Here is a 57382-nt window from a genome sequence, read left to right as displayed (position 1 = left end):
GCCGACCTTGTAGCGGTAGAAGCCCGGCGCCTGCGTCCCGGCTGGCGGCACTGAGGCGTTGGCAGCGATGGGTCCCAGCCCGGTAACGGCAGCCGCGCCCATGGCGGCCGCGCCTGCGAGCAGGTGACGGCGATTGAGATCGGTCATGGAAAGTCCTTCTGAGCGCCTTGCGGTTTTTCCGCTTCAAATGGCGGCGGAATAATCTCCGGCTTCGCTCAGAAGGCAAGACCTTCCTTTGGTGACGTGCCGTCGCACATCACGATTATTTATTTGGATTGATGAGGAATTTTTCGCCGGTGGCGCGTTTGGCGTACGCCGCGATGTTGGCGGGATCGAGTGCCTCGGCAAGCGACACCACCTTGGTGTAGTGGCTGGCGAAGGTGGTCTTGAGCTCGGAGGCGACGCGCTGGCGCAGGCGGCCGATCTCGGCCGGACCGATCTTCTGAAGGAACGGCGTGAGCAGCCAGCCGCCGACGCCCCAGCTCAGGCCGAACGAGCGGCTCAGCTCGGTCGGCCGCGTGTCGAGGCTGCCATAGATGTAGACCTGCTTGTACACGTTGGAGCCGTAGCGGCTGTATTCCTTCGCCGTCTTGTTGGCTGCAATTTCCATCGCGGTCAGAATCTGGCTCGCGAGCTTGCCGCCGCCGATGGCATCGAAGGCGATCGTGGCGCCGGTCTCGACCAGCGCGTTGGTGAGGTCGTCCATGAAGCTCGGCGCGCTGGAATCCACGACGTATTTCGCGCCGATCTTGTGCAGGATGTCGGCCTGCTCCTTGCTCCTGACGATATTGACGAGGCCGATGCCGTCCTTGATGCAGATCTTGTTGAGCATCTGGCCGAGATTGGAAGCCGCGGCCGTGTGCACGAGCGCCTTGTGGTTCTCCCGCCGCATCGTCTCGGTCATGCCGAGCGCTGTCAGCGGATTGACGAACCACGAGGCTCCGTCCGCGGCCGTGGTGCCCGCCGGCAGCTCCATGACGTCGCGGACCTTCAGCACGCGGTACTGTGTGTACATCGCGCCACCGATCATCGACACCGTCTTGCCCATCAGCGCCTTCGCCGCCTCCGACGATCCGGTCCGGATCACCGTGCCGGCGCCCTCGTTGCCGACCGGCAGCGACTGATCGAACCTGGCCGCCATCATCCGCATCGCCGCCTCCGGCATCTTTGCGGTGACGACAGGCATCTCCTTGGTGCCGGAGGCCTGGGCGGCCGACATGTCGGCCGCCCCGACCAGGAGCCCAAGGTCGGATGGGTTGATCGGGGTGGCCTCGACGCGAACCACGACCTCATCGTCGGCGGGCTCCGGCGTCGGGACGTTCACGAGAGACAATTCGAGCTCGCCGCTCTTCTTCAGCAGCGAACGCAATTGCAGTCCGGTCTTGCCGTCGCTCATGTCGATCCTCCCCTGTCCGTCTTTTCGCGGGTCGAGGCGCCGGCTTATGCCAGCGCCTTCAGTGCCGCCTTGCCGCCATAGAGCGCCTGCTTGCCGAGCTGCTGCTCGATGCGCAGGAGCTGGTTGTATTTGGCGGTGCGATCGGACCGCGCAAGGGAGCCGGTCTTGATCTGACCGCAATTGGTGGCGACCGCGAGATCGGCGATGGTGGAATCCTCGGTCTCGCCGGAGCGGTGCGACATCACCGAGGTGTAGCCGGCCTTGTGCGCCATCTCGACGGCGGCGAGTGTCTCAGTCAGCGTGCCAATCTGATTGACCTTGATCAGGATCGAGTTGGCACGGCCGGCCTTGATGCCTTCGGCGAGGCGCTTGACGTTGGTGACAAAGAGGTCGTCGCCGACCAGCTGGCACTTCTTGCCGATCAGGTCGGTGATCTCCTTCCAGCCGTCCATGTCGTCCTCCGACATGCCGTCCTCGATGGTCACGATCGGATAACGCGCGACCAGGTCGGCAAGATACTTCGCCTGCTCGGAGATCGAGCGGGTCTTGCCCTCGCCTTCATAGACGTATTTGCCGTCCTTGAAGAACTCGGTCGAAGCGCAGTCGAGGCCGAGCATGATATCGGTGCCCGCCTTGAAGCCGGCCTTGCCGATCGCGTTCATGACGAAGTCGAGCGCGGCGTCCGCCGACGGCAGGTTCGGGGCGAAACCGCCCTCGTCGCCGACATTGGTGTTGTGGCCGGCCTTCTTCAATTCGGACTTCAGCGTGTGGAACACCTCAGCGCCGTAGCGCAGGCCTTCGGCGAAAGAGGATGCGCCGACGGGGAGGATCATGAACTCCTGGAAGTCGATCGGGTTGTCGGCATGCACGCCGCCATTGATGATGTTCATCATCGGCACCGGCAGCAGCCTCGCCGAGGTGCCGCCGACATAACGGTAGAGCGGCATGTCGAGCGAGTTCGCGGCCGCCTTGGCGCACGCCAGCGAGACGCCGAGGATGGCGTTGGCGCCCAGCCGGCTCTTGTTCGCCGTGCCGTCAAGGTCGATCATGATCTGGTCGATCTGGGCCTGCTGCTCGACATCGAGGCCGCTCAGGGCCTCGAAGATCTCGCCATTGACGGCGCCGACCGCCTTGGTCACGCCCTTGCCGAGATAGCGGGCCTTGTCGCCATCGCGCAGTTCCACGGCCTCATGGGCGCCGGTGGAGGCGCCGGACGGCACCGCGGCGCGCCCGAGCGCGCCGTCCTCCAGCACGACATCGACCTCGACGGTGGGATTGCCCCGGCTATCGAGAATTTCGCGGCCGATGATGTCGATGATGGCGGTCATGATGTCCACTTCCGTTCGTTAGGGCTGATCGGTGCCGCGGGTCTTACACGGGCCGCAAGCAAATGTGAACGCTTGGACGAGCCGCTTCGACTGACGCGTGAACCGCCTCAGACTATGCTCGACCGCATCTGGTCCGCGTGCCCAACCTCAATCTCAAACAGTCGGGGTAACGCCATGAATCGCCGCCAGTTTCTTGCTTCGAGCGCCGCACTGTTCGCCGCCCGCCCAGGTTTTGCGCAGGAAGGCCCGTTCCGGACAAAATACTATCCCATCAGCCCGGACATCGGCCTGCACGATCTCACGCCCGCCCCTGATGGCATGATTTGGTTCACGGCGCAGGGCAAGGGCTTGCTCGGCAGGCTCGATCCACGAGATGGCAGTTTCAAGACGGTCAGCCTCGGCCAGGGCGCTGCGCCGCACGGCGTGACCATCGGGCCCGACGGCGCCCCCTGGATCACCGAAGGCGGCCAGAACGCGATCGCGCGGGTCGACCCTGGCGATCTCAAGGTGACGCTGTTCCGCCTCCCCGAGAAATTTGCCCAGGCCAATCTCAACACCGGCGTGTTCGACAAGGAAGGCACCTACTGGTTCACCGGACAGTCCGGCTATTACGGCCGGCTTGTGCCGAAATCCGGCGAGATGACGGTCTTCAAGGCCCCAAAGGGCATCGGGCCTTATGGCATCACCGTGACGCCCAAGGGCGACATCTGGTACGCCTCGCTTGCCGGCAGCTACATCGCCAAAATCGATCTTGCGACCGGCAACGTCGGCGTCGTGCAGCCGCCGACGCCGAATGCGGGCTCACGGCGCGTCTGGTCGGATTCAAAGAGCCGGATCTGGGTCAGCGAGTGGAACAGCGGCCATGTCTCGGTGCACGATCCTGCCGACGGCTCGTGGAAGACATGGAAGCTGCCGGGCGAACGCCCCCGCGCCTACGCGGTTTATGTCGACGACAAGGACAAGGTCTGGCTGACGGATTTTTCCGCCAATGCCATCGTGCGCTTCGATCCCGTGACCGAGCGCTTCAACGTCTTCGCCAGCGACAAGGCGAATGCGAACGTTCGCCAGCTCGACGGCCGTCCGGGCGAGCTCTGGGGCTGCGAGTCCGGCAACGATCGGATCGTCATGATTCGGACAATCGCCGCCGGTTGACGGCAGCGGCATTTGCGTCCATCCCGGCATCCGAAACAGGATGTGACGACGATGGCGAAAAAGTCCCTTCAGCTCGGCCGCGCGGTCGAGTGGCCGCACACACCGGAAGAAGCCCAGCTCGACCGTGTGCCCAATCCGCAAAAGGGCACCGACTATCTGGTGCGCTTCACCGTGCCGGAATTCACCTCGCTCTGCCCGGTCACGGGGCAGCCGGATTTCGCGCATCTGATGATGGACTACGCGCCGGGTGCGTGGCTGCTGGAATCGAAATCCCTCAAACTTTACATCGCGAGCTTCCGCAATCACGGCGCCTTCCACGAGGACTGCACGGTGATGATCGGCAAGCGCATCGCGTCCGAGATCAAGCCGAAATTCTTGCGCATCGGCGGCTACTGGTATCCGCGCGGCGGCATCCCGATCGACGTGTTCTGGCAGACCGGCCGCGTGCCGAAAGGCCTGTGGGTGCCCGAGCAAGGCGTCGCGCCCTATCGCGGGCGGGGTTAGTCCCTATCGTGACAATCCGGTTCACCACGCGTACCGCACCACGCCCTTGCCGGCGTAGGATTGCGTGACGCCCGAGAATTCGCCCTCGAACGTGCCGGCGGCCGACCAGCCGTTCAACCACTTCTTCTCGACCGATCCCGTCACCAGCGCGGAGTCCGAGGCCATCGCCGCGCCGTTCACGACGAAGCTCGCGCCGGGCAGAGTTTGGAACGTGGCACCAATGGCGCGGTCCGGATTGAAGTCATGCGCCCAGGCGAGCCGCCCGCGCAGCGTGACGATGCCGTCGGCCTGGGCGAAGGATTTGTCGGTGCGCAGGCCGAGCTCGGTGCGGGTGTCGGTGACGCTCTTGGCGCCATAGGCCAGCGCGAACTGGTTGCTGCCGACGATGGCCTGTTCGGCATAGGCCGGTAGGTCGAAGGTCGTGAACTGCGCTGCGGCGTAAGGCGTGAGACCCACACCCTGCGTGACGAAGCGGTAGCCGCCCTCGAGCCGGCCGGAATAGGTGTTGGCATCGAACTCGGCGCGCAGGCGATCGACGCCGGCAACCGTCACGGTGCGATCCGTCGTGATGTCCTGCCAGCCATAGGCGAGCGCGCCAGCGATGTAGGCGGGGCCGACGATGTGCCGGAAGAAGGCGCCCGCCTGGAACAGGTCGGACCGGCCGCCGCCGAGCGCGTTCGCGACGGTAAAGTTGGTGCCGCCGCCGGCGAGCGCAAAGCCGACCAGCGTATCGCGGGAGATGCGATAATCCGCACCGACGGCGGTGGCGTAGAGATTGCTTGTGGTGGTGTTGGACCCGACCACTGTGCTGCCGTCGGTCTGCTGCGCGCCGCCGAAGCCCGCCGCCCAGACGCTCCAGCGCTGCTCGAACGGCCGCACGACCGGTGCCTTGGTGTAGATCGCAGCCAATGCGTCGTTCGGCTTGCGCTTGCTCGCGTACGCCAAAGCGGTCTCATCCGCATAAGCGTTCGGCGCGCCGCCCGCACTGACGGGATCGCCGCGCCCTGCGATGAACGGGTCCGTCATTACACCCATGAACTGGTTCATGGCGTTGAACGTGGCCTGCTGCGGCGCGCTGCCCACCTCGCCGGAGAGCTGGGTCAGGCCGGTTGGCGTCAGGCCGCCGAACGCGATCGGGATCGTGCCGTTGCTGTTGAAGTAATTGATGATCGCGTTGCCGACATTCTGCTGATTGCCGTTGAGATTGCCGGACGAGGGCACGAAGTTCAGCGCGAGGTCCAGATAAGCGTGGGTGGCGTCATAGCTCAGGCTGGTGTGAAAGCCTGACGGCAGGCCGAAATTAGTGACTGAGGGATTGAACGTGCCAGTGATGCTGCCGGCGCTGACGATGGTGTACCGCTTCGCGACATAGCTGCCGGCGTCAAAGCCAACGAGAACGGACGCTCCGCCTAACGTTGCATTGCCAGTCACGTTCGCGAGGGTCGACGTCGTCGGGTTGGCGTAGATGAGGTAGGTCGCCCCCGATTGCATCGCGAGGCTCGCCAACGTCATCGACGTTCCCGGCACGCCGCTCGTACCTGGTATGAACCACGCGCCTGCGTTGAGTTGGGTCGCACCGACGGCACCTGAACCGCCAAGCACGGCGGAGGTCACGGTCACGGCGGAGGATGCCAACGAACCAGTCACGAGCAACGTGCCGGCGCTGACCGTTGTGGTGCCGGTATAAGCGCTGCTGTCGCCTGACAGGGTCAACCCGCCGTTGCCGACCTTGACGAAATTGCCAGTGCCGATCATGGATCCCGCGAAGGTCGACGACGAATGGTCGCCCCCGACGGTCATGGTGAACGCGCCCGTATCGAGCTGGCTGCCGGCCACGCCGGCCACCGATCCAAAGGTCGCACCGACGCCGGAGACTTTGGCGATTGCCCCGGAGGTTGCGAGGGTTACGCGTCCCGTCACGCTGCCACCTCCCGAGTTCAACTGACTCGGATAGGAGAGAGTCACGTTTCCATTGATCGTTCCGTTGAGCCCGATGTGTCTGGAGATGCTGTTGATCGATGCATTGACCACGCCGGTTGCCTGGACGATCAGAATGCCGTCGTTCAGGATCGTATTGGTCGCGTTCAGTGTTCCCGCAACCTCCATATTGCCGTCTGCGTTGGTGAAAGTGTTCGCGGTGACCGTGCGGCCTGCGTCGATCGAACTGCCGTGTATCATCGCATTGGACTGGTTGATCAGCGTCGTGACGGTGAGGTCGCCGCTGGAGACAAAAAGGTCGGATGTTGCACCGGTGGTCAGGGTCCCGTTGACGGTGAGCGCACCGGTCACCGTGAAAGTGCCGCTTTGATGGTCGACGTTGCCGTTGATCGTGCCGGCTGCGTTGGCCGTGCCCGCATTCGTCAGCCCGCCGTTGACCGTGCCCGTCGTGTTGAAGGTGGCGCCGGCGGCATTGGTCGTGCCGCCGGTGGTCGTGATCGAGCCGTTGTTGAAGAACGTGCCACCGTTGTTGGCAATCGTCGTCGCGGAGATGATGCCGGCTGGAAGATTGGAGAAACCGGTGGTGGTGGTGATGTCGCCGATCAGGGTACCTTGATTGCTCGCGATCGCACTGACGGTCAGCGACGTCGTCAGGGTGCCCGTGTTGACGAACGTCCCGGCGGTAACGCTCGTGGTGGTGAACGAGTTGATGCCGGACAGCGTCAACCTACTGGACCCCGCCTGCGAGATCGTGGTGCCCGTCATGTTGTTGCTGATCGAGATGAAAGTACCGACGCCGACGGCATTGTTGGTGATGCCTGTGACAAAATTCACCTGCTGACCGCTTATTGTGTAGCCCTGGGACGCAGCGTCGAAAATCCAGGACTGGGGTGCGATGGGGCCAAGAGTGACGGTGACTGCCGTCGTGCCCGTGGTGGAAAAGGTCGCGGTTTCGCCTGCGTTATCGGGGACGGTGCCTGTCGACCAATTCGTCGGCTCGTTGTAATTGCCGTTGTCGACCCCGCCGTCCTGCCAGACCTGCGCTCGCGCCAGGGACGGCAACAATAGAACCGTCGCAAGAGCTGTGCCGGCCAGAAAAGCCCTGCTTAAGAGCGCTCCACGCGTAGGCCCAACCCCGTCCGCCCGGATCATTGAAAATTCCGCTGGGCCCTGCGCTGCCCTTGATTGCCAGATATTTCAAACGGGAAATGTCTAGCTGCTTCGCCACCGGCGAACCATCGGCAATCGGTTTCGTCGCTGGATGAGTCGGCGATTTCCCCTGCGGTGTGATTGTAGGGCAACAGAGGGTCGCATATTTACCGGGCACCCCGCGAGATCGGACTGGAATTTCGGTCAGCCGTGGGCCGCATTGATGCGCCCAGCCCTTAATATGCGCTCAGCAGATCGACCTTCGCGTTCGCCAAGCACCAGCCGCCGCGCCAGGATCGCGGCGAGATTGCGCATGATCTTCAGCGACGTCTCCGGGTGCAGGCGGCGATAGTCGGCAAAGCTGTCGAGCGGCAGTTCAAGGCAGGTGATGGGCGTGTCGGCGAAGACGTCGGCGCTTCGGCTTTGCTCCAGGATCGCCATCTCGCCGAATTCCATGCCGGGGCCAAGCGAGGCAAGCCGTACGCCGCTGCGTAGCTTCACGCTGACCATGCCGCTCTGAAGAAAGAATAGCGAATTGGCGGGTTCGCCGGCAGCGATGATGCGCTGGCCGGCCGCATAGTGCCGCGTGGTCGACAGCTTGACGATGGCGGCGATCTCGTCGGCGTCGAGCTCGGCCAGCAATGCCTGTTCGCCGAGATGTGCGCTCTCTTTGAAATCGGTGAAGCCGCCGAAGCGGTAGATCACCTGGTCTTCGGCCCATTCGATGGCATCGTCGAGCAGCGCGAAGCGCCGCAGCCGGCGCGGCTCGGCCGTGCGCGCAGCGATCGCACTCCACACCGCGGAGCTCTCCTCGAAGCCGGACAGAATGGCGGTGACGCCGGCATTGCCGAGCGCGGTCAGCGTCTCGCCGAGCAGCTCCGCGCCGGCCGCGGTGATGTCGGGGACGCGGCGGAAATCGATGATCAGGAGCGGCGCGTTCGGCGGCTCGCTGGTGAGCCGTCGCGTGACATAGTCGATGGTGCCGAAATTCATCGCGCCGACCAGCTCGAGAACGCGGATGTCGCGATGGCGCTCCTCGAGGATCTGCTGCTCATGAGGCTGGCGGCTACGGCGCGAGGAGATGCCGTAGATGTCATAATCCGCCATGATGCTGGTGCGGACGTCGGCGTTTCGGTTGAGCATGTGCAGGTCGAACCGCGCCGACAGCGCCTCGCAAACCTTGAGACCGCGCACGCTGTTGAAATGGTTGTCGAGCAGCGGCGAGAACGTGCCGAGCCCGAGCTGCGAGGGCAGAGCCGCGACGATGCCGCCGCCGACGCCGCTCTTGGCGGGAATGCCGACGCGATAGGTCCACTCGCCGGCATAGTCGTACATGCCCGAGCTCGTCATCACCGATAGCGTGCGCGCGACGATGTGCGGCGTGATCACCTGCACGCCCGTCACCGGATTGATGCCGCGATTGGCGAGCGTTGCCGCCATGACCGCAAGGTCGCGCGCGGTGACCAGGATTGCGCATTGCCGGAAATAGACGTCGAGCACGGCGTCGACATCGTCCGGCAACACCGCGTAATTCCGCAGCAGCCAGGCAATGGCGCGGTTGCGGTTGCCGGTCGCGGTCTCCGAAGCGTGCACCGCCCCGTCGACACCGAGCTCGCGGCCGGCGAACTCGCCGAGCTTGGCGCGGACGCGCTCGAAAGCGCCCTTCCCGTCCACGCCGTAGATCAGGCCCGAGCAGGCGATCGCGCCGGCATTGACCATGGGGTTGAACGGGCGGTTGTCGTTGGTGAGCCGGATCGAGTTGAAGGCTTCGCCGCTCGGCTCGACCCCGATGGTGGCTGCGACGCGCGCCTCGCCGACCATCTCCAGCGCCAGCGCGAAGACGAACGCTTTGGACACCGACTGAATCGTGAACGGCACGGCGCTGTCGCCAACCTCGTAGACATGGCCGTCGATGGTCACGAGCGCGATGCCGAAATGATCGGGGTCGGCGCGCTTCAGCTCGGGAATGTAGTCGGCAAGCTCGCCGGAATTGTCGGCTCGGAATTCGGCGTGGCAATCGGCCAGGAAACGCCGCAGCGGCGGCTTGGTGAGATATCCGGTCGAGCGGGGCGTACCGGCTGCGCTGGCCGAATGGCTGGTCTGGACGTCCACGGTCTCACACCTCGATTTGCCCAGAATCGAAGCAATTCATGTGCCATGTATACCGGGCCGACGGTGTCTTGGTGGGGACCGAGGCCCGCTGAAGTCACCGAATGCACGTCAGCGCGCATCCGCCGGTGCACGCGGCTTGAGCAGCCGGGCGCAGACGAGGCCCAGCACCACCATGATCGCGGCGCTCACAAGCAACGTCGGCACCTTGCCGCCGTGCTGGAGGCCAAAGCCGTAGGCGAGCGGCCCCACCGTCTGCCCCATGAAGAAAAAGAACGAATGCAGCGACATCGCGGTAGCCCGCGCCTCGACCGAGAGCTCGCTGGCAAATACTTGCAGACAGCCATGGGCCATGTAGAAACCCCAGCCCATCACGATGAGATTGAGCGCCTGGAGCTCCCAACGCGGACCGAAGGCGACAGCGGCAAGCTGCGAGGCGACCAGCGCCATGCCTGCGATCATCATGCCCTTGACGCCGAGCCGCGGCAGCATGCGCGACACGGTCAGCGTGTAGAACAGCCCACCCACCGCAAAGCCGGCGATGACGATGCCGGCGATCGACAGCGAAGTCTGCCCGAGCTCGAACAGGAACGAGGCGATGTAGGGAAACAGGCCGAGCACGCAGCAGCCTTCGATGAATACGGCCGAGTAGCAGACGAAGGCGTTCGGATCCTCGGCGGATGCTTGACCTTGGCGCCGTGGAAGCCGGCAGCAACGGCGATCGAGGCGACGATCACGAGCGCACCGAGCACCGCGAGCACGCCGCGCCAGCCGAGGAAATCGCCGATCAGGCCGGAGGCCGAGGCGCCGAGCAGATTTCCGGTCATGGCGCCTGCAAGCGTGCGGCCGATCGCGACCTGGCGTTTCTCGGGCCCGACGAGATCGCTGGTGAGGCTGAGCGCCACCGGAAACACGCCTCCGGAGCCGATGCCAGCCAGAATGCGGGTGACGAACAGCAACGAGAACGAGCTCGAGAGCGCGCCCAGGATGTTGGCAAGGCCGAGCAGCGCGAGGCAGCCGATCATCAGTCGCGTCTTGCCGAACAAGTCGGCGGCGGCGCCGATGATCGGCTGGATGATCGAGAAGGTGAAGGCGAACACCGCGGCAAAGCCGGCGGCGGTGGCGATGCTGACGCCGAAATCCTCGGCGACGTGCGGCAGCACCGGATCAAGCGCGCGCGCCGACAGCGCCGCGGCGAAGCTTGCGCCTGATATGACGTAGAGCGCTGGCGGCAAGCCGTGATCGTGCGGCCGCGCCTCGCTTTTCTGCATCAGCGCGGATTCTTGGCGAGCGCGTCGAACGCCATCAGCCTGCCGATCAGCCCCTCGAACTCGCGCAGTGGCACCATGTTGGGCCCGTCCGAGGGCGCGCGATCAGGATCGGGATGGGTCTCGATGAAGACGCCGGCAACGCCGACCGCCACGGCCGCGCGGGCCAGCACTGGCACGAATTCGCGCTCTCCGCCCGACGAGGTCCCCTTCCCGCCCGGCTGCTGCACCGAATGGGTGGCGTCGAAGATCACAGGCGCGCCGGTGGTGCGCGCCAGGATCGGCAGTGCGCGCATGTCGGAGACCAGCGTGTTATAGCCGAAGGAGGCGCCGCGCTCGGTGACGAGCACGTTGGGATTGCCAGCGCTCGTGATCTTCGCGACCACGTTCGTCATATCCCACGGCGCCAGGAACTGTCCCTTCTTGACGTTGACGACCTTGCCGGTCGCGGCCGCCGCCAGCAGCAGATCGGTCTGCCGGCACAGGAAGGCGGGTATCTGCAAGACGTCCACCGCCTGCGCCACCTCGGCGCATTGCGCGGCCTCGTGCACGTCCGTCAGCACCGGCAGGCCGAGCGAGGATCGGATCTCGGCGAAGATCGGCAGGGACTGCGCCAAGCCCAGCCCGCGCGCTGCGGATGCGCTGGTGCGGTTCGCCTTGTCGAACGAGGTCTTGTAGACGAGGCCGATGTTCAGCCGCGCGGCAATCTCCTTCAGCGCAGACGCGACCTCCAGCGCATGCTGGCGGCTCTCGAGCTGGCACGGCCCGGCAATGACCGAGATCGGCAGATCATTGCCGAATTTGACCGTGCCAATGGCGACGACCGGCGCCGCTGAATTTGAAGAGCTCAAGGCAAATCCCTCGTTTCGGCGCGACCATAGCCGCCATGAGGGTCGGATCAACCCTGTTCCGCCCGGGCCGTTCGAATATCAGGGTTGCGCCACGGTTCCCTGCCCGTCGCCTGCTACTTCACCGCCGAGAAAGCGGTCGGCGCCAGGATCTGGCTGACGATGTTGGCAACGATCTGGCCGTCGGCTTCGCTCTCGGCGCGCGCCTTCATCCAGTCCGGATCGGTCATGAACGCGCCCCACTTCGTCTCGCGTTCGGCGAGCGACTCCCAGGCCAGGAAATAGGTCAGCTCCTGGTTGGATTCGCCGATCAGCGTGGTGAAGAACCCGGCCTGCTTGATGCCGTGCTTGTCCCAGATCTTGAGCGTGGCGGTCTCGAACCGCTTCAAGAGCGCCGGCAGGCGGCCGGGCACGCAACGATACTGGCGCATTTCGTAGATCATTCTTGCTCCCTCCCTGACAGGAGCGGCGGTTATACCTGCTGGCCACAACTCTGTCTTGAGCCTCGCCCGGGCGACCCTCATGGCGTTTCGCGCATAGCTCGATAGCGCGGGGCCGGCGCTCTTGCTAATTTGCAGGCTCGGTCCGGCGTATCAGCCGCCGACGGCCCGAGGTCAATCGGCGAAACGACCAAAGCGATCAAAGGAGGCAGAGGCAATGACCTATTTTGATCTCGGACCCTACAGCCGCAAAATCACCACGACTTCGCCCGATGCGCAGCTCTGGTTTGACCGAGGACTCAACTGGGTGTTCGGATTCAACCACGGCGAGGCGATCAAATGTTTTCGCAAGGCGCTCGAGTTCGATAACAGCTGCGCCATGGCGCACTGGGGCATCGGCTACGCCGCGGGTCCCAACTACAACCTGCCCTGGGTCCGCTATGACGCACAAGGCCGTCAATTGGCGCTCGCGGCATCATACGATGCGACGCAGGACGCGCTCGCGCAGGCGGATAAGGCGAGCCCGATCGAGCAAGCGTTGATCCGCGCCTTGTCTGCGCGCTATCCGCAGCGTGAAGCGATCGAGGACATGGCGCCGTGGGACAAGGCCTTCACGCGAGAGATGCGAAAGGTCTTCGGCACGTATCCCGACGATCTCGAGGTCCGAGCCATCTTTGCCGAATCGATCATGAACGAGACGCCGTGGCTGATGTGGGACCTTGAGTCTGGAGAACCCACCAAGGGCGCCGGCACCGAGGAATGCAGGGCCGTGCTCGAACAAGCTTTCGATCGATGGCCGGCTGCGTGGAATCATCCAGGACTGCTTCATCTCTACGTCCACCTCATGGAGATGTCGCCCTTCCCGCAACGGGCGATGCGGGCTGGCGACCTGCTGCGCGCGATCGCCCCCGATAGCGGCCATCTGATCCACATGCCGACGCATCTCGACGTGCTGTGCGGGCAGTACAACGACGTCCTGCTCTACAATCAGAAGGCGCTGGCGACCGACCGCAGGTTCCTCGCTTATTCGGACGATCCGGGTGTCTACCTGGTCTATGTCATCCACAACTTCCACTTCGCCATCTACGGCGCGATGTTCCTGGGTCAATACGCCCCTGCTATCGCGGCGGCCGAGGAACTCATTGCCACCGTGCCCGAGCCAGTGCTGCGCATTCAATCGCCCCCCATGGCGGACTTCCTGGAAGGCTATTTGACGATGAAGCAGCACGTTCTCGTGCGTTTCGGCAAATGGCACGACATCATTGCCCAACAGCTGCCGGAGGATCGCGAGCTATACTGCTCGGTGACGGCGATGATCCACTACGCCAAGGCGGTGGCTCATTCGGCGCTTGGCCACGTCGCCGACGCCGAAACTGAGAAAGCATTGTTCGCACAGGCGAAGACGCTCGTGCCGGAGAGCCGGCTCGTGCACAACAACAAGGTCGTCGCCCTGCTCGGCGTGGCCGAAGCCATGTTGAATGGCGAACTGGAATATCGCGAAGCCAACTACGACTTTGCGTTCGCTGAGCTGCGCAGATCGGTCGCGCTCAGCGACGCCCTGCCCTATGACGAGCCGTGGGGATGGATGCAGCCACCGCGTCACGCACTCGGCGCGCTGCTGCTGGAGCGGGGCCGGATCGAGGAAGCCGAGGCGGTGTACCGTTCCGATCTCGGCCTCGATGGAAAGCTGAGCCGGGCCTGCCAGCACCCCGACAATCTGTGGTCGCTTCACGGCTTGCACGAATGTCTCATGCGGCGTGGCGACAAGGCCGAGAGGCCGCTGATCAAGCAGCGACTTGACCTCGCCCAGTCGCGGGCGGAGGTGCCGATCAAGGCATCTTGCTTCTGCCGCAGGATGGACATCGCGGCCGCGTAGCCGGACGTGCGAGCAAGACTTCGTCAGGGAAGACCGAGCCGGCTACACCAGCCGGCTCTGCACCATTGCCGCCTGAATGAACGAGGCGAACAGCGGATGCGGCTCGAAGGGCCGCGACTTCAGCTCGGGGTGGAACTGGACGCCGATGAACCAGGGGTGATCCTCGTACTCGACGATTTCAGGCAGCACGCCGTCGGGCGACAACCCTGAGAATTTCAGGCCATGCTGCTCGAGCCGGTCCTTGTAGGCGGTGTTGACCTCGTAGCGGTGGCGGTGACGCTCGGAGATTTCGGTGGCGCCGCCATAGACCTGCGAGACGCGGCTGCCGCGATTGAGCGTCGCCGGATAGGCGCCAAGGCGCATCGTGCCGCCAAGGTCGCCCGCCTGCGAGCGCTTCTCGAGCTCGTTGCCGCGCAGCCATTCCGTCATCAGGCCGACCAGAGGCTCCTTGGTCGGGCCGAACTCGGTGGAGTTGGCGTCCTCGATGCCGACGAGGTTTCGCGCGGCCTCGATCACCGCCATCTGCATGCCGAAGCAGATGCCGAAATACGGCACGTCGCGCTCGCGCGCGAACTGCGCCGCCTTGATCTTGCCTTCGGCGCCGCGCTGGCCGAAACCGCCCGGGACCAGGATGCCGTTGACGTGCTCGAGGAACGGCGCCGGATCTTCCTGCTCGAAGATCTCGCTCTCGATCCAATCGAGATTGACCTTCACCTTGTTGGCGATGCCGCCATGCGACAGCGCCTCGATCAGCGACTTATACGCATCCTTCATGCCGGTGTATTTGCCGACGATGGCGATGGTGACGTTGCCCTCGGGGTTGCGGATGCGCTCGTTGATCTCTTGCCAGCTGCGCAGCTCCGGCGGAATCCGCGAGGCGATGCCGAAGGCGGCGAGCACTTCGTCGTCGAGGCCCGCATTGTGATAGGCCTCGGGGACCGCGTAGATGTTGTCGACGTCGCGCGCCTCGATCACGGCGCTTTCGCGCACGTTGCAGAACAGCCCGAGCTTGCGACGCTCTTCCTTCGGGATCTCGCGGTCGGTGCGGCAGAGCAGGATGTCCGGCTGGATGCCGATCGAGCGCAGCTCCTTCACCGAGTGCTGCGTCGGCTTGGTCTTGAGCTCGCCGGCGCTCGGGATGTAAGGCAGCAGCGTCAGATGGATGTAGACGGCGTGATCGCGCGGCAGCTCGTTCTTGAGCTGGCGGATCGCCTCGAAGAACGGCAGGCCCTCGATATCGCCGACGGTGCCGCCGATCTCGACCAGCACGAAATCGTAATCGTCGTTGCCGTCGAGAACGAATTCCTTGATCGCGTTGGTGACGTGCGGAACCACCTGGATGGTCGCGCCGAGATAGTCGCCACGGCGCTCCTTGGAGATGATGTCCTGGTAGATGCGCCCCGTCGTGATGTTATCGGCCTTGGTCGCCGGCCGCCCGGTGAAGCGCTCGTAGTGACCGAGGTCGAGATCGGTCTCCGCGCCGTCATCGGTCACGAACACTTCGCCGTGCTGATACGGCGACATCGTTCCGGGATCGAGGTTGAGATAGGGGTCGAGCTTGCGGAGGCGGACCTTGTAGCCCCGGGCTTGCAACAGGGCACCGAGCGCCGCCGAAGCCAGACCCTTGCCGAGCGAGGAAACCACGCCGCCGGTGATGAATATGTACCGCGCCATGGGACCTAACCTCTAATCCCCTAAATTCGATTCGCCAAAGCGATTCGTATTCCGCCCCAAAGATTTTGCGGGCCTGTGGGTGAGCCAAAACGAAGAGTGGTGACAGTGCCTTGATGGGGATTTTTGATGCAGGACGGTAGCAGCCGCCCTGCATGGCCCCCCTGCTTTATTGCGAGCGCGGCACCTGCGGGCCGGTCGGAGCCGGCGACTGCTGCTGCTCGTCGGCCTTCTTCAGCGAATCCAGGATGCCGCCCGAGGTCGGCGGCGCAATCGGCGATCCGCCGGCCGGCTGGGTCTGCGCCGGCTGGCCGATGATCGACGACGGCTTGCGGTCGTAGCCGGCGTACCAGGACAGGAACAGGCTGGTGAGGAAGAAGCCGACGGCCAAAACGGCAGTGGTCCGCGTCAGAAGGTTCGCTGTGCCGCGGCTCGACATGAAGCCCGCGCCTCCGCCCATGCCGAGTCCGCCGCCTTCCGACTTCTGGAGCAGGACGGCACCGATCATGACGGCGACGATCATGAGGTGGATGACGATGACAACGGTCTGCATAGTATCCTTCCGTCACAAGCGGGCGGCGCCTGACGGCGGCCGATCGCGCTTCGCGGGTTTTCCTGAAGTTGCGCGGTGTTACACGATCGGGAGGGGTATTGCCACCCCCGATCGGGTCCGGATCAACGCTTTGGGTTAGCTAGGGGCAGCCTTTGGCGATGGCAAGGAAATCGGCCGCTTTCAGGCTGGCGCCGCCGACCAGCGCGCCGTTGACGTTCTTGACCGCCATCAGCTCGGCCGCGTTCGAGGGTTTGACCGATCCGCCATAGAGGATGCGCATCCTGGCACCCCCGGCTTTGAACCGGGAGATCAGGAGTTCCCGGATAAAGCCATGAATCTGCTCGACATCCTGGGCCGTCGGGGTAAGGCCGGTGCCGATCGCCCAGACCGGCTCATAGGCCACGACCAGATTGGCTGCGGTCGAGCTATCAGGCAGTGAGCCGTCGAGCTGGCCACGCAGGATGTCCAGGGTTTGGCCGGCGTCGCGCTGGCCTTGCGTCTCGCCGATGCAGACGATCGCCGTCGCCCCGGCGCGCCAGGCTGCCTCGGACTTCTGCCGGATCAGCGCATCGCCCTCGCCGTGGTCGGCGCGGCGCTCGGAGTGGCCGACGATGATGGCGGTTGCGCCCGCATCCACCAGCATTTCGGCGGCGATATCGCCGGTATGGGCGCCGGAGGCCTTGGGGTGGCAGTCCTGGGCCCCTACGGCGACCTTCTTGCCACGCGCCTTCTCCGCGAACGCGGCAATCAGGGTCGCCGGCGGGCAGACCAGCAGGTCGGCCTTGGCGACCACATCTGCCGCGCCATTGAGCATGGCGTCGAATTCGGCAGCCTGGGCCTTCAGGCCGTTCATTTTCCAATTGCCGGCGATCAGCGGTCGGATGGCGTCGGTCATGTTAAATTCCAGCGATAGGAGGTTTGTTTATGCGCTAGCAGAGGTGCTCCTGCAGTTCCAGAGACCAGGGGCCTTTAACCGCACCTTCTCGCCGTCGCATGAGGCGAGGTTGCGGGGGGAAAGCCGCCACTTTATGATGATCTATCAATTTGGTGACGCGCTTTTGCGGAATCTGCATTAAGACGCGCTCCGTTCCCCTCCTGACCAAACAAGTTGGACCAAATGCTTCGAGGAATGCGCAAGGCCTCATCAAACTGGCTCGGCAAGACCATTATGGCCGTGGTGATGGGCGTGTTGATCGTCAGTTTCGGCATTTGGGGCATCGCCGACATCTTCAAGGGCTTCGGGCAGTCAACGGTGGCCAAGATCGGCAGCACCGAGATTTCGCTCAACGAGTTCCGCCAGATCTACACCGACCGCCTGCAGCAGATCAGCCGCCAGTTCGGCCGGCCGCTAACGCCCGATCAGGCGCGGGCCTTTGGCCTCGACCGCCAAGTGCTGCAGCAGACCATCGCGGAAGCTGCCCTCGACGAAGAGGCGCGCCGGCTCGGGCTCGGCCAGTCCGATGACCAGATCCGCCAGGTCATCATGAACGATCCCAACTTCAAGGGCGTCGGCGGCAGTTTCGATGCCAACCGCTTCCAGGCCGTGATCCGCAATTTCGGCTACACCGAGCAGCGCTATGTCGCCGAGCAGCGCAAGGTGTCGCTGCGCCGCCAGATCACCGGCACGATCGGCGCCGGCCTGGAGCCGCCGAAGGCCATGATCGACGTGCTGACGCGCTTTCAGAACGAGCAGCGCGCCATTGAATTCGTCAAGCTCGACGCGGCGCAGGCAGGCACCATCGACGCGCCCTCGCCCGAAGCCCTTGCCACCTATTTCGAGGATCACAAGGTCCAGTTCCGCGCGCCCGAATACCGCAAGATCGCCTTCGTCGTGGTCTCGCCGGAGGAGATCGGCAAATGGACCGAGGTGTCGGACGAGGACGCCAAGAAACTGTTCGAACAGCGCAAGGACCGGCTCGGCACGCCGGAGAAGCGCCAGATCCAGCAGATCGTGTTTCCGAACGTCGCCGACGCGCAGGCCGCACGCGAGCGCCTCGTCGGCGGGATCTCGTTCGAGGACCTCGGCAAGGAGCGCGGGCTCAGCGCCTCCGACGTCGACCTCGGGCTCGTGACCAAATCCTCGCTCGCTCCCGCTGTCGGCGATGCCGCCTTCGCACTTCCTGTCGGCGAGATCAGCCAGCCGATCCAGGGCGGCCTTGGCGTCGCGATCGTCAAGGTCGACAAGATCGAGCCGGGTAAGGAGGCGGACTACGCCAGCCTGGCCGGCGACATCAAGCGCGAGATCGCCACCGAGCGCGCGCGCGTCAAGGTCGCCGATCTCCGCGACAAGATGGAAGACGAGCGCGGTGGCGGCTCAAGCGTGATCGACGCGGCGCAGAAACTCGGCCTCACCGCCGTGACCATCGACGCCGTCGACCGCTCCGGCCGCGCCCCGAACGGCCAGCCGGTCGCCAACATCCCGCAGGGCCTCGACGTGGTGTCGCAGGCCTTCAACACCGATGTCGGCGTCGACAACGACGCCATCTCGTTCAAGGGCGGCTATGTCTGGTACGACGTGCTCGCCATCACGCCCTCGCGCGACCGCAATCTCGACGAGGTCCGCGACCAGGTCGAGGCGCGCTGGCGCCAGGACCAGATCGCGACCAAGCTGAAGGCCAAGGCGACCGAGATGGTGCAGAAGCTCGAAGCGGGCGGCAAGCTCGCTGACGAGGCCGCCGCGATTGGCGCCAAGGTCGAGACCGCGACCGGCTTCAAGCGCGACGACTCGCCCGCCGGCGTGCCCGGCACCGTTGTGGCGGCTGCGTTCCGCACCGCCAAGGATGGCGTCGGACAGACGGCCGTGAGCGGCGGCAGCGAGGTGATCGTCTTCCGCGTCACCGACATCGTCGATCCCGCTGTCGACTTTGCCTCTGACGCGGTCAAGAAGCTGAAGGAAAGCCTCGACCGGGCGCAGACCGAGGAGCAGGTCGCTTCCTACGTCAACAAGCTTGAAACCGACATCGGGACCACCATTAATCAGGCCGCCTTCGCGCAGGTGACCGGCGCGAACCAGTGAGTTGAAAGCACGCGATGGACGACCTGAAATCGATCATTGGAAAAGTGGCGACCGGCGCCAGCCTGTCGCGTGACGAAGCCGCTTCCGCCTTCGATGCCATGATGTCGGGCGAAGCCACGCCCTCGCAGATGGGCGGCCTCTTGATGGCGCTGCGGGTGCGCGGCGAGACCGTGGACGAGATCACCGGCGCCGTTGCGGCGATGCGCTCCAAGATGCTGACCGTGACGGCGCCGCCTGATGCCGTCGACATCGTCGGCACCGGCGGCGACGGCTCCGGCTCGGTCAACGTCTCGACCTGCGCCGCCTTCATCGTCTCGGGCGCCGGTGTGCCGGTGGCCAAGCACGGCAACCGCGCGCTGTCGTCGCGCTCGGGCGCCGCCGACGTGCTGGCTTCGCTCGGGGTGAAGATCGATCTGAAGCCGGAGCAGGTCGGACGCTGCGTGCGCGAATGCGGCATCGGCTTCATGTTCGCTCCCGCCCACCATCCCGCCATGAAGAACGTCGGGCCGACCCGGGTCGAGCTCGCGACGCGCACGATCTTCAATCTGCTCGGTCCGCTGTCGAATCCGGCTGGCGTGAAGCGGCAGATGGTCGGCGTGTTCTCCAGGCAATGGGTGCAGCCGCTGGTGCAGGTGCTCAAGAACCTCGGCTCGGAATCCGCCTGGGTGGTGCACGGCTCCGACGGTCTCGACGAGATCACCCTCACCGGCCCGACTTTCGTCTCCGCGCTCCACAATGGCGAGATCCGGAATTTCGAGGTGACGCCGGAGGAAGCTGGGCTCTCGCGTTGCGAGGCCGGTGCGCTCAGGGGCGGTGACGCCGATGCCAATGCGATCGCATTGCAAAGCGTGCTCGACGGCAAGCCGAGTCCCTATCGCGACGTGGCGCTGATCAACGCCGCCGCCGCGCTGGTCGTGGCCGGCCGTGCCAAGGACCTCAAGGAAGGCGTTGCGATCGGCGCCCGCTCGATCGACAGCGGCGCGGCCAATGCGAAGCTGAAGCACCTGGTCACGGTCTCCAACAGCTGAATTGCGCATGTCCGACATCCTGACCAAGATCGAGACCTATAAGCGCGAGGAGATCGCGGCAGCGAAGCGGACGCGTCCGCTCTCCGCTGTGGAGGCGCAAGCCAAGACCGCCTCCGCGCCGCGTGGCTTCCTGCGTGCGATCAAGAGCAAGCTTGCCGATGGCGACTACGCGCTGATCGCCGAGATCAAGAAGGCCTCGCCTTCCAAGGGTCTCATTCGCGCCGATTTCGACCCGCCGGCACTCGCAAAGGCCTATGAAGCGGGTGGCGCGGCCTGTCTCTCGGTACTGACCGACACGCCATCGTTCCAGGGTCATCTCGACTTCATGGTGGCGGCGCGCGCGGCAACGTCACTGCCGGTGCTGCGCAAGGATTTCATGTTCGACACCTATCAGGTGGTCGAGGCGCGCGCGCACGGCGCCGACTGTATCCTGATCATCATGGCGGCGCTCGATGATGCCGCTGCCAGGGATATCGAAGACGCGGCCATCGCCTGCGGCATGGACGTGCTGATCGAGATCCACGACCGCGCCGAGCTCGACCGGGCGCTGAAGCTGCGGTCGCCGATGATCGGCGTCAACAACCGCAATCTGCGCACCTTCGAGACCACGCTTGCGACCAGCGAGGCGTTGGCGCCGCTGATCCCCGGCGACCGGCTGATGATCGGCGAGAGCGGTATCTTCACGCCCGAGGATCTCGCCCGGCTCGAGCGCGTCGGCATGTCGACGTTCCTGGTCGGCGAGAGCCTGATGCGGCAGGCCGACGTCACCGCGGCGACGCGCGCGCTGCTCGCGCGGAAGGCGACGGCACGCGCGACGGGCACGCGCTGACATGGCGCGCAAGCCAGCCGAGACCAAGTCAGCCAAGACGAAGACGGCCAAATCCAAGGCCGGCCCCGCCCTCACCCATATCGGCGCCTCCGGCGAGGCGCGGATGGTCGACGTCTCGGACAAGCCCGCGACCGAGCGGCTTGCGGTCGCGGAAGGCCGCGTCGTCATGACCAAGGCGACACTCGACCTGATCGTGTCCGGCAACGCCAAGAAAGGCGACGTGCTCGGCACCGCGCGCATCGCCGGCATCATGGCCGCCAAGCGCACCTCCGAGCTGATCCCGCTCTGCCATCCACTCGCGCTGTCGAAAGTCACGGTCGACATCGAGCCGGATGCAACGCTGCCGGGCTGCCTAGTTCGCGCCAGCGTGAAGGTCACGGGCCCTACCGGCGTCGAGATGGAGGCCCTTACGGCGGTCTCTGTCGCCTGCCTCACCATCTACGACATGATCAAGGCGGTCGAGCGCGGTGTGCGCATCGAGGGCATCCATCTGGTCGAGAAGCTCGGCGGCAAGTCCGGCCATTATCGCGCCTGAAGCGCGCTTGCTTCAACGAACCGCGCTTGCGCCGCGCGCATCGATTGCTTTTGTGCGCAGCCATTCACGTTGCGTTAACCGCGCTTCCTAACTTCGCCTCCACACCGTCCCCGTAAACCAACGGATGTTCTCAGGAACAGGAGTTGATCCTGAGGTGTGCACGGCAATGATCCAATGAAGATGAAATTCGGCAGTCGCCTCTTTGACCAGGCCTTCGTGCGCAGCGGTCCGATCCGCTGGCTGGTGGTAGGCGGCACGCTGCTGATCGCGGCCATCGCCATAGGCTCGGTCCTGATGGCGCAGAATTTCCGGGAGCGGGCGCTGCGCAACTCCACCCGCGAGCTGGAAAACACCGTGCTGCTGCTCGCTCATCATTTCGATCAGCAATTGCAGGACTTCGCAGTCATCCAGAAGGATTTCGTCGACCACGTCCGCACGACCGGTATCACGACCGGGGAAGACTATCGCAAGCACCTCTCGGGCGAGGACGTCCACCGGAGGCTGCGGTCGAAGATCGAGGCGCTGCCACACATCGGCGGCGTCAACATCATCGATGCCGAAGGCAACCTGATCAATTCATCGACGGCATGGCCGGCTCCAAAAGTGAACGTTGCCGACCGCGCCTACTTCCGCACCTTCAAATACGATCCCTACTCGCCTGATGTCCTGATCGAGCCGTTGCATAGCCGCATCTCCGGTGCATGGACCATTCTGGTGGCCCGGAGGATCGTCGGACCAAGCGGCGAGTTCCTCGGTGTCGTCGGACGCGGGATCGAGCCCGCCAATTTCGAGAAATTCTTCGCCTCCGTCGTGCTCGGCGAAGGCGCGACGATCTCGATGCTGCATCGGGACGGCACGCTGCTCGCCCGTTATCCCCATTCGAGCGATTTGATGGGACGGAATTTCAAGACCGGTCCGTTCGAGCATCAAAGGGTGTTCGGGCTCGATCATTTCGCCGGCCGTTTCACCAGCCCTGTCGACGGCGATGACCGGCTGATCTCCTCGCGGGCCCTGCCCCACTTCCCGATCCTGATGATGGCCACCACGACGCGCGCGGCGGCGCTGACGGATTGGCGCGAGCAGATCGGCATCCTGATCTCGGTCGCCGCCTCGTCCGCGCTCGCCATCGCAGGCGTGCTGATCGCGGTCGTGCGCAAGCTGCTGGAGCAGCACCGCCTTTCGCGCGAACGGCTGACGCTGGAAAAGCAGCGGCTCGACCGCGCCGTCAACAACATGACGCAAGGCCTTTTGCTGTTCGACTCCGAGCGACGGCTCGTGGTCTGCAACCAGCGCTACATCGAGATGTACGGACTGTCGGCCGAGATCGTGAGGCCCGGCTCCAGCTTCCACGACATCATCGCCCATCGCAAGACGACCGGCTCGTTCACCGGCGACGTCGATCAGTATGTCGAACGCGTGCTGCGCGACATTCATGTACGCAATTCCATGGTGGTGGACACCGCGGACGGCCGCTCGATCCAGGTCCTCAACGAACCGCTCGCGGACGGCGGCTGGGTGGCGACGCACGAGGACATTACCGAGCGCCGGCGCATCGAGGAGCGCATCACCCATCTTGCCCACTACGACGCGCTGACCGATCTGCCAAACCGCGCCATGTTCCACGACCATCTGCGGCAGGAACTGGCCGCCATCGCCGACGGCGAGCAGGTCGCGGTGCACTATATCGACATCGACGAGTTCAAGGGCGTCAACGACGCGCTCGGCCATCTCGTCGGCGACCAGCTGTTGAAATCGGTCGCGGCGAACCTCCGCCGCTGTGCGGGCCCGGCGGACTTCGTGGCGAGGCTCGGCGGCGACGAATTCGCCATCGTGCAGAGCGCAGTGACGTCGCTGGACCAGGTCAACGAGCTCGTTGCGCGGGTCTTCGAATCCATCCGCACGCCGTTCGACTGCATGGGCCATCATCTCACCACCGATGCCAGCATCGGCATTGCGCTCGCGCCGGAACACGGCACGGCGTTGGACCAGATCCTGAAGAACGCAGATATGGCGATGTACGCGGCCAAGTCGGCCGGACGCCGCACCTACCGCTTCTTCGAGCCGGACATGGACGCCAAGGTCCGCGAGCGGCGGCAGCTCGAGATCGACCTGCGCCACGCCATCGCCCAGGGGGGTCTCGAAGGCGGGCTCGAAGTCTATTACCAGCCCTGCGTCGGGCTGAAGGACGACCGCATCACCGGCTGCGAGGCGCTGGTACGCTGGCGCCATCCCGAGCGCGGCATGGTCTCGCCGGCCGAATTCATCCCGATCGCCGAAGACACCGGCCTGATCAACGAGATCGGCGAATGGGTGCTGGCGACCGCGTGCCGGGACGCCGCAGGCTGGCCCGACGACATCCGCCTCGCCGTCAACGTCTCGCCGGTGCAGTTCAAGAGCGGCACGCTGGCGCTGAAGATCATGGCGGCCCTCGCCGCGTCGAACCTGCCGGCGAGCCGGCTCGAGCTCGAGATCACCGAGGCGGTCCTGATCCGCGACGACGATGCCGCGCTCGCGATCCTGCACCAGCTCCGTGCCATCGGCGTGCGCATCGCGCTCGACGATTTCGGCACCGGCTACTCATCCCTGAGTTACCTGCACCGCTTCCCGTTCGACAAGATCAAGATCGACCGCTGTTTCGTCGACGACATCGCCCGCCCCGACGGCTCCGCCAGCATCGTTCAGGCCGTCGTCAATCTGGCGGCCGCCCGCCGCATGACCACCACGGCCGAGGGTGTCGAGACCGAGGAGCAGCAGCGCCTGCTTCGCACGCTCGGCTGCTCCGAGATGCAGGGTTATCTGTTCAGCGCCGCCAAGCCGGCCGACAAGATGCTGGAGCTGTTCGCGCTGCACCGCAGCCGGCTCGCCCGACGCGAAGGCAGCGAAAGCCGCCGCCGCGAGGCCGGTTAGGTCGGACCCCGTTTGTCGGCGCAACGGCACTCCCAGAAGCTTTCCTCCAGGCAGACAACGCAGGTCTGCTCGAGGCGCTCCTTCAGCGCTTGTCGTGCGCGGTGAAGCCGAACGGTCAGGTTGTTCACGGTCACGCCAAGCTCGGCGGCAACGAATTCCCGCGGCTCGCCGCCGAGATCGATCCTTCTGACGACTTCGGCATGCTCCGGCTTCAGCAAGGACAGATGGACATGGAGACACTCGCAGACCGCGGTATTCGCCGCGGCGTCCTGGTCGGCCGCCAGCCGATCGTTGAGTTCATGCGGAAAGGGCATCTCCCGCGTCCTGCTCCTTGATGCCTGGCGGTGGAAGTCGGCGATGGTCGTCGCCAGAACCCTGCTCAGCCAGCCTCGAACCGAGTCCGCATCGCGAATATCGCCGGACCGCTCCAGTGCGCGCAACATGAATGCCTGGAGGACCTCTTCCGCTTCGGCCCGACCGCCCAAGCGTCGCTGCAGATAGCCGCGCAGGCGATCGTAGCTGCCGACGAGCGCGGCGCGAACGACCGCGTCCTGCACGTCCAGGGAATCCGCTGCCTGTACCGGCAGACCCTCGTTCGGCGATTTCATGACCTATCGTCCTTGCACGCCATACGCAGCGAAATTCGTCGGATCGCGCGCAGGCGCGATCCGCGGAGGCAGCGGCTCCCGAATGAGAGTCGTGAGATCGTCGCTGTGGTGCTCGCCCGGCGATCTCGCCTTGCCGCGAGCCAATGATCGCCCTGTCGACGTTCTTCCGCTCAACGCGCAGCGTCACGCGAGTCCCTCTCGCGCATCGCCATCATCCGCCGGGTATGACACCCGTCACAGACGTGTCGATCCGCGCTCGGACCTGGAGCGACGCAGTACGGTCTTCGGGAGCTATCTCAAGCGATGGGGGGCCGATAGTGGCGGCGGAACGCGCCTTCGTCGCCGATCACGTCCGGCTGCGCTTCGCAGCGCGAGTGCGGGGACACGAACTCCGCGATCCCGGGAGCTTGGGGCGACACGGCGCTGAAGCACAGCACCGAGCCGCAGCAGGCCGCGTGCCGATCGCTGGGCTCGTCCTGGTCGTTGTCACAATCTCCGTCCATCGCAACCTCGTGCGAATGCAACGCAGATCCGGCATCGATTGGATCGTGCGCGGGCTGCTCGCACGGTATCGCCGTGAGGGGGGAGATCGAGATCGCAAGAGACGGCGTCATCGACGCAAGCAGATAGGCGATGGCGACAAGCCACCCCCACCACCTTCGCCTTGGCTTTATCGAGCCAATCATTCCTGCACCGCTGCTTACCTTAGAAAATATAACTCTGGTTGTATCACCGGCCAACAGAAAAACGGCGCATGCCGAGCCAGCCATGCGGGACGGATCTTGCGCCGCATTCGTCCGGTGGAATTTGCTGGCTTCGGCAGAGGCATCGGCCTTGGGCGCCCATTGCAAAGCAGACCATGAAATATTTTTCGCTTGCCCTGTAATGTTAGAAGCCCACAAGCGTCGCCCTTGCCGGTCAATGGTGCTTCATCCAGCCGACGCTCTTGATGTTGTTGAACGAGTCCGTCATGTGGCACAGAAAGCATTGATCGACCGATGCGTGCTCCTGTCCCGCGATCATCCGATCCATCATGAAATGGCCCATATAGTGGCTCGGCGGCGCCTGATGGCATTGGGCGCAGTCCTTCGAGGTTGGCGACGGATGCAGGAAGCCCGCGATTTTCCAGGACGCCAGCGCATGGCAATCGGCGCATTCCCGTCCAAACAATCCGCGGTGCGGCTCCCGGTTGCTGTGGCAGTTGGCGCAATCGAGCGCGGCCTTTTCCGGCCAGTCGGACTTTGGCAGGCCCAGAAACTCCGTCAGATCGGCTCTCAGTTGATCGGCCGCGGTCCGGTCGAACACCCTCTTGCCGGAGGCCGCCATCGTGACTTGCAGCAACGACGCATGGTCCATCCTGATCGGCCGCAAGTCGCCCGTGTGCTCGCGGTGGCAGCCGGAACATTGACCGCCCAAGACAGCATGAAATGCCGTCGATTGCTTGGCGAGATCCGCGGCGGAAGGCGCATGACAAGATATACAGGCGGCTGCCTCGACGCCTTTGACCGGCGTATGGCAGCTCTCACATCTGTCGGACAGAGTTGCATGCCTGGCGGACAGCGGGCCGGGATTGACGAGCCTTGTCCAACCCGGGACGATCCCGGGGGTGCCCCGGTACAGGGCTATCGATGCGACCGCCGCACTTGCGACCGCAAGGGTCGTGACCACGACGTAGAGCACGCCCCGGACAGTCACGTGAGCCACCGCAGCCCATAATAGACCTCGGTCGCCACGTGCCCGCGAGCAGCGCGTACATGACGATCGCCGCCAGGACGTGCAGCCCGATCCACTGCATGAAGATCGCCTTGACCGCCTCGCTCGATCCGATCGCCGTTTCGAGATCGGAAATGCCGTCGACGAGTTGCAGCAGCGGCACGTCCTGCAACGCCAGTGCATGCATCTTGTCCGCGTCTCGCTGATCCCGATCGGGCGACGACATCGCCGCTGCCGTGTGCTCATAGGCCGATCTCAAGGTCGCCAGACGCGACTGCTGCTGGCGCAGCTCCATCGCGGTCTGCGGCAGGTAGTAGCGCCCGACGAATCCCGTGACGACGACGATCAGCATGCTGGTCAGAAGGGCGATCCCGAGCGGACTCTGGAGCTTGTGCCCGGTATGCAGCAGCGCGAGGAATGCCGCGACGATCCCGGCATAGGCGTGAAACGCCAGAAGCGTCGGCATCGACACGCATCGCGTGACGAAGGCCTTGAGCCCCGTGCTGTACTTCGTCATGGGATAGGCGAGAAGGAGGATCGTCAGCGCAGCCGCACTCGCGCCGAGGACGAAGCCGGCCAGGCTTCCGGCAAACCTGCTGTCGGAATGAAGCAGGAAAGCCGGCACCAGCAGCAGCAGGGCTGCCAGAACAGCGTCGGCGATCAGGCGCTCTCTCCCGTTCATCATGTCAGGCCTCGACGACCAGATCCCCGACCGATCTCGCCTGGCAGGCCAGGATGAGACCGTTCGCCTTGTCCTCCGCGGTCAGGGCGTCCTGGACCTCCATCGTCACGTTACCCTGCAACAGATGCGTCTTGCAGACGCCGCAGACCCCCGCCCTGCAGGAATAGTCGATCGCAACGCCGGCGCTCTCGGCAACCTCCAGCACGCTCTTGTCCGGCGGCAGCGCCGCCACCTTGCCGGATTTCGCGAAGCGAATGGTCGCCGTTGCCGGACCGACTGCCGCGGCCCCTCGGTTGCCCGCTTCTCCTTCCGCCATCTGCGCTTCGCTGGCGGCCTTGCCGGGCGGTGGAACGGCGCCGCGGGCCGGCCCGAAGGCTTCGGTCTTGATCTGCTCGCCAGGCACGCCGAGGCCGATCAGAGTTTTGCGGAGCGCGTCCATCATTCCGGGCGGACCGCACAGATGAACGCGCCGCTTCGCAAGATCCGGCACCGCCTGCGTCAGGAATTCGGCCGTGATCTGCCCCTCGCGTCCCATCCAGGACGTGCCTGCGGCCCGCATCATCGTGGCCGCCACGTGCAGAGTGCTCATTCTGCGCTGGAGGTATTCCAATTCGTCCCGAAAGATGAATTGCTCGGTCGTCTGTGCGCCGTAGACGAGGTAGATCTGGCCGGGCCATGCGATGTCCGAGAGGTAGCGGATCGCCGCCATCAGCGGCGTGATGCCGACCCCGCCACCGATCAGGACGACGCTGTCGGCCTCCGTGCCCGTGAACGTAAATGCGCCGGACGGGCCTGTGACCTCGACGAGGTCCCCCTGCTTCAGGTGGCCGTGCATGTAGTCGGACAGCAGCCCGCCTTCCTGGCGCTTGATCGTGGTCTCGACATAGGCGGTCTGGGCCGCGGACGAGGCGATCGTGTAGGAGCGCCTGACCGTCTGTCCGTCAATCTCGATGGCATAGGTGAGGAACTGTCCAGGCAGGAACGTAAACGGAATCGCACCCCCCTTCGCCGCCTGCAGACGGAAGGTCTTCACATCAGACGTCTCCCGATAGATCGCGCAGACCCTCAGCTTGCCTTTCCAAGGGCCGCTCGCCGCACCGCGCGGCGGTCGGCGATCCATCTCCCGCGAAGCTATCGGTCCGCCGCTGTCGTTCGGCGGGCCGGCGGCTGGCGTGGTTACGACCGCAGCCGGAGCGACTGCCACGCGCGTCAACCGGTCGACGAGCGCGTTCGCCCGGCGCATGCGCGCGACGTAAACGGCGAGCATCCCGACCGAGAACAGCGCCAGCAGTGCCATGGTGGTGACGTGAAACCAGGAGATTCCGGTCGGGCCGTCATCGGCATCCATGGTGCTTCGGGCAGGTAGCAGGTTCATTTGCGACTTGAACCAGGCCTGCGCGATCTGCTGCGGCGGTTTGCCTTCCTGAAGCGAACGCAGCGCGACCGTGCCGCTCTGGACCGCGTTCAGGGACTCGCGAAGCCGGCGCGAGGCCTGATCCGCGGCAACGATGTCGCCGCCGGCGATGGCGTGCCGCAGGTCCATTTCGGCATCCGCCAGGCGATCGGCCTCGGCGCTGATCCGCGCGCGCGCCTGGCCCTCCAGGCTGCTCCTCTGCTCGGCCGACAGCGCCGGCATGTCCATCAATGCCGGATAGAACGCCTTGCGCGGCCGGCCCATCATGCCGTCCATTCCGCCCATCATTCCGGCGGACGGAGCGCCGGGCGACCCACCGGCCGCGTGCCCATCGCTCGGACCTGTCGATCCCTCTGGCTTCGGCCTCGCCTCGGCTCCGGCGGGATGGTGCGCCGCGTGATCGCCCTCTGCCTCCGCGACCTCCCAGCGCTGGGCGAACGTATCGGCGGCAGGCGCTACGCCGGGGCCGACGTCGGATGCTGGCGCGGCCATCGCGGCGAGCTGGCTCGCCAGGATGCCAAGCGCAAGCAGGCCGAAGCGAACGTCGAAGGGACGGACCGGACATGATCTAGCGTTCACATCGGCGGTCAGAACGATGCGATCAGAGGCAGCAGGATCGTATCGGCGGTCTGCTTCTGACTTTCGTTCAGCGACGCGTAGAGCCGCGTGAAGGCCAGGCGAGCCGACTTGATCGCCTCCAGACGCTCGGACAAGTGCCGCTCGTAGTGCTCCAGACGATCCGCGCTGCCGAGCCTGTCGTCCATGACCAGCATCTTGCGCGCTTCCAAGAGGTGCTGCCGGCTTGACCGCAAAGCGTCCGCGACGCCGTTCCAGTCCGCACTCTGCTTGTCGCTGATCTGCAGCTCCGCCTTCAGGAAAGCGATCCGCCCTTCGAGCCGCTCGGTCACATCCGCCGGACCGCTCATCCTACCACTGCCGCCAGATGAGCTCATCTGGCCGCGCATCATCTTCTCCATCATCTGCATCATCAGCATCATGCCGGAGTTCTCCTGGCAGCCTGCACCCTGGCAATCCCGCATCTGGCCTTGCGGCGACATCTTCATCTTGTCGTCGTTCATCCGGCCGCCGCCCATGCTCTGAGATTGCCCTGCTGGCTGGCCCCTGTTCATCTTGCTGCCGGAATCCGAGGGATCGGGCATCTTCATCTTGTCGTCGTCCATCATCGCGATCTGAGCGGGACCGGCGGAGTATGCGGGCGACGGCGCAACCGGCCCCAGGACGAGCACGGCGAACGTGGCTGCGCTCACGACGAAATTTCTCGAATTCATGTTCGTTCTCCAGGTTTGATTCGGATGATCATCTGCTCGCCGACATCGACCACGAGGCAGCGCGGGGCGGGTCGAGCCAGATAGACGCAAGGTGCCCGCAACTCTTACGCGCGGACACGTCAATGGCCGCACGCAGCATCTCGGAATTGATCATCCGCCCGCCTCCTGGGCCGAGCGGCTCCTGTCGACGCCCTTCGACCACGTCCGGTAATAGGCGATGATCGTCATGATCCACAGACCCGCTGCACCGACGATCAGCTGGGCCCATATTCCCTCGGAGCCCGACTCGAGCACGAAATGCGCGACGAAGGACAAGAACAGGCCGACGCAGAACACCGACAGCGACTGCTGGCCGCATCTGATCAAGGGTTGCAGCAGCGGCGACTTGAGACCGGACCAGTCGATCGGGATGAGCCGGACGACGATGAGCATCAGGCTCGCCAGATGGATGACGCGATAGGGACCGAGATTGGTCTTGTCGTTCGGAATGAAGATCGCGGCGAGCCCTTCAGGGATGGAATCGCGCAGTCCCGGGATTCGTTCGGCCAGCGTCACGACCAGCGCAAAGAGCAGGACGGCACAGCTGAAGGCGAGCGCCGTGGGGGACGATAGCAGCCAGCGGCTCGCGGCCGCCCCTCCCAAGGCCAGCCAGGCGCCGAAGACGAACAGCAATTGCCAGGCGAACGGATTGAAGTACCAGACTCCAACCGGATAGGACGGCAAATTCCATCCGTAATGGCGGGCCGCCAGATACAGACCGAGCGAACCGATCATCACCGCATTGCGCCAGCGCAGCATGACCCACAGCACGACGGGAAACGCAGCCATCAGCACGATATAGAGCGGCAGCACGTCGAGATTGAGCGGCTTGAACTTGAGGACCAGGCCCTGTGCGAGCGTCTCGACCGGAAAATTCATCAGCGGCGCGACGTTGAACTGATCCATCAGATGAAGATCGTCGTATTTGTGCGCGAGGTAGTGCACGGCGGTGAGATAGACGAAGAACAACAGCAAGTGAGCGACATAGAGCTGCCACACCCGCCGCAGCAGCCGGGTTGCCCCGATGACGAAGCCACGTTCCATCATCATCGAGCCGAACACGAAGGTCGCGGTATAGCCGGAGATCAGCACGAACAGATCGGCGCCGTCGCTGAAGCCGTAGTTGCGCGTCGTGAACCAGACCAGCGTGGAATCCGGAATGTGCCCGAGAAAGATCAGCCAGTTGGCGAGGCCGCGAAACAGATCGAGACGCAGATCGCGCCGCGGCACGACCAGCACGGATCTGATCGTGATCGTCTCCCAGAGCCGACGACGCAAAAGAAGCACAGCTTGCAGCGGCTGTGCGGGTTCGTGAACAGTCTCTTCGGTCAACGGCGGGTTCTCCATCCTTACGATCGGGCTTCGGATCGCAACCTCGTCGCCGCTCATTGGCACCGGCACGCTAGGTTGCGTCGTTGTTGCCGGTTTGACGGACATCAAACTCGATCGACGCACCAGCCAAATCTTTTTGTGGTTCAATCGCGTAATGAATCACGACGCTTCTCGTCCTCGAGCCGAAGGTCACCTGCCAACGACTGCTATGGTCCGCCCTGCCACATGATCGAGGGCATCGCACGAGGCTCACGATCTGGCGCGTCGGCTAAAATTTTTTTCTGTAAGAAGATCGCCGCTTCGCGTCGCCTGCAGCAACTCGACAAGTCTTCCCATCTCAGCACTCGGCATGCGCATCGGCATGTTGATCTTGCTCAACCCGGGCGATCGCACTCCCGGGTTTGGTTGCGGCTAGATCAAGCCACCGGGACTTGATTGGCACCAACTCGACAAAATCGAACAGGAGAAACCAAATGAGTCACCGCAAGCTGATCATCGCTGCCGCGATCATGTCCTTCGTCGCGCTGCCCGCGATGGCGCAGAAGAGCGCGACCGACGAGAAGAACGGCCATCACTATTCGGGCGGACCGAAGACCGAGGTCCCCCATCACATGGGCAAGAAGGAGAGCGACGGCGGGTCGACCAGCGGATCTGGCGGCAGCCATCACTATGGTGGCGGGCCGAAGACGGAAGTCCCGCACCACACCGGCCCGAAGAAACAGCAATGACCATCACGCGCCGATCTCGCGGCTTGCCACGGCCATGATCCCGCACTGAGACAGCGCCATAAACGAATTCGCCCGGAAGCGGTCATCCGCTCCCGGGCGATCCATATCTGGAGGCCGTCAGATTTAGTTCGGAACCGCAGCCTTCGTCGCCCGCTTGGCGGCGACGGCATTCGCGGTGACGCCGTGGAGGAAGTCGTACGCGGCGTGCAGCGCCTTGTCGTCCTTCTCTTCCGGCGGGACATAGGACTGCGATCCGGTCTGCTCGCCGCCCTCGCCGGCCGAGAGATGTCCGCGCATCTGCGATTCCGCCATGATGTCCATCCGCCCCTTCAGTTCGGGCGGCACGTCCTGCAGGATCTCGATGTCGGGCGCGATGCCCTGGGCCTGGATCGAGCGGCCCGACGGCGTGTAGTAGCGCGCCGTGGTCAGCGCCAGCGCGCCGTTGCCGGAGCCGAGCGGAATGATGGTCTGCACCGAGCCCTTGCCGAACGAGCGCGTGCCGATGATCGTCGCGCGCTTGTGATCGTGCAGTGCGCCGGCCACGATCTCGGAAGCCGAAGCCGAGCCGCCATTGACCAGAACCACCAGCGGCTTGCCCTTGGTGAGATCGCCGCCATGCGCGGTGAAGCGCTGGGTCTCTTCCGGACTGCGGCCGCGGGTCGAGACGACCTCGCCGCGTTGCAGGAAGGCGCTCGACACCGACACGGCCTGATCGAGCAGCCCGCCCGGATTGTTGCGCAGGTCCAGGACGTAGCCGGTCAGCTTCTCCTGCGGGACCTGCTTGGTGATCGCGGCGATCGCCTTCTTCAGGCCGTCGGTGGTCTGCTCGTTGAACGAGGTGACGCGGATATAGCCGATGTCGTTGTTCTCGACATGGAAGCGCACCGGGCGCACATGGATGATCTCGCGCGTGATCGCGACGTCGAGCGGCGCGTCCGCGCCCTTGCGCACGATGGTGAGCTTGGTCTTGGTGTCGACCGGTCCCTTCATCTTGTTGACCGCCTGCTCGAGCGTCATGCCCTGCACGGCCTCGCCGTCGATCTTGCTGATGAGGTCGCCGGACATGATGCCGGCCTTCGAGGCCGGCGTGTCGTCGATCGGCGAGACGACCTTGACCAGGCCGTCCTCCATCGTGACCTCGATGCCGAGACCGCCGAACTCGCCGGAGGTGGTCTCCTGCATCTCGGTCCAGGCCTTGGCGTTCATGTAGCGCGAATGCGGATCGAGCGAGGTCACCATGCCGGTGATCGCACCCTCGACCAGCTTGGCATTGTCGGGCTTCTCGACATAGCTGGCCTTCACGCGCTCGAACACCGCGCCGAACAAATTGAGCTGGGAATAGGCGTCATCCGCGCCCGCTGCCGCCCGTGCCGCCCATACTCCGCCGTGCGGGCTCGCTACCAGAAGGGTCAGACACGCTCCGGTGAGCGCGCCCAGGGGGAACAGCAGGTTTTTCCGCATGGATGGGGTAGCCTTTTGCTTGGCGGTGCTCTTGAGGTTGGGAAGCGCCATCCAAATGGCGATCCAACCCGCTTCTCACAATACCATTCCGGTTTCTTCAAGGCCGGGGCGCCACGCTGGCGGGTACGCCGAAGAAATCCCTTCGCCCTGGCCTAAACTTTTGGCAACGTTCCGAAACTGTTTCGCGCAAGCGGAAACCGGTCGGGCCGCCCGCGCTTCGCAGCTATGCGATTTTAGGATGGTTTTGGAGGACCGGACGCGATAGGCGATGGCGACAAGACTTCAAATTCTCGGGAGGACAACAATGAACGAAGCGCCCCGCATCCGGCCGGAACGGAACGTCGAACTCGGCGCCAGCAATGAGACGTTCCAGAATCTGCATGAGTTCATCCGGAAAGCGCGCGCCGACCTCAACCAGAATGCCTGGGACTACATCGTCGGCGCCGCCGAGACCGAGACCACGATGCGCCGCAACCGAATGGCGCTGGACGAGATCGCCTTCCGCCCGCGCGTGCTGCGCGATGTCCGCAAGGTCGATGGTTCCGTCGAGCAGCTCGGCCGCAGGATGCGCCTGCCGGTGGTGCTCGCCCCGGTCGGCGCCCTCGAGATCTTCGATCCGGATGGCGCGGCAAGCGTGGCGCGCGCCGCCGGCATCTTCGGTGCGGCGCACATGCTGAGCTCGGTGTCCGAGCCCGGCCTCGAGAAGACTGCCGAGGCTGCCCCCGACGCGCTGCGGCTCTATCAGCTCTATGTCCGCGGCGACGATGCCTTCGTCGCCGATGTAGTCAGCCGGGCCGAGACGAACGCCTATGCCGCCTTCTGCCTGACCGTCGATACCGCCCACTACAGCCGTCGTGAACGTGACATCGCCAAGCGCTACGTTCGCGAGAGCCGCCTGCGCGCCACCGGCGGCGATTTCCAAAAGGGCCTGGAGTGGCGGACCGTGAAGATGATCAAGGACAAGTTCAGGATCCCGCTGATCCTCAAAGGCATCGCCACCGCCGAGGACGCAGAGATCGCGATCGATCACGGTGTCGAGTGGATCTACGTCTCCAACCATGGCGGCCGCCAGCTCGACCACGGCCGCGGCGCCATGCATGTGCTGCCCGAGATTGTCGATGCCGTGAAGGGCCGCGCCAAGATCATGGTCGACGGCGGCTTCTGCCGCGGCACCGACATCGTCAAGGCGATCGCGGCGGGCGCGGACCTCGTCGGCATCGGCCGGCTGCAATGCTGGGCCTTGGCGGCGGCCGGCGAAGCCGGCGTCGCCCGGATGCTGGAGCTGCTGGAGGACGAGGTGCTGCGCTGCCTTGGCCTGTTGGGCGCCACCTCATTCGCCGAGATCGATAGATCCTGCCTGCATCCGGCGACCGCCACCAACGCGCCCAGCGTGTTCAGCGCGTTCCCGCTGTTCGACCATGAGCCCTATCGCTACTGACTTTGCCGACACTGAAGTGAAAAAGGACACGATGACATCGCTCTCTCCCGGCAGCGCGGATGCGCTCCTGTTCGACCTCGGGCGCGTGGTGCTCGACATCGACTTTTCCAAGGCGATCGCCTGCTGGGCGGGGCATGCCGGCTGCCAGCCCGAGGCCATCGTCGCGCGCTATGTGCGCGACGAGGCCTACCGGCTGCACGAGATGGGCAAGATCAGCGACGAGGACTATTTCGCCTCGCTGCGTGCTTCACTCGGCATCGGCATTTCGGACGCGCAGTTCCTGGAGGGCTGGAATGCGATCTTCGCCGGTGAGATGCCTGAAATCGCCGAGCTGTTGCCGCGCGCGGCAAAGCAGATGCCGCTCTACGCCTTCTCCAACACCAATCGGCCGCACGTCGACTATTTCTCGAAGGAATATGCCGACCTGCTCGGCCATTTCCGCGAGCTGTATTTGTCGTCCAGCATCGGCCTGCGCAAACCGGATGCGGAGGCTTTCGACCATGTCGTCGCGGCGATCGGCGTGCCAGCGGAGCGCATTGTATTCTTCGACGACCTCGCCGAGAACATCGAGGGAGCGCGGGCGCGCGGTTTGAATACCGTGCATGTCACGTCACCGCGCGATGTCGGGAACGCACTGAAGGCACTGGGCATCTGAGGCCGATCGGCCGCGAGAACCCGCGCCGCGGTTCCCGGGAACTAAATTCTCAAATATGGGGAACCCAATCACTTCGTGCATTTTTGTACCGAGTTCCGGGAACGGAATACCACGCTCCGGACTCATCAGTCCGTTGGGACCTCTACATCGGACTGATCGACGTGCTGGGCAAAACCTATCTCACCAAGCAAGCCTCTCTCCTGCTTGAATTCGCCAAAACCACCTCGGATTCTGACCTTTCCGCCAAGCTGATCAGCAAGGCCGCCGACCTGAAATCCCAGGCCGATCCGCTGCCCGACAAGGATCAAGGTCCCAAAGCTCCCGACGTCACACTGGACGACGGCCTGGACCGACCGAGCGGGAGTTGACCGATGCTGGCCGTGGCGCTCGTCCTCCTCGTGCTCGCCATGGCCATCCTCTTGCCGGTCTGTCTCGCCTTCCGGATCATGCCGCGGCGGACTTGAGCTCCAACCTCGACCACGGAGATCACGCAGGATAAATCATCCTGTGGGCTGCTTTGCCTCGCGCCTGCACTCAGCTAGAACTCTCGCCGCCCATTTACCGATGTGCCCCCAGCAGGAGTTCACCCGTGGCCCTCATGCCAGTTTCTGACGCGCTTGCCGCGGTGCTGGCGGGTGCAGAGCCGCTGCCTGAAGAGATGGTTTCGCTCGAGGAGGCCCATCATCGCGTGCTCGCGCGCGACGTCGCGGCGCGGCGCACTCAGCCGCCGGAAGCCATGTCGGCGATGGACGGCTATGCCGTGCGCGCGACCGATGCGGCCACGATCGATTCCAGGCTGACGGTCACAGGAGAGGTCGCGGCGGGCCGTCCGTTCGCGGGAACGGTCGGCGCCGGCGAGGCCGTTCGGATCTTCACCGGAGGCCTCATTCCCGATGGCGCCGACGCGGTCGTGATCCAGGAGGACACGGTTGCCGACGGCAAGCACATCACGATCAAGGAAGCCGCGATTCCCGGTCGGCACATCCGCCCCGCCGGCGTCGATTTCTCTAAGGGCGACGTGCTGCTGCGCAAAGGAACCCGTCTCACCGAGCGCGATCTCGCGCTGGCCGCCGCAATGAATCACCCGCATCTCGCCGTCTGCCGCCGTCCGAAGGTCGCGATCCTCGCCACCGGCGACGAACTGGTGATGCCGGGCGCCACGCCCGGTCGCGGCCAGATCGTCTATTCCGATGGCTATGCCCTGCACGCGCTCGCCCGCAGCGAGGGCGCCGACACCATCGATCTCGGCGTTGCCGCCGATACGCTGGAGGCCACTTCCGCCGGCATTCGCCGTGCCCGCGAGAGTGGCGCCGACATCCTGGTCACGACCGGCGGTGCGTCGGTCGGCGACCACGATCTGGTCCAGCAGGCGCTCAAGGGCGAAGGCATCTCGATGGCGTTCTGGAAGATCGCGATTCGGCCCGGCAAGCCGATGATGCACGGGCGGCTCGGCGCAATGCGCGTGATCGGCCTGCCCGGCAACCCCGTGTCATCATACGTATGCGCCTTCCTGTTCATGGTGCCGCTGATTCGCGCCCTGTCGGGCCGTTCAGCGATTCATCATCACCGCGAGCGCGCCGTGCTGGGCCGCGATCTCGGTGCCAACGACCAGCGCGAGGATTATCTGCGCGCGCGCCTGGAGCTGCGCGGCGACGGCACGCTCGTCGCCGTTCCCGTCAACCATCAGGACTCCTCTCTGCTTGCGAATCTCGCTGCGGCACAGGTACTTCTCGTGCGCGCACCGTTCGCGCCGAAGGCCGAGGCCGGCACGCCTTGCGAGGTGCTGCGGCTCCCCGTCTGAGCAGCGCGGCCACACGCATTCCGAGAGTTTTGCGCTGTTCACCATAAATTAAGCAGTTGCGGAACACATATCGAACATATAGTGTCCGTTCATGATTTGTTTCGAGGATGTAGCGGCTTATCGCTGAATTCATCGTCTCGGAATCGAACGACATCAACCGGGGGACTTTGGTCGAGATGTTGACGCGCAAACAATACGAGCTTCTGCGGTTCATCAGCGAACGTCTGAAGGAAAGCGGCGTGCCGCCGTCCTTCGACGAGATGAAGGATGCGCTCGACCTGCGCTCGAAGTCAGGCATTCACCGCCTGATCACTGCGCTCGAGGAGCGCGGCTTCATCCGCCGCCTGCCCAACCGCGCCCGTGCCATCGAGGTGATCAAGCTGCCCGAGCTCCAGGCCGCCGCCGGCAATCGCCGCGGCTTCACGCCGAGCGTTATCGAGGGCAATCTCGGCAAGGTGCGCGCGAGCTCCAGCCCGCCTGTGGACGAGGGTGAGCGTCCCGTCGCGGTGCCCGTGATGGGCCGCATCGCGGCCGGCACGCCGATCGAGGCGTTGCAGACCCGCAGCCACACCATCAGCGTGCCGCCCGACATGCTCGGCTCGGGCGAGCACTACGCACTCGAAGTGCGCGGTGATTCGATGGTCGAGGCCGGCATCCTCGACGGCGACATGGCGCTGATCCAGCGCAACGAGAGCGCCGACACCGGCGACATCGTGGTGGCGCTGATCGACGACGAGGAGGCCACGCTCAAGCGCTTCCGCCGCCGCGGCGCCTCTATCGCGCTCGAGCCCGCCAATGCCGCCTATGAGGTCCGCATTCTTCCGCCGAACCGCGTGAAGATTCAGGGCAAGCTGATCGGGCTTTACCGGAAGTACTGAGCGGTCCTGCGGTCGTTCGACACCTATTGGAGCGGATCAGTATCCGCTCCGGCTGGATGGTCTTTCCGGTTCTGCTCAGATTATCCGGCCCCTCCTCCGGCGCTACATCCTCGGTATGCCGCGCGAAGCGACATTGCTTCGCAGCATGAGAGTTCGAGGAGAGGCCATGCGCCAGATCGTTTCATGGACAATCATTGCGGCGCTGATCGCAGCATCAGCGTCGCAAGTCGGCGCCACACAATCGCACCGCCATGTGCGCGAGCAATCGGCGACCAACGAGCATATCCGCAACGCGCGGAATGCAATCGCGCAGCCTCCGCAATCGAGCTGGCAATATTCGAGCTGATCGGCGCCCGCGGGGCGCTGACTTGCGCCTTCGGAATGCACAGATGTCGGCTTTGTTCCTATTGAATCCGGGAAAGATAATGTGATCGTGGCTTGCGGAGCCCAGCCGCAGATTTGCCTACAACAAAGCAGAGCGTTGCATACTTCCATCCTGATAGAGGCCTGCGCCTCCAAAGGAGTGCGGGTCGCTATCTTCGCATGAGGAGCATCCGATGTGTGACTATAGCCTGCATGCCGTCGCGACACGCCCCGCCGAAGTCGGCGAGACGATTGTCACGACAACCTTCCGTGGCACCTCGACACGCGGCTTCGCCTCCGAAGCCGACCTCTCCGTCGCGGTCTGCCTGCTGCCGGGAACGGAGCTCGCTTTCGCCGACAACGTTCGTTACGACAACCGCTGGATCTGGACGCGCACCGTCAACTCCCGCGTCGGCAAGTTCGGCAAGATCGACCCGCACATTCCCGATCGCCATCATGATGCGATCGAATTTCCCGACGGCAAATACGTGCTGGTGACACAGCTCGTCGAAGGCCAGCGCGCGACCGTGTTGCAGTTGCCGGTGACCCAGCCCCTTGGCGAGCGCGAGCACAAGCCGCAGATCGTCGCCGACACGCGGTCCACAATCACGCGCCTGCCGATCGGCTGACGTCGTCGCCCCGGCCGATGGGTCGAGCGCCAGGATTGAAATGCCATCGCCGGCCGCGGCCGGCGAGATGGTTTGGGTTGTGTCCTACGGAATCCCGTCGGACCGGCCTCCCTCCGCATCTATCCTCAATCGTCAGCCTGCAAGTCGGCCTCCGATGGCGTTGCGTCCCGATTGCGGGGCACGGCCGTCTTCGGCGCAAGGCTGCCGTCGAAATTCCCCTCGCCGGCGCCGGCCGGCAGCCAGGGGCGGCTTGCGCCCCTCGCCCTCACCGCCTGCACCGAGAAACCCTCTCCGCTCCGCGTCAGAGCCAGCGCGCCCTGACTGGCGAGACGCGGCCGATCGACCACCATCGCCGCGCAATCGGGCGGCGCGGGCCGCGCCGTCACCACCAACGCTGCGCGGCTGCAATCATCGGTGAGCGCGTCGATACGCAAGGACAGCGCGACCAGCCGCCCGTCCCCGAGCGGCGTCACGCAGCCGGCCTCGTCACACGACACACCGCTCGCCAACGCGACGTCGGCGGCATCGCGCGGATCGGCATCGGCGGCTAACCACTCCTTCAGCAGAAAGCCATCCTTGCTTGCGCGGATCACACGCAGGCGCCCATCCCCGCCCCGGACCGCGACGCTCGCGCCATCCCCGGCAATCAGGATATCGGGCTGCCGCACCGACAGCCCCCAGAAGATCGCTGCCAGCAACACCAGGGCACCGGACCATCGCAGGGGCGTGCGCAACAGGCCCATCACGATGATCCCGAGGCTGGCCGCGATCAGCGGCGCGATCCCGAACGCCGGAATGCGACCAACCGCGCCAGGCAGAGCCGCCACCCAGCGCGAGACCGCGACCATCCAGTCAATGCCGATCCCCATCAGCCACCAGAACGCGCCATCGAGCCCGAAGGGAGCCGCGAGCAACCCCAACAACCCGGCCGGCATCACCAGCGCCGAGACCACCGGCATCGCGCCGAGATTGGCGAGCACGCCGTATGGCGTGACGCGATGGAAGTGGAAGGCGGCGTAAGGCGTGGTCGCGAGCCCCGCGATCAACGAGGCCAGGAACAGCATCGCGATCTCGCGGCCGCCCCACAGCGCGATCCGCGCTGTCGCGGAATGATCGGGCGATGCAAGCAGGTTCGGCATGCCGATCTGCACCAGCGCCACCAGCCCGAGCGTTGCCGCAAACGACATCTGGAAGCTGGGATGCACCAGCGCTTCGGGCGCGACCGCAAGCACGATCAGCGCGGCCACCGCCAGCGTCCTGAAGGTGATGGCGCGGCGATCGACCATGACGGCGATCAATACGACCGCAGTCATGAAGAACGATCTTTGCGTCGCGACCTCCGCGCCTGACAGCAGCAGGTAGAAAGCAGCCGCGACCAGCGCAGCGGCCGCCGACCATTTCTTGATGGCAAAGCCGGCCGCCAGCCCCGGGATCAAGGCCAGCAGCGCGCGCACCGCGAAGAACACGACGCCGGCAACGACCGCCATGTGATAGCCGGAGATCGACAGCACATGGCCAAGCCCCGAGACGAACATGGCGTCGTTGACAGGCGCGGTGATCGCATCGCGCCGCCCCGTGAGCAGCGCTGTCGCGATCGCGCGATTGTCGCCTTCGAGCGTTGAGCGGATGCGCGCATCGATCGCATCGCGCAGGCCCTGCATGAAGGCAGCGTAGCGCAGCCGCAAGCCGCCGGCATCCGGCGGCACTGAAGCCGTGATCGCGCCCATCACGAAGCCGGAGGCGCCGATGCCCTGGAAGAACATGTCGCGCGAGAAATCATAGCTGCCGGGACGCACCGGCGAGATCGGCGGCAACAGCCGCGCCTTCAATTGCACGAAGCTGCCGACCTCCGGTGCCGTGCCCTTGCGTACCGAGAGGCGGACGCGCTCGAGCTTGACGTCGCTGCGCTGCGCCTCCATCGCGCCGACGCGCAGCACGAAACGATCGGTGCGCTCGCGGATGTCGCGCGCTTCCACGAAGCCCGACAGCGACACCGAATAGAGCGGCTTGGCCAGCACGGGATAAGCAATGCGCGCCGTCTTCCAGGTCGCCATGGCAAAGCCGGCCGCGACCGCCGCGAGCATGATCGCAGGGGCAAACAGCCGGCTCCGCCGCAACAGCACGGCGCCAAGCGCGAGAACGGCCGCCGTCGCGGCGACCACCCACAGCACCGGCTCATGATCGGCGGCGAAATAGAGCGCGATGCCGCCACCGAAGGCGACGGGCACCCACGGCAACAGCCGGCCAGGCCCGGCCTCGGCGCGGGCCCATTCGCGCAGTGTCTCGACGATTGCCGGCCAAACGCCAAAGCCCGCCGGCGCAAAGCCACCCGCCGGTGCGGCGCGGCCGACCGGCCACGTCCCGGCAACTCCCTGGGAGCGTACTGGCCGCCCCGGCTCCGCCATTCCCCTGCACCTTACGATACGCGACGGGTGCGCAGGCTACCGGAAGGTGCGGCTGCGCGAATAGCGGTACAGATCAGGAACGAAGTCGGGCGAGCCCTACTTTTCCTCTTCCATGGTCACGGCCACCGACGCCTTGGCGGACAGCCGGACCTTGTTGCCTTCGACATCGGCAACGAGGCCCTTGTCGATGAAGTGATGGTGCCCCTTGTGGCTGCCCTCGCCGCTGTCCTTCTTGGTCAGCTTGATGCGGTTGCCTTCGACGCGATCGACCGTGCCGACATGGACGCCGTCGGCGCCGATGACTTCCATATGCTCTGCGATGTTCTGCATGGGGGAATCCTTGTTGGACCCCCACAACGCCTGAGAGGCCTTTCCGTTCGTTCGCGACAAAACCGCCGTGCGCGGTGGGCGACCGTTCCATCTCAGGACGGGGCAGCCCCGGTTCGGTCGATTGAGCCGAAAGTCTCATAAGATGCCAGCCCCGGCGGGACTACACTGCTTCTCCGCCTCCCCGGCAGACGGGCAGGTTGGCTCGCGGTACCGAAACGACCGCTGGAGTTCCCAGAACCGCATCGTGACGTGATCGCCTCTCCTCCGGCCGCCATAGGATGGCGGTCGGAGAAGAGCTGGCAACCTCTCGTCTCAGCCGGCGCGGTGAGGCCAGTGATCGTGCCACCAGGCACTGAAGTTGCGATTGGTCATCAATTCCCAGACAGCGAACAAGATCACTAATAGGCCGGACACTACGCTGCTGACCGTGGCGGATGCGGTCTCGTAGCCGACGGACCAAGGCGCCGCCACCAGAGCCAGTCCCAGCAGCATTTCGCCCCATTCTTCCAGGTCGGACGGGATGACAAAGGCTTCCACGGCAAACAGCATGACGCCTAGCCCGAGTGCGATGGTGATCCAGACCGCCGCCCCGGATAAGCCGAGGACAAAGGATGACAGGACCAGCCATACGCCCACCAACAGGCTGGCAGCGTCTTGCCAATGTTGGATGCGCATGATGCTCACCTCCCTTCTGGTATTCATATGGGGGCGCAGCGATGATGAACCATCCGTCCGGCCTGCGTTGTGTTGCCGCGAGGGCCGGTCCAGGAGCCAGCGTCCAAGCCCGGCCGCCCCATGCCCGGAGAGGCCCTTGCGAGTGCGGCGCACCAGGATGCAGACTGTCGCCGCTAGATAGGTGTCAATGTCGACCGTTCTCGGTGGCGCGGAAGTTCGCGCCCGGAGCAGAGGGAGATGACGCCATGCGAGAAATGGAAATCCACGACTATGCGCGGCAGTTGCTGGAAGCCCATGGCCCCAAGGCCATTGCGGAAGCCGCTCAAAACGCCATCGAACTCGAGCAGAAGGGCGAGCTCGAATTGGCAAAAACCTGGCGGCACATCGAAGATGCGATGAAGCTGATGCGCGGGCCACACCAAAGCTGACTGCCGGCGCGCAAAGCTTACCTGACTGCGGCGACAACGCCGAACGTGGACCACAGTCCGTCGCGAGCCGCCAGGTTGCGGCCGAACGGCTACGCGATCTCGGGACGCTGACCTGGGAGCGAAGCCATGGTTGCGAAATGTACGACAGCCGAAGACCTCGTGAAGGCGATCACTGACGAGAAAGTCCAAATGATCGATTTGCGGTTCACCGACCTGCCGGGGATGTGGCAACATTTTTCCGTGCCGCCGAGCGCGGTGAATGCCGATGCGCTCAATGAGGGCATTGGATTCGATGGCTCATCGATCCGCGGCTTCCAGGAGATCCAGGAAAGCGACATGCTCGTCGTCCCGGATCCGACGACGGCCTTCGTCGACCCCTATAGTCCGGCCAAGACGCTGGTGCTCATCTGCAATATCCGCGACCCCGTGACCGGCCAATCCTATAGCCGGGACGCCCGCTACATCGCCCAGAAGGCCGAAAACCACCTTAAGGGTACCGGGCATGCCGATACGAGCTATTTCGGCCCGGAGGCCGAGTTCTTCGTGTTCGACGAAGTCCGCTACGGACAGGGCATCAACTTCGCCATGCACGCAATCGACTCCAGCGAAGGCAGCTGGAACACCGGCACGGATGAAGGACCGAATCTCGGCCACAAGCCGCGCCCGAAAGAGGGATACTTTCCCGTTCCTCCGACCGACAGCATGCAGGCGCTGCGCACCGAAATGGTGCTGACGATGGAATCTCTGGGAATCCAGATCGAAGCCCATCACCATGAGGTCGCGACCGGTGGCCAGAACGAGATCGACATGCGCTTCACCACGCTGACCCGCATGGCCGACAATTTGATGATCTACAAATACGTGGTCAAGAACACCGCACATCAGCATGGCAAGACCGCGACGTTCATGCCGAAGCCGCTGTTCGAGGACAACGCTTCGGGCATGCACGTTCACCAGTCGCTCTGGAAGGGCGAGACCAATTTGTTCTACGACAAGGGCGATTACGCCGAGCTGAGCCAGCTCGCGCGCTATTATATCGGCGGGCTTTTGAGCCACGCCTGGGCATTGTGCGGGCTCTGCGCCCCCACCACGAACTCCTACCGGCGCCTGGTGCCGGGTTATGAAGCTCCGATCAACCTCGTCTACTCCCAGCGCAATCGCTCCGCCTGCTGCCGGATTCCGATGTATTCGCCGAATCCGCGCGCAAAGCGCGTCGAGTTTCGTTCACCCGATCCGTCCTGCAATCCCTACCTGGCCTTCGCTGCAATGCTGATGGCCGGCCTCGACGGTATCGACAAGCAGATCGACCCTGGCAGCCCGATCGACAAGAATCTCTACGACCTCCCGCCTGCGGAGGCGAAGGAGGTGAAGTCCACGCCGGGATCGCTGGACCAGGCGCTCGACGCGCTCGAGCGCGATCACGCATTCATGCTACGCGGGGACGTCTTCACCGCCGACGTGATCGAAACCTGGCTCGACTACAAGCGCAAGAAGGAGGTCGACCCGATCCGGCTGCGACCGCATCCTTACGAGTTCCATTTGTATTACGACATCTAGGGCATTCTTTCGCCTACCTCTCATACCAACCGACGAGGGTCGCCTCCGCGATCACGTGCTTGCGCGCCTCTCGCTCGATGTCGCCGCAGGATGCATTGGCCTTTGTCGGCAGGCCCTCCATTGAGAGGGCAAGCAGTCGGAAATGATAATGATGAGGCCCATGGCCATGCGGCGGACACGGGCCGCCATAGCCCACCTTCCGAAAATCGTTGACGGCTTGCTTCATTCCGGCGTTCTGCGCGGAGTTGATCGCAAATTCCGTGACCGCCGGTGGAATGTTGTAGACTGCCCAATGATGCCATTTGCCGGCGGGCGCATCGGGATCGTCGCAGAGCAGGACAAGACTCCGCGCCCCCTCCGGCGCGTCGCTCCATTGCAGAGGTGGCGAAAGATTTTCGCCATCACAGGTAAACCGTCGCGGAATTGCGGCACCATCGGCGAAGGCGCTTGAAACGAGTTTCATGGCTCTCTCCTCGATCCGATTGATGTATTCTAGCTCGATCCTGCCCGGTGCGGAATCCATCGCCGTCCCCTAAGATGAGGGGAGATGCATTTGGAACTGTTGCAGCAGAATTGTTGTCATGCGACCGCTTTTCCATCCGAGCCTAGTCAACGGTCGCTACGGCGATCCGACGGTCTATGTCGAAACGCTGTTCGAGAAGCGAAGTCTGCTGTTCGATATTGGAGAGATTGCTTCACTGGCGCCACGGAAGATCCGACGCGTCGACCAGGTCTTTGTCTCGCATGCCCATATCGATCATTTCGTTGGCTTCGACCATCTGCTGCGTTTGCTCGTCGGGCACGAGAAATCGGTACAGCTGTTCGGTCCGCCCGGCTTAGCCGAGCACGTCTTTCACAAGCTTCAGGCCTATCGCTGGAACCTGGTCGAAAACTATCCCTGCGATCTTGTTTTCGACGTCAGCGACCTTGGGGCGGAAAATTCCATCTCCACCAAGCGGTTCCGGCTGAGGAAAGGCTTCGCGGCAGAGCCATCCGTCTCTCGCAAGACCATTGCGGGCGTACTCTGCGATGAACCGACCCATCGCGTGTCAGCCGCGATCCTTGAGCATGGCACGCCCTGCCTCGCCTTTGCGCTGCAGGAGGCGGCCCACGTCAACGTATGGAAGAATAGGCTGTCGGAGCGTGGACTACCCGTCGGTCCCTGGTTGCTGTCGCTAAAGAAGGCCGTCGTCGAGCGTCGCGCGGAAGATCATTTGATCCGTATCGAAGAAGCGACTAAGTCGGATCGCCTCGTGCCACTCTCAAGCCTGCGCGATCTTGTGACGGTCACTGCCGGCCAGAAAATCGCCTATGTGACCGATGTTGCCGACACACCGGCCAATCGTGCCGCCATCGTGGCGCTGATTCAGAATGCAGACATCCTCTTCATCGAGGCGGCGTTTGCGGACGCGGACGCCGCAATAGCGAAGGAGCGGGCTCATCTTACCACCACGGCTGCCGGAGAAGTCGCACGGGAAGCCAATGTCCGCCGCGTCGAGCCTTTTCACTTCTCTCCGCGCTATGCGGGAGAGCAGGAGCGGATGCTGGCCGAGGTGATGGAAGCGTTCGAGGCATCTCGCGCCTGAGACTCGGAGAGGTCACGCCCGATGTTGACCCAGATCTATGAAATCTCCACCCCCGAAGAGGCGTCCGCACTTTCAGCCATTGGCGTCGACCATATCGGCGTGCTCGTCGGAGACGGCCAATTTCCGCGCGAACTGCCGATCTCGGCGGCTTCCAAGATCGGCGCTGCAATTGTACCGCCATCGAAATTCTCGGCACTGTTTCTGACCCGCGATCTCTCCTTGATTGCGTCGTGGGCGCGCGAGCTCAACCCCGCGATCGTCCATTTGGGAGCCAGCGCCGAACTGCTTTCGCCGCAAGATGTTGCTTCGCTCAAACGCATGTTGCCCGGGATCGTCGTGATGAGAAGCATACCGGTGTTCTCCGAGGAAAGCGTCGCGATTGCCGAGAGCTACGTTGGCATTGCAGACTTTCTGCTGCTCGACAGCTATCGGTCCACGGACAAGCAGATCGGCGCGCTCGGCGTGACGCATGATTGGAACATCAGTCGCCGTATCGTGGACGGCGTCCGTGTTCCGGTCGTCCTCGCAGGCGGCCTCGGACCGGACAATGTCGCAGGAGCGATCCAAACTGTCCGTCCAGCCGGCGTCGACTCCAAGACGAAGACGGATCAGGACGGTTCGCATGCCAAGGACCTGGAGCGAGTCCGCCGGTTCCACGAAGCGGCTCGGGCAGCGGCTGACAATCGCTTTCCGTCGACCTAACATGAATCGTGTAGCTCTCTCCTGGAGGAGCGCGGCCATGGAACTCACCGTCGTACCCATCGTCAAGCCGGACGCGGCCAACTTCATCTTCGGTCAGTCGCACTTCATCAAGACCGTGGAAGACCTCCACGAGGCGCTCGTTGGCACGGTTCCGGGCATCCGCTTCGGGCTGGCCTTCTGCGAGGCCTCCGGCAAGCGGCTGGTGCGCTGGTCGGGCAATGACGAAGCGGCCCTCACCCACGCCCGCAACAACGCATTGGCCATCGGCGCCGGCCACACTTTTCTGATCTTCCTGGGCGACGGCTTCTTTCCGGTCAACGTCCTAGCTGCCGTGCGCTCGGTGCCAGAGGTCTGCCGCATCTACTGCGCGACGGCCAACGCCACGCAGGTCATCGTCGCGCAAACGGAGCTCGGCCGTGGCGTGCTCGGCGTAGTGGATGGCGCCTCACCGCTGGGTATCGAGACCGACGCCGACATTGCGTGGCGGAAGGACCTCCTGAGGAAGATCGGCTACAAGCTGTAGCGACTGGATGAAGCGGTTGCGATGAAGTGCGCTTCCGACGCTAGATCAGCGCAGCCCTGGACGACACGTGGTGGTTCGCGATTTTCCAGTCGCCGTCGTCGCGCACGATCACCCAGGTGAGTTTGACCGAGAGCGGCGCGGCCTCTTCGTCGAGGTCGAATGATGCAATCGCGGCCATGTTAATCACATCGGGCACGACCTGAGCCGCAGCCACCTCGGAGAAGCCGACGCTCGGCTGGCGCCAGCGTGGCAGACCATTGAAATAGTCGGCGACGCCATCCCTGCCCCGATAGAGCTTCGGGTTCGAGCCGAAGAAGAACGCATTCTTCGCGTACAGCGACGACAACGCGGCCGCGTCGAGCCTCGCGAAGCCGGCGCACCATTTCGCGATGATGGCGGAAACGATGGCGTCAGCTTCGTTGGTCATGTCCTAGCTCAGCCCTTCGCGACTTCCTTAGCGAATGTGTCGCGCAACCCGATCGTCCGCGAGAACACCGGCTTGCCGGGGATCGAGTCCTTGTCGCGCACGAAGTAGCCCTGGCGCTCGAACTGCATCGGCTCGGTCGAATTGCTCTCCGCAACCGATGCCTCGACCCGCGCACCGGACAGGATCTCCAGCGAATTCGGATTGAGATCGGCCGCGAAGTTCGAGGCGTCCGGGCTCGGATTGGAAAACAGCTGGTTGTAGATGCGGATCTCCGCCGGCTTGGATGCCGCCGCCGCCAGCCAGTGCATGGTCGCCTTGACCTTGCGGCCGTCGGGGGCGTTGCCGCCCTTGGTCGCGGGATCGTAGGTGCAGCGCAGCTCCACCACCTCGCCGGCCTCGTTCTTGATCATGCCGGTGCACTTGACGAAATAGGCATAGCGCAGCCGCACCTCGTTGCCCGGCGACAGGCGGAAAAACTTCTTCGGCGGGTTCTCCATGAAGTCGTCCTGCTCGATATAGAGCTCGCGCCCGAAGGTGATCTTGCGCGTGCCGGCCGAGGGATCGTCGGGGTGATTGATCGCCTCGAGCTCCTCGGTCTGCCCTTCCGGATAGTTCTCGATCACGACCTTGAGCGGCTTCAGCACCGCCATACGCCGCTGCGCCGTGCGGTTCAGTTCCTCACGGATGCAGAACTCGAGCATGCCGACATCGACCACGCTGTTGGCTTTCGCGACGCCAATGCGCTTGACGAATTCGCGCAAGGCCGCCGGCGGCACGCCGCGGCGGCGCATCCCCGCCATGGTCGGCATGCGCGGATCGTCCCAGCCGGCGACATGGCCGTCGCGGACCAGCTGGGTCAGCACGCGCTTGGACAGCAGCGTGTAGGTCAGGTTCAGCCGCGCGAACTCGTACTGATGCGGCTCGGACGGCACCGGCAGCTTCTCGATGAACCAGTCATAGAGCGGCCGGTGGTCCTCGAACTCCAGCGTGCAGATCGAATGCGTGATGCCTTCAATGGCGTCCGACTGCCCGTGGGCATAGTCGTAGCTCGGATATATGCACCATGCGTTGCCGGTGCGCGGATGATGCGCATGCAGGATGCGGTACAGCACGGGATCGCGCAGATTGATGTTGCCCGCAGCCATGTCGATCTTGGCCCGCAGCACGCGCGCCCCATTGGGGAATTCGCCGGCCTTCATGCGGCGGAACAGGTCGAGATTCTCGTCCACGCTGCGGTCGCGGAACGGCGAGTTCTTGCCGGGCTCGGTCAGCGAGCCGCGCGAGGCGCGGATCTCCTCCTGGGTCTGGTCGTCGACATAGGCGAGGCCGTCGCGGATCAGCTGCTCCGCCCATTCGTACAGGCGATCGAAATAGTCCGAGGCGAAGAACAGGTTCTTGCCCCAGTCGAAGCCGAGCCAGCGCACGTCGGCCTGGATGGAATCGATGTATTCCTGCTCTTCCTTGACCGGATTGGTGTCGTCGAAGCGCAGGTGGCAGCGGCCCGGAAACTCCTGGGCGATGCCGAAATTGAGTGCGATCGACTTGGCGTGGCCGATGTGCAAATAGCCGTTCGGCTCCGGCGGGAACCGGGTCACGATCTCCTTGTACTTGCCCTGATCGAGGTCGGCCTGGATGATGTCACGAATGAAATCGCGCCCAACCTCAGCTGCCACCGGTTCTGTCATTACGAAAATCCTGTAGGGAAATCAGCGGTCCTTCTGCCAAATTCGCGTGGCCGCGCCAAGGGCTTAAGTACGGCCTCAGCCGTCCGCCGTCGGGCTTTAGTTATGTCCCGTTCCTGCTATACACCACCGCCTCCAATGCATAGGCCCTGCCAAGAATGTCCGATTCCGTCGTCACGCGCTTCGCTCCCTCGCCGACCGGCTTCCTCCATATCGGGGGTGCCCGCACGGCGCTGTTCAACTGGCTCTATGCGAAGAAGCACGGCGGCAAGATGCTGCTCCGGATCGAGGACACCGACCGGGAACGCTCGACGGAGGCTGCGATCGGCGCCATCCTCGACGGATTGAAGTGGCTCGAGCTCGGCTGGGACGGCGAGGTCATCTACCAGTTCGCCCGCGCCGCCCGCCACCGCGAGCTCGCCGAGCAGCTGCTGGCCGACGGCAAGGCCTATCGCTGCTACGCTACCGCCGAGGAGCTCGCCGCCATGCGCGAGAAGGCGCGCGCTGAGGGCCGCACCCGCCTCTATGACGGCATGTGGCGCGACCGGGACCCGGCCACGGCTCCGGGCGACGTCAAACCGACCATCCGCCTGCGCGCGCCGCAGACCGGCGAGACCGTGATCGAGGACCAGGTCCAGGGCCGCGTGGTCTGGCAAAACGAGAATCTCGACGATCTCGTCCTGCTGCGCGGCGATGGCAACCCGACCTATATGCTGGCCGTGGTGGTCGACGACCACGACATGGGCGTCACCCACGTCATCCGCGGCGACGACCATCTGATCAACGCCGCCCGCCAGAAGCAGATCTACGACGCGATGGGCTGGGCGCTGCCGAGCATGTCCCACATCCCCCTCATCCACGGCCCGGACGGATCGAAGCTGTCGAAGCGCCACGGCGCGCTCGGCGTCGATGCCTACCGCGCCATGGGATACCTGCCGGCTGCGCTGCGCAACTACCTGGTCCGGCTCGGCTGGAGCCATGGCGACCAGGAGATCTTCTCGACCGAGGAAATGATCGCGGCGTTCGACCTCGCCAGCGTCGGCCGCGCCGCCGCCCGCTTCGATTTCGCCAAGCTGGAGAACCTCAACGGCCACTACATCCGCCACGCTGATGATCAATCGCTCGTGAGGATGTTTGAGGACGTGCTCGACCACGTCGTGCCGAGCCGCGAGGAGATCAAGGCCAAGCTAAACGACACGACACGTGCACAACTTCTCAAGGCCATGCCGGCCTTGAAGGAGCGCGCCAAGACGCTGATCGAGCTGATCGACGGCGCCCATTTCATCTTCGCCGACCGGCCACTGGCGCTTGATCCCAAGGCGCAAGCGCTGATGACACCCGAAAACCGCAAGCTGATCGGCCAGCTCCATTCCGCGCTGGAGAAAGTCGAGACGTGGAGCGGCACCAGCACCGAGGCCGCGCTGCGCGCCTTCGCCGAGGAAAATAGTCTCAAGCTCGGCGCGGTCGCCCAGCCCTTGCGGGCGGCGCTCACCGGACGGACGACGTCGCCTGGTATATTTGAGGTTTTGGACGTCCTGGGGCGCCAGGAGAGCCTCGCCCGGCTTAAAGATCAGTCTACGACGTAAGTCGACCATGCGTGCGGCGATCTTGCAGCGCACATAGCAATAATATACCCATCTCCCCCGTACATTCTGGAACATCCGGCCTGCCCCCATGGTCTCCCTGGGGGCCTCCGGCTCCGGCCCGTTTCACCACACATCGGGGACCTCTGATGGACGCAAAACCAAGCTCAAAGACCGCGACGCTGACGGTCGGAAACAAGAATTACGATCTCCCGATCCTCAGCGGCAGCGTCGGGCCTGATGTCATCGATATCGGCAAGCTGTACGGCCAGTCCGGCCTGTTCACCTACGATCCGGGCTTCACCTCGACCGCGAGCTGCCAGTCCAAGATCACCTATATCGACGGCGATGCGGGCGTGCTGGAATACCGCGGCTACCCGATCGAGCAGCTCGCCGAGCACGGCGACTTCCTGGAGACCTGCTATCTCCTGCTGTACGGGAACCTGCCGACCGCCACGCAGAAGAAGGATTTCGATTACCGCGTGACCCATCACACGATGGTGCACGAGCAGATGGCCCGCTTCTTCCAGGGCTTCCGTCGCGATGCCCATCCGATGGCAATCATGGTTGCGGCGGTCGGCGCGCTGGCCGCGTTCTATCACGACTCGACCGACATCAACGATCCCAAGCAGCGCATGGTCGCCTCCATGCGCATGATCGCCAAGATCCCGACGCTGGCGGCGATGGCCTACAAGTACACCGTCGGCCAGCCCTTCGTGTATCCGAAGAACTCGCTGCGCTTTGCCGAGAACTTCCTGAACATGTGCTTCGCAGTGCCCTGCGAAGATTATAAGGTCAGCCCGGTTCTCGCCGACGCGCTGGAGAAGATCTTCATCCTGCACGCCGACCACGAGCAGAACGCCTCGACCTCGACGGTCCGCATCGCCGGCTCCTCCGGCGCCAACCCGTTCGCCTGCATCGCGGCCGGCATCGCTTGCCTGTGGGGCCCGGCGCACGGCGGCGCCAACGAAGCCGCGCTCAACATGCTCTACGAGATCGGCACGGTCGACAAGATCCCCGAGTTCATCGCCAAGGTAAAGGACAAGAACTCGGAAGTCCGCCTGATGGGCTTCGGTCACCGCGTCTACAAGAACTACGATCCGCGCGCCAAGATCATGCAGAAGATGTGTCACGCCGTGCTCAAGGAGACCGGCCATGGTGACGATCCGATGCTGAAGGTGGCGATGGAGCTCGAGAAGATCGCGCTCAGCGACCAGTACTTCATCGAGCGCAAGCTCTACCCGAACGTCGACTTCTATTCGGGCATCACCCTGAAGGCGATGGGCTTCCCGGTCTCGATGTTCACCGTGCTGTTCGCGGTCGCCCGCACCGTCGGCTGGATCAGCCAATGGAGCGAGATGATCGAGGATCCCCACCAGAAGATCGGCCGTCCGCGCCAGCTCTACACCGGCGTCGCCAAGCGCGATTACGTGCCGATCGACAAGCGCTAACAATCGGCCATAACGGCTTCGAAACGGCGCCATCGAAAGATGGCGCCGTTTTCGTTTGCGGGGCCGCCAACCGTGCTGCCGTGCACAACAACAAGTCGGCCCACCAGACCGGCAAGCACTTGACAGCCGAAACGCTCCGCGCGCAAATTCTTACACTAAGTAAGAATGACCGCAGGGATGGAAATGCCGGAGCAGCCGAGAAGTCGGCGGCAGACGCGCGCTGCCATTTTGACTCATCTGCTTCAGTCGGGCGGCTCGTTTCGTCCGCCTCTGGCCAAGGCCGTGCGCCTGTCGGAAGCGAGCCTGTCGCGCATCCTGTTTGACCTGAAGGCCGAAGGCCTGATCGAGGAAGTGCGGCGCCCTGCCCCTTACGTCGGCGGCCCGACCGGTCTCGTGTCACTCGATGGCTCGGTGGCGCTGGCAGCCGTCGAGCTGACCGCGCAATGGCTCAGCGTCGGCGTCGGCGGCCTCTCGGGCGAGCTGCACTACACGGAGCGTCTGCCATTGCGGAAGGCGCCCACGGTCGAAACGGTCGGCCGCGTGTTCCACGAGGCGATGACATTGCTGCGCGATTGGACACGCCGCCGCCGCATCACGCTCGCACAGATCGGCGTCTCCATTCCGGGCCTCGGCCGGTTGACCGTATCCGGCAACCCGATCATTCCCTGCGATGTCGGACGTATCAGCGACATGATCGGCGAGATGTTTGCCGGGGTGCCGCTGGAATTCACCAATTCAGTCGTGGCGCACGCCACCTTTCACCGCTGCCGCACGCAGAACTATCCGTTCAGCGACACGCATCTGTTCGTCCTGGTCAGCCATGGCGTTGCCGGCGCCTGGATGGATGATCCGGCCGAGGCCGACGCCCTGCAACCGATTGAACTCGGCCACATGGTGTTCGGGCCTGAGGGACCGCGCTGCCGCTGCGGCCACCACGGCTGCGTCGAGGCTTATACCTCGCTTCCCGCTTTGGCCGAGCTCCTCGGCGTTTCCGGCGCCGAATTGCTCCAGCTCGGCAACGAATGGGTGCACACGATCCCGCTCTCGGCGCGCGTGCGCCAGGAATTGCGGCGGCGGTTGTTCCGGCTTGGTCTGGCGATCGGCAACACTCTGAACGTGAAGCCATGCGGCGGCGTCGCGATCAGCGGCTGGCCGTCGCTTCTGTCTGGAGAGGATCGGAAGGCGGTGGTCGATGGAATCGACGCCTGCCTGCTGGGCGGACGCAAACTAGCGCAACTATCCCTCGCCTTCGTGCCGCCCTCGACGGGTAATGATCCGCAGGCCGCACTCGCTTTCGCCGCCTTTTGTCTGGCCAGCCGTGGCGGGATGCCCGCCACTTCGACGGAGGCTGCCTGACATGTCCTAAGCCGCGCGGCCTGAACGCGCTAATAAAATGCGCAAGGAATTGCGCAAAGCACTTCATACCGGGAGGAACTTGCCATGCCGATCACAACAACACGGCGTCGTCTGCTCGCTGGATCTGCTGCCGCGCTCGCGTTGCCGGCATTTGCCCGCGCGCAAGGCGCGGTCAAGCCGCGCCTGACCGCGATCTCGCAATGGTCTGCGGGCAGCGATGGGGCGGCCATCACGGCGCTCGGCAAGAAGTTCGAGGAGAAAGGCGGTGTTTGGCAGCACTCGCCCGTCCCCGGCTTCACCACCGAGATGATGAACAAGCTGCGCGCACAGATCATGGCCGGCGATCCGCCGGCCTGCTCGCAACTCAAAGGTCCCGAGATTGCAGCCTGGTCGAAGATTGCCCCGACCGTCGATCTCGACAGCGTCGTCGCCGCCGCCGGTTACGAAAAGGTCGTCGCTCCAGACCTCGCACGATTGCACAAGCCGGCGGGCAAATGGATTGCCCTGCCGTTGCAGATCTACAGCACCAACATGCTTTTCCTGTCCAAACGCGCGATGGACAAGGCCAAGGCCGACAAGATCCCCGTCACCTGGGCAGACTTCAATGACCTTGCCGAAAAGATGAAGGCGGGTGGCGTCAACCATCCCATCGCCAACGGTGGTACCCGCCCGGACGACGGGCAAAAATTCGAGGCCGCTCTGGCGGGCATCAGTCCCACCGCATACCGCGCCGCCATCATGAATCTCGACAAGAAGGCTCTGGAGGGTCCGGAGATCAAGGCCGCGTTCACGCAGGTACGCAAGATCGCCGACTGGATGGATCCCAACGTCGGCGCCCAACATTTCTCCACCAACCTGAAGCGCTTCATCGACGGCGACATGGGCATGATGATCATGGGCGGATGGGCGCAGGGCGTGTTGCGCAATGCCGGTTTCAAGTTCGAGGACTTCATGATTGCGCCAGGCCCCAGCGACAACAGCAAGCCGGTCTTCCTGTTGAATGCCGATGCCTTCATATTCTGGCAGCGCAAGGAGCCCGACCTGCAAGCCGGCCAGACGCTGATGGCCCAGCTCGTCATGGATCCGGTGATCCAGACGATGTATTCGCAGATCACGGGATCGATCCCCGTGCGCACCGATGTCGATCTTTCCGGTGAAGGCTGGTCGGACGGTCAACGGCGGACCGCAGCAGCTCTGAAAGAGGCCATCGCCAGCAACCAGGCGGTCCTGAGCCTTGCGCACAACATGGCGCAGGAAAACGGAATGACCGCAGCGATGATCGACGTGATCACGGAGTACGTGAAGAACAAGACGATCAAGCCGGAGCAAGCGGCCACCCGCCTGGCCGAGGCTGTCGAGGGCGCACGTTGACCAATGCCGTCTTGACAAGACCGGGCCGGCCGGCGACTTCTGAATTGGTTCGCCGGCTGCCCGAATATCTGATGATCTGGGTGCCGCTGCTGCTGTCCGCCGCGCACCTCGTGTCGTTCTCGCTGTGGACGATCTGGATATCGTTCACGCCGTCCACTCTGGTCCCGGTCTCCGGCTGGGTGGGCTTGCGCAACTACACGGCGGTCGCGGCATCGCGCAACTGGCAGATCGCCTTCGACAATTTGCTGCTGTTTGGCAGCGCTTTCGTGCTGCTGAGCGCAGCGACCGGCCTCATGCTTGCGATCCTGCTCGATCAGCGCATTCGCGGCGAGAACGTGCTGCGATCCATCTTCCTCTATCCACTGGCCGTGTCGTTCGTGGTCACCGGCACCGTCTGGAGCTGGCTGCTCAACCCTGGTCTTGGTATCCAGAAGCTGGTTCACGACCTCGGCTGGACCTCCTTCAAGTTCGACTGGCTGATCGACCGCGACATGGCGATCTGGACCATTGTCATCGCAGCGATCTGGCAATCCTCCGGCTTCGCCATGGCGCTCTTCCTTGCCGGCCTCCGCTCCGTCGACACCGACATCATCAAGGCCGCGCAGATCGACGGCGCGGGACCGGTCCGAATCTACCGGCGCATCATTCTGCCGTCGCTTTGGCCGATCACCATCACCGTCGTCGTGATCCAGTTGCAGTTCGCGATTTCGACGTTCGACCTCGTGCGCGCGCTCACCAATGGTGGGCCGGGAATTGCGACCCAGCTGCCGGCACTCGTCGTCTACGACCTGATGTTCCAGCGCAGCCTGCTCGGCCGGGGCGCGGCTGCGGCGGTGCTCATGTTGCTCATTCTTCTCGCGGTGCTGCTGCCCTATGCGGCATGGCGATATTTCCAGCGACGGCGAGCCCATCATGCCTGACCGCAGCTTCGCACCAAGCCGGATTTTGATCTATCTCGCCGTTGCATTGATCGCCGCGGCCTGGCTCGCGCCGTTGGTCGTTGTGGTGCTGAACTCGCTCCGCAGCAACGAGGAGATCGCGCAGGCCTCGATGATCGGCTGGCCGCAGCAATGGGCCTGGAGCAATTACGCCGTCGCCTGGAGCGGCTTCTGTGTCGCCGAGACTTGCGCCGGCATTCGGCCATACATGTTGAATTCCGCGCTCGTCACGATTCCCGCGACGATCTTCTCGACCATGCTCGGTGCGATCGCCGGTTACGCCGTGTCGCTCTGGCGCTTTCGCGGCGACAACTGGATCTACGGCATCGTGACCCTCGGCCTCTTCTTGCCCCAGCAGATGCGCCTGCTGCCCTGGACCATCGTGCTGCGGGACATCGGTCTCATCAACACGCTGACGGGCCTCGTGCTGATTCACACCATCCAGGGGCTCTCCTTCACCACGCTGTTCTGCCGAAACTATTATGTCGCCATTCCCCAAGAGTTGATCAGGGCCGCGCGCATCGACGGTGCCGGGTTCTTTCGCATTTTCTGGCGCATCATCCTGCCGCTCTCGGCTCCCATCCTGATCGTCACGGTGATCTGGCAGTTCACACACATCTGGAATGAGTTCCTCTACGGCGTGACGTTCACGACCGGCCAGCAGCAGCCCGTCACGGCGGCTCTGATCGCGCTATCTGCCGCAGTCGCAGATATCCCGCAGCATGGCGTGCAGAGCGCCGCGGTGATCATCGCTGCGCTGCCCACGCTGTTGATCTATCTCCTCGGCGGCA

The 57382-nt window shown here is 64.2% G+C and carries 50 protein-coding genes and 2 pseudogenes (2 of these 52 only partly in view); 27 read left to right on the top strand and 25 right to left on the bottom strand.

What is annotated here, in order from left to right; genetic code table 11:
* From ACVIIV_RS24210 to eno, 3 genes are all read right to left on the bottom strand, one after another.
* Window positions 1-147, bottom strand: partial view of an MBL fold metallo-hydrolase gene (locus ACVIIV_RS24210; protein ID WP_456746384.1) — the start only. The gene continues 852 nt to the left of window position 1, outside the view; 147 of the gene's 999 nt are visible here — the first part of the coding sequence; the start codon lies at window positions 145-147; its stop codon lies off the left edge, out of view.
* 115 nt (window positions 148-262) lie between these two features.
* On the bottom strand, window positions 263-1396 hold the full coding sequence (locus ACVIIV_RS24205; RefSeq protein WP_456746383.1) for a zinc-binding dehydrogenase: 1134 nt from the start codon (window positions 1394-1396) through the stop codon (window positions 263-265).
* Window positions 1397-1440: 44 nt separating this feature from the next.
* Window positions 1441-2724 carry a phosphopyruvate hydratase gene (gene eno / locus ACVIIV_RS24200; protein WP_456746382.1) on the bottom strand — a complete coding sequence of 428 codons (1284 nt, stop codon included), beginning with the start codon at window positions 2722-2724 and terminating at the stop codon, window positions 1441-1443.
* 174 nt (window positions 2725-2898) lie between these two features.
* On the opposite strand from eno, the gene ACVIIV_RS24195 reads away from it, so the two are divergent.
* Both ACVIIV_RS24195 and queF read left to right on the top strand, forming a co-directional pair.
* On the top strand, window positions 2899-3876 hold the full coding sequence (locus ACVIIV_RS24195) for a Vgb family protein (RefSeq protein WP_456746381.1): 978 nt from the start codon (window positions 2899-2901) through the stop codon (window positions 3874-3876).
* Window positions 3877-3927: 51 nt separating this feature from the next.
* Window positions 3928-4380, top strand: coding sequence for a preQ(1) synthase (gene queF, locus ACVIIV_RS24190; RefSeq protein ID WP_456746380.1), 453 nt, complete (start codon window positions 3928-3930; stop codon window positions 4378-4380).
* 21 nt (window positions 4381-4401) lie between these two features.
* Here queF and ACVIIV_RS24185 read toward each other — a convergent pair whose 3' ends face one another.
* The 5 genes and pseudogenes from ACVIIV_RS24185 to ACVIIV_RS24165 all read right to left on the bottom strand — a co-directional run bounded on the left by ACVIIV_RS24185 (window position 4402) and on the right by ACVIIV_RS24165 (window position 12135).
* Window positions 4402-7380 carry an autotransporter outer membrane beta-barrel domain-containing protein gene (locus ACVIIV_RS24185; RefSeq protein WP_456746379.1) on the bottom strand — a complete coding sequence of 993 codons (2979 nt, stop codon included), beginning with the start codon at window positions 7378-7380 and terminating at the stop codon, window positions 4402-4404.
* Window positions 7381-7703: 323 nt separating this feature from the next.
* Window positions 7704-9579: pseudogene (gene glsA, locus ACVIIV_RS24180) on the bottom strand (glutaminase A).
* A gap of 108 nt (window positions 9580-9687) precedes the next feature.
* Window positions 9688-10847 (bottom strand): annotated as a pseudogene (locus ACVIIV_RS24175) (MFS transporter).
* Window positions 10847-11695, bottom strand: coding sequence for a 3-deoxy-8-phosphooctulonate synthase (kdsA, locus tag ACVIIV_RS24170; RefSeq protein ID WP_456746378.1), 849 nt, complete (start codon window positions 11693-11695; stop codon window positions 10847-10849). Before kdsA ends, ACVIIV_RS24175 begins: the two are co-directional and overlap by 1 nt.
* Before the next feature lie 113 nt (window positions 11696-11808).
* Entirely contained in the window at window positions 11809-12135 is a 327-nt protein-coding gene (locus tag ACVIIV_RS24165) for an NIPSNAP family protein (RefSeq protein ID WP_456746377.1), read from the bottom strand.
* Window positions 12136-12349: 214 nt separating this feature from the next.
* On the opposite strand from ACVIIV_RS24165, the gene ACVIIV_RS24160 reads away from it, so the two are divergent.
* Window positions 12350-14008 carry a hypothetical protein gene (locus tag ACVIIV_RS24160; RefSeq protein WP_456746376.1) on the top strand — a complete coding sequence of 553 codons (1659 nt, stop codon included), beginning with the start codon at window positions 12350-12352 and terminating at the stop codon, window positions 14006-14008.
* Window positions 14009-14050: 42 nt separating this feature from the next.
* On the opposite strand, the gene ACVIIV_RS24155 is transcribed toward ACVIIV_RS24160, so the two are convergent.
* The 3 genes from ACVIIV_RS24155 to tpiA form a co-directional block, all read right to left on the bottom strand.
* On the bottom strand, window positions 14051-15682 hold the full coding sequence (locus tag ACVIIV_RS24155) for a CTP synthase (RefSeq protein WP_456746375.1): 1632 nt from the start codon (window positions 15680-15682) through the stop codon (window positions 14051-14053).
* A gap of 166 nt (window positions 15683-15848) precedes the next feature.
* Window positions 15849-16232: a preprotein translocase subunit SecG gene (secG, locus tag ACVIIV_RS24150; RefSeq protein ID WP_456746374.1), complete on the bottom strand. Its 384-nt coding sequence runs from the start codon at window positions 16230-16232 to the stop codon at window positions 15849-15851.
* 139 nt (window positions 16233-16371) lie between these two features.
* On the bottom strand, window positions 16372-17127 hold the full coding sequence (tpiA, locus tag ACVIIV_RS24145; protein ID WP_456746373.1) for a triose-phosphate isomerase: 756 nt from the start codon (window positions 17125-17127) through the stop codon (window positions 16372-16374).
* Window positions 17128-17349: 222 nt separating this feature from the next.
* On the opposite strand from tpiA, the gene ACVIIV_RS24140 reads away from it, so the two are divergent.
* The 5 genes from ACVIIV_RS24140 (at window position 17350) to ACVIIV_RS24120 (ending at window position 24547) form a co-directional block, all read left to right on the top strand.
* Entirely contained in the window at window positions 17350-19248 is a 1899-nt protein-coding gene (locus ACVIIV_RS24140) for a SurA N-terminal domain-containing protein (RefSeq protein ID WP_456746372.1), read from the top strand.
* 14 nt (window positions 19249-19262) lie between these two features.
* Entirely contained in the window at window positions 19263-20276 is a 1014-nt protein-coding gene (trpD, locus tag ACVIIV_RS24135; protein ID WP_456746371.1) for an anthranilate phosphoribosyltransferase, read from the top strand.
* Window positions 20277-20283: 7 nt separating this feature from the next.
* A complete protein-coding gene (gene trpC, locus ACVIIV_RS24130) occupies window positions 20284-21105 on the top strand; it encodes an indole-3-glycerol phosphate synthase TrpC (protein WP_456746370.1) in 822 nt (273 codons plus the stop codon).
* A 1-nt stretch (window position 21106) separates the two neighbouring features.
* Window positions 21107-21640: a cyclic pyranopterin monophosphate synthase MoaC gene (moaC, locus tag ACVIIV_RS24125; RefSeq protein ID WP_456746369.1), complete on the top strand. Its 534-nt coding sequence runs from the start codon at window positions 21107-21109 to the stop codon at window positions 21638-21640.
* 174 nt (window positions 21641-21814) lie between these two features.
* Window positions 21815-24547 carry a bifunctional diguanylate cyclase/phosphodiesterase gene (locus ACVIIV_RS24120; RefSeq protein ID WP_456746368.1) on the top strand — a complete coding sequence of 911 codons (2733 nt, stop codon included), beginning with the start codon at window positions 21815-21817 and terminating at the stop codon, window positions 24545-24547.
* Here the strand turns inward: ACVIIV_RS24120 and ACVIIV_RS24115 are convergent.
* The 7 genes from ACVIIV_RS24115 to ACVIIV_RS24085 all read right to left on the bottom strand — a co-directional run bounded on the left by ACVIIV_RS24115 (window position 24544) and on the right by ACVIIV_RS24085 (window position 31624).
* Window positions 24544-25155, bottom strand: a complete 612-nt coding sequence (locus tag ACVIIV_RS24115; RefSeq protein ID WP_456746367.1) for an RNA polymerase sigma factor — start codon at window positions 25153-25155, stop codon at window positions 24544-24546. The two genes, ACVIIV_RS24120 and ACVIIV_RS24115, sit on opposite strands and share 4 nt — an antisense overlap.
* A 296-nt stretch (window positions 25156-25451) precedes the next feature.
* Entirely contained in the window at window positions 25452-26057 is a 606-nt protein-coding gene (locus ACVIIV_RS24110) for a hypothetical protein (protein ID WP_456746366.1), read from the bottom strand.
* Window positions 26058-26073: 16 nt separating this feature from the next.
* Complete coding sequence (locus ACVIIV_RS24105; protein ID WP_456746365.1) at window positions 26074-26496, bottom strand: hypothetical protein; 423 nt, start codon at window positions 26494-26496, stop codon at window positions 26074-26076.
* 181 nt (window positions 26497-26677) lie between these two features.
* Window positions 26678-27553: an iron reductase gene (locus ACVIIV_RS24100; protein ID WP_456746364.1), complete on the bottom strand. Its 876-nt coding sequence runs from the start codon at window positions 27551-27553 to the stop codon at window positions 26678-26680.
* A 1-nt stretch (window position 27554) separates the two neighbouring features.
* Entirely contained in the window at window positions 27555-29456 is a 1902-nt protein-coding gene (locus ACVIIV_RS24095; RefSeq protein WP_456748810.1) for an FAD-binding oxidoreductase, read from the bottom strand.
* Between the two features lie 95 nt (window positions 29457-29551).
* The gene (locus ACVIIV_RS24090) at window positions 29552-30253 is read right to left on the bottom strand and encodes a Spy/CpxP family protein refolding chaperone (RefSeq protein ID WP_456746363.1); all 702 of its coding nucleotides are present in this window, start codon (window positions 30251-30253) and stop codon (window positions 29552-29554) included.
* A gap of 150 nt (window positions 30254-30403) precedes the next feature.
* Window positions 30404-31624, bottom strand: a complete 1221-nt coding sequence (locus ACVIIV_RS24085; RefSeq protein ID WP_456746362.1) for an OpgC domain-containing protein — start codon at window positions 31622-31624, stop codon at window positions 30404-30406.
* A gap of 473 nt (window positions 31625-32097) precedes the next feature.
* On the opposite strand from ACVIIV_RS24085, the gene ACVIIV_RS24080 reads away from it, so the two are divergent.
* Entirely contained in the window at window positions 32098-32352 is a 255-nt protein-coding gene (locus tag ACVIIV_RS24080) for a hypothetical protein (protein WP_456746361.1), read from the top strand.
* A gap of 123 nt (window positions 32353-32475) precedes the next feature.
* On the opposite strand, the gene ACVIIV_RS24075 is transcribed toward ACVIIV_RS24080, so the two are convergent.
* Window positions 32476-33813 carry a S41 family peptidase gene (locus tag ACVIIV_RS24075; protein WP_456746360.1) on the bottom strand — a complete coding sequence of 446 codons (1338 nt, stop codon included), beginning with the start codon at window positions 33811-33813 and terminating at the stop codon, window positions 32476-32478.
* Between the two features lie 304 nt (window positions 33814-34117).
* Here ACVIIV_RS24075 and ACVIIV_RS24070 point away from each other — a divergent pair, with 304 nt between their 5' ends.
* The 7 genes from ACVIIV_RS24070 (at window position 34118) to ACVIIV_RS24040 (ending at window position 39577) form a co-directional block, all read left to right on the top strand.
* On the top strand, window positions 34118-35251 hold the full coding sequence (locus ACVIIV_RS24070; RefSeq protein ID WP_456746359.1) for an alpha-hydroxy acid oxidase: 1134 nt from the start codon (window positions 34118-34120) through the stop codon (window positions 35249-35251).
* Window positions 35252-35282: 31 nt separating this feature from the next.
* Window positions 35283-35906: an HAD family hydrolase gene (locus ACVIIV_RS24065; RefSeq protein ID WP_456746358.1), complete on the top strand. Its 624-nt coding sequence runs from the start codon at window positions 35283-35285 to the stop codon at window positions 35904-35906.
* 161 nt (window positions 35907-36067) lie between these two features.
* Window positions 36068-36274, top strand: coding sequence for a hypothetical protein (locus ACVIIV_RS24060; RefSeq protein ID WP_456746357.1), 207 nt, complete (start codon window positions 36068-36070; stop codon window positions 36272-36274).
* A 221-nt stretch (window positions 36275-36495) separates the two neighbouring features.
* On the top strand, window positions 36496-37707 hold the full coding sequence (locus tag ACVIIV_RS24055) for a molybdopterin molybdotransferase MoeA (RefSeq protein ID WP_456746356.1): 1212 nt from the start codon (window positions 36496-36498) through the stop codon (window positions 37705-37707).
* Between the two features lie 176 nt (window positions 37708-37883).
* Window positions 37884-38585 carry a transcriptional repressor LexA gene (gene lexA, locus ACVIIV_RS24050; protein ID WP_100230812.1) on the top strand — a complete coding sequence of 234 codons (702 nt, stop codon included), beginning with the start codon at window positions 37884-37886 and terminating at the stop codon, window positions 38583-38585.
* A 166-nt stretch (window positions 38586-38751) separates the two neighbouring features.
* The gene (locus ACVIIV_RS24045; protein WP_456746355.1) at window positions 38752-38931 is read left to right on the top strand and encodes a hypothetical protein; all 180 of its coding nucleotides are present in this window, start codon (window positions 38752-38754) and stop codon (window positions 38929-38931) included.
* A gap of 211 nt (window positions 38932-39142) precedes the next feature.
* Window positions 39143-39577 carry a hypothetical protein gene (locus ACVIIV_RS24040; RefSeq protein WP_167406612.1) on the top strand — a complete coding sequence of 145 codons (435 nt, stop codon included), beginning with the start codon at window positions 39143-39145 and terminating at the stop codon, window positions 39575-39577.
* A 125-nt stretch (window positions 39578-39702) separates the two neighbouring features.
* Here the strand turns inward: ACVIIV_RS24040 and ACVIIV_RS24035 are convergent, their stop codons facing one another.
* The 3 genes from ACVIIV_RS24035 to ACVIIV_RS24025 form a co-directional block, all read right to left on the bottom strand.
* Window positions 39703-41982 carry a ComEC/Rec2 family competence protein gene (locus ACVIIV_RS24035; RefSeq protein WP_456746354.1) on the bottom strand — a complete coding sequence of 760 codons (2280 nt, stop codon included), beginning with the start codon at window positions 41980-41982 and terminating at the stop codon, window positions 39703-39705.
* 96 nt (window positions 41983-42078) lie between these two features.
* Window positions 42079-42312 carry a DUF2171 domain-containing protein gene (locus ACVIIV_RS24030; protein ID WP_024341296.1) on the bottom strand — a complete coding sequence of 78 codons (234 nt, stop codon included), beginning with the start codon at window positions 42310-42312 and terminating at the stop codon, window positions 42079-42081.
* A 312-nt stretch (window positions 42313-42624) separates the two neighbouring features.
* A complete protein-coding gene (locus ACVIIV_RS24025; protein WP_456746353.1) occupies window positions 42625-42987 on the bottom strand; it encodes an SPW repeat protein in 363 nt (120 codons plus the stop codon).
* A 245-nt stretch (window positions 42988-43232) separates the two neighbouring features.
* On the opposite strand from ACVIIV_RS24025, the gene ACVIIV_RS24020 reads away from it, so the two are divergent.
* Window positions 43233-43415, top strand: a complete 183-nt coding sequence (locus tag ACVIIV_RS24020; RefSeq protein WP_027574389.1) for a hypothetical protein — start codon at window positions 43233-43235, stop codon at window positions 43413-43415.
* A 126-nt stretch (window positions 43416-43541) separates the two neighbouring features.
* Window positions 43542-44972 carry a type I glutamate--ammonia ligase gene (gene glnA, locus ACVIIV_RS24015; protein WP_456746352.1) on the top strand — a complete coding sequence of 477 codons (1431 nt, stop codon included), beginning with the start codon at window positions 43542-43544 and terminating at the stop codon, window positions 44970-44972.
* Window positions 44973-44985: 13 nt separating this feature from the next.
* Here glnA and ACVIIV_RS24010 read toward each other — a convergent pair whose 3' ends face one another.
* The gene (locus ACVIIV_RS24010) at window positions 44986-45435 is read right to left on the bottom strand and encodes a YbhB/YbcL family Raf kinase inhibitor-like protein (protein WP_456746351.1); all 450 of its coding nucleotides are present in this window, start codon (window positions 45433-45435) and stop codon (window positions 44986-44988) included.
* Window positions 45436-45553: 118 nt separating this feature from the next.
* On the opposite strand from ACVIIV_RS24010, the gene ACVIIV_RS24005 reads away from it, so the two are divergent.
* From ACVIIV_RS24005 to ACVIIV_RS23995, 3 genes are read left to right on the top strand one after another with little or no spacing between them, the layout of a single operon-like run.
* Window positions 45554-46558, top strand: coding sequence for a ribonuclease Z (locus tag ACVIIV_RS24005; protein ID WP_456746350.1), 1005 nt, complete (start codon window positions 45554-45556; stop codon window positions 46556-46558).
* A 21-nt stretch (window positions 46559-46579) separates the two neighbouring features.
* A complete protein-coding gene (locus ACVIIV_RS24000) occupies window positions 46580-47260 on the top strand; it encodes a phosphoribosylanthranilate isomerase (protein WP_456746349.1) in 681 nt (226 codons plus the stop codon).
* 37 nt (window positions 47261-47297) lie between these two features.
* Window positions 47298-47783: an adenosine-specific kinase gene (locus ACVIIV_RS23995; protein ID WP_260370717.1), complete on the top strand. Its 486-nt coding sequence runs from the start codon at window positions 47298-47300 to the stop codon at window positions 47781-47783.
* A gap of 40 nt (window positions 47784-47823) precedes the next feature.
* Here ACVIIV_RS23995 and ACVIIV_RS23990 read toward each other — a convergent pair whose 3' ends face one another.
* Both ACVIIV_RS23990 and ACVIIV_RS23985 read right to left on the bottom strand, forming a co-directional pair.
* The gene (locus ACVIIV_RS23990; RefSeq protein WP_456746348.1) at window positions 47824-48210 is read right to left on the bottom strand and encodes a YybH family protein; all 387 of its coding nucleotides are present in this window, start codon (window positions 48208-48210) and stop codon (window positions 47824-47826) included.
* A gap of 8 nt (window positions 48211-48218) precedes the next feature.
* The gene (locus ACVIIV_RS23985) at window positions 48219-49895 is read right to left on the bottom strand and encodes a glutamine--tRNA ligase/YqeY domain fusion protein (protein WP_456746347.1); all 1677 of its coding nucleotides are present in this window, start codon (window positions 49893-49895) and stop codon (window positions 48219-48221) included.
* Window positions 49896-50050: 155 nt separating this feature from the next.
* Here ACVIIV_RS23985 and gltX point away from each other — a divergent pair, with 155 nt between their 5' ends.
* From gltX to ACVIIV_RS23955, 6 genes are all read left to right on the top strand, one after another.
* On the top strand, window positions 50051-51478 hold the full coding sequence (gene gltX / locus ACVIIV_RS23980) for a glutamate--tRNA ligase (protein WP_456746346.1): 1428 nt from the start codon (window positions 50051-50053) through the stop codon (window positions 51476-51478).
* A 146-nt stretch (window positions 51479-51624) separates the two neighbouring features.
* Window positions 51625-52926 carry a citrate synthase gene (gltA, locus tag ACVIIV_RS23975; RefSeq protein WP_456746345.1) on the top strand — a complete coding sequence of 434 codons (1302 nt, stop codon included), beginning with the start codon at window positions 51625-51627 and terminating at the stop codon, window positions 52924-52926.
* A 177-nt stretch (window positions 52927-53103) separates the two neighbouring features.
* Window positions 53104-54282 (top strand): ROK family transcriptional regulator, encoded by a 1179-nt coding sequence (locus ACVIIV_RS23970; RefSeq protein ID WP_456748809.1) that lies wholly within the window; start codon window positions 53104-53106, stop codon window positions 54280-54282.
* A gap of 84 nt (window positions 54283-54366) precedes the next feature.
* Window positions 54367-55653, top strand: coding sequence for an ABC transporter substrate-binding protein (locus ACVIIV_RS23965; RefSeq protein ID WP_456746344.1), 1287 nt, complete (start codon window positions 54367-54369; stop codon window positions 55651-55653).
* A complete protein-coding gene (locus tag ACVIIV_RS23960; RefSeq protein WP_456746343.1) occupies window positions 55650-56573 on the top strand; it encodes a carbohydrate ABC transporter permease in 924 nt (307 codons plus the stop codon). The genes ACVIIV_RS23965 and ACVIIV_RS23960 overlap by 4 nt, the downstream gene beginning before the upstream one ends.
* Window positions 56566-57382 carry the 5' portion of a carbohydrate ABC transporter permease gene (locus ACVIIV_RS23955; RefSeq protein WP_456746342.1) on the top strand. Its footprint extends 41 nt past the window's final position, so only the first 817 of its 858 coding nucleotides appear in the window; its start codon is at window positions 56566-56568; its stop codon lies off the right edge, out of view. Before ACVIIV_RS23960 ends, ACVIIV_RS23955 begins: the two co-directional genes overlap by 8 nt.

Source organism: Bradyrhizobium sp. USDA 4354, from assembly GCF_054060315.1.
Note: the sequence above shows the minus strand (reverse complement) of the source record. Positions and strands in the feature narration are given on the sequence as shown.

What these genes read in the sequence shown, in the direction of transcription:
- ACVIIV_RS24205 (WP_456746383.1), bottom strand. Translation starts at nt 1,396, where the DNA reads ATGAGCGACGGCAAGACCGGACTGCAATTGCGTTCGCTGCTGAAGAAG.
- ACVIIV_RS24075 (WP_456746360.1), bottom strand. Translation starts at nt 33,813, where the DNA reads ATGCGGAAAAACCTGCTGTTCCCCCTGGGCGCGCTCACCGGAGCGTGT.
- ACVIIV_RS24080 (WP_456746361.1), top strand. Translation starts at nt 32,098, where the DNA reads ATGAGTCACCGCAAGCTGATCATCGCTGCCGCGATCATGTCCTTCGTC.
- ACVIIV_RS24000 (WP_456746349.1), top strand. Translation starts at nt 46,580, where the DNA reads ATGTTGACCCAGATCTATGAAATCTCCACCCCCGAAGAGGCGTCCGCA.
- ACVIIV_RS24115 (WP_456746367.1), bottom strand. Translation starts at nt 25,155, where the DNA reads ATGAAATCGCCGAACGAGGGTCTGCCGGTACAGGCAGCGGATTCCCTG.
- ACVIIV_RS24045 (WP_456746355.1), top strand. Translation starts at nt 38,752, where the DNA reads ATGCGCCAGATCGTTTCATGGACAATCATTGCGGCGCTGATCGCAGCA.
- ACVIIV_RS24035 (WP_456746354.1), bottom strand. Translation starts at nt 41,982, where the DNA reads ATGGCGGAGCCGGGGCGGCCAGTACGCTCCCAGGGAGTTGCCGGGACG.
- ACVIIV_RS23990 (WP_456746348.1), bottom strand. Translation starts at nt 48,210, where the DNA reads ATGACCAACGAAGCTGACGCCATCGTTTCCGCCATCATCGCGAAATGG.
- ACVIIV_RS24100 (WP_456746364.1), bottom strand. Translation starts at nt 27,553, where the DNA reads ATGATGAACGGGAGAGAGCGCCTGATCGCCGACGCTGTTCTGGCAGCC.
- gltA (WP_456746345.1), top strand. Translation starts at nt 51,625, where the DNA reads ATGGACGCAAAACCAAGCTCAAAGACCGCGACGCTGACGGTCGGAAAC.
- ACVIIV_RS24010 (WP_456746351.1), bottom strand. Translation starts at nt 45,435, where the DNA reads ATGAAACTCGTTTCAAGCGCCTTCGCCGATGGTGCCGCAATTCCGCGA.
- ACVIIV_RS24155 (WP_456746375.1), bottom strand. Translation starts at nt 15,682, where the DNA reads ATGGCGCGGTACATATTCATCACCGGCGGCGTGGTTTCCTCGCTCGGC.
- ACVIIV_RS24020 (WP_027574389.1), top strand. Translation starts at nt 43,233, where the DNA reads ATGCGAGAAATGGAAATCCACGACTATGCGCGGCAGTTGCTGGAAGCC.
- ACVIIV_RS24140 (WP_456746372.1), top strand. Translation starts at nt 17,350, where the DNA reads ATGCTTCGAGGAATGCGCAAGGCCTCATCAAACTGGCTCGGCAAGACC.
- ACVIIV_RS24095 (WP_456748810.1), bottom strand. Translation starts at nt 29,456, where the DNA reads ATGGCCGCGCCAGCATCCGACGTCGGCCCCGGCGTAGCGCCTGCCGCC.
- ACVIIV_RS24195 (WP_456746381.1), top strand. Translation starts at nt 2,899, where the DNA reads ATGAATCGCCGCCAGTTTCTTGCTTCGAGCGCCGCACTGTTCGCCGCC.
- moaC (WP_456746369.1), top strand. Translation starts at nt 21,107, where the DNA reads ATGGCGCGCAAGCCAGCCGAGACCAAGTCAGCCAAGACGAAGACGGCC.
- ACVIIV_RS23970 (WP_456748809.1), top strand. Translation starts at nt 53,104, where the DNA reads ATGGAAATGCCGGAGCAGCCGAGAAGTCGGCGGCAGACGCGCGCTGCC.
- tpiA (WP_456746373.1), bottom strand. Translation starts at nt 17,127, where the DNA reads ATGACCGACGCCATCCGACCGCTGATCGCCGGCAATTGGAAAATGAAC.
- ACVIIV_RS23995 (WP_260370717.1), top strand. Translation starts at nt 47,298, where the DNA reads ATGGAACTCACCGTCGTACCCATCGTCAAGCCGGACGCGGCCAACTTC.
- ACVIIV_RS24090 (WP_456746363.1), bottom strand. Translation starts at nt 30,253, where the DNA reads ATGAATTCGAGAAATTTCGTCGTGAGCGCAGCCACGTTCGCCGTGCTC.
- glnA (WP_456746352.1), top strand. Translation starts at nt 43,542, where the DNA reads ATGGTTGCGAAATGTACGACAGCCGAAGACCTCGTGAAGGCGATCACT.
- ACVIIV_RS24005 (WP_456746350.1), top strand. Translation starts at nt 45,554, where the DNA reads ATGCGACCGCTTTTCCATCCGAGCCTAGTCAACGGTCGCTACGGCGAT.
- trpC (WP_456746370.1), top strand. Translation starts at nt 20,284, where the DNA reads ATGTCCGACATCCTGACCAAGATCGAGACCTATAAGCGCGAGGAGATC.
- ACVIIV_RS23985 (WP_456746347.1), bottom strand. Translation starts at nt 49,895, where the DNA reads ATGACAGAACCGGTGGCAGCTGAGGTTGGGCGCGATTTCATTCGTGAC.
- eno (WP_456746382.1), bottom strand. Translation starts at nt 2,724, where the DNA reads ATGACCGCCATCATCGACATCATCGGCCGCGAAATTCTCGATAGCCGG.
- ACVIIV_RS24120 (WP_456746368.1), top strand. Translation starts at nt 21,815, where the DNA reads ATGAAGATGAAATTCGGCAGTCGCCTCTTTGACCAGGCCTTCGTGCGC.
- queF (WP_456746380.1), top strand. Translation starts at nt 3,928, where the DNA reads ATGGCGAAAAAGTCCCTTCAGCTCGGCCGCGCGGTCGAGTGGCCGCAC.
- ACVIIV_RS23965 (WP_456746344.1), top strand. Translation starts at nt 54,367, where the DNA reads ATGCCGATCACAACAACACGGCGTCGTCTGCTCGCTGGATCTGCTGCC.
- ACVIIV_RS24070 (WP_456746359.1), top strand. Translation starts at nt 34,118, where the DNA reads ATGAACGAAGCGCCCCGCATCCGGCCGGAACGGAACGTCGAACTCGGC.
- ACVIIV_RS24030 (WP_024341296.1), bottom strand. Translation starts at nt 42,312, where the DNA reads ATGCAGAACATCGCAGAGCATATGGAAGTCATCGGCGCCGACGGCGTC.
- ACVIIV_RS24165 (WP_456746377.1), bottom strand. Translation starts at nt 12,135, where the DNA reads ATGATCTACGAAATGCGCCAGTATCGTTGCGTGCCCGGCCGCCTGCCG.
- ACVIIV_RS24025 (WP_456746353.1), bottom strand. Translation starts at nt 42,987, where the DNA reads ATGCGCATCCAACATTGGCAAGACGCTGCCAGCCTGTTGGTGGGCGTA.
- secG (WP_456746374.1), bottom strand. Translation starts at nt 16,232, where the DNA reads ATGCAGACCGTTGTCATCGTCATCCACCTCATGATCGTCGCCGTCATG.
- ACVIIV_RS24040 (WP_167406612.1), top strand. Translation starts at nt 39,143, where the DNA reads ATGTGTGACTATAGCCTGCATGCCGTCGCGACACGCCCCGCCGAAGTC.
- trpD (WP_456746371.1), top strand. Translation starts at nt 19,263, where the DNA reads ATGGACGACCTGAAATCGATCATTGGAAAAGTGGCGACCGGCGCCAGC.
- gltX (WP_456746346.1), top strand. Translation starts at nt 50,051, where the DNA reads ATGTCCGATTCCGTCGTCACGCGCTTCGCTCCCTCGCCGACCGGCTTC.
- ACVIIV_RS24065 (WP_456746358.1), top strand. Translation starts at nt 35,283, where the DNA reads ATGACATCGCTCTCTCCCGGCAGCGCGGATGCGCTCCTGTTCGACCTC.
- lexA (WP_100230812.1), top strand. Translation starts at nt 37,884, where the DNA reads ATGTTGACGCGCAAACAATACGAGCTTCTGCGGTTCATCAGCGAACGT.
- ACVIIV_RS24160 (WP_456746376.1), top strand. Translation starts at nt 12,350, where the DNA reads ATGACCTATTTTGATCTCGGACCCTACAGCCGCAAAATCACCACGACT.